At 64.3% G+C, this 57,032-nt stretch carries 51 protein-coding genes (2 of these 51 running past the window's edge); 19 read left to right on the top strand and 32 right to left on the bottom strand.

What is annotated here, in order from left to right:
- The 9 genes from K3136_RS07825 to K3136_RS07785 all read right to left on the bottom strand — a co-directional run.
- A protein-coding gene (locus K3136_RS07825; protein WP_221429789.1) for an NAD-glutamate dehydrogenase crosses the window boundary here: on the bottom strand, positions 1-4,580 show its 5' portion. It extends 115 nt beyond the left edge of the window; 4,580 of the gene's 4,695 nt are visible here — the first part of the coding sequence; its start codon is at positions 4,578-4,580; its stop codon lies off the left edge, out of view.
- A 160-nt stretch (positions 4,581-4,740) separates the two neighbouring features.
- Complete coding sequence (locus tag K3136_RS07820) at positions 4,741-5,718, bottom strand: LLM class flavin-dependent oxidoreductase (protein ID WP_221429788.1); 978 nt, start codon at positions 5,716-5,718, stop codon at positions 4,741-4,743.
- Complete coding sequence (locus K3136_RS07815) at positions 5,715-6,569, bottom strand: tetratricopeptide repeat protein (RefSeq protein ID WP_221429787.1); 855 nt, start codon at positions 6,567-6,569, stop codon at positions 5,715-5,717. The genes K3136_RS07820 and K3136_RS07815 overlap by 4 nt, the downstream gene beginning before the upstream one ends.
- Positions 6,566-7,315, bottom strand: coding sequence for an alpha/beta hydrolase (locus K3136_RS07810; RefSeq protein ID WP_221429786.1), 750 nt, complete (start codon positions 7,313-7,315; stop codon positions 6,566-6,568). Before K3136_RS07810 ends, K3136_RS07815 begins: the two co-directional genes overlap by 4 nt.
- A gap of 40 nt (positions 7,316-7,355) precedes the next feature.
- Positions 7,356-8,426 carry a M48 family metallopeptidase gene (locus K3136_RS07805; RefSeq protein ID WP_221429785.1) on the bottom strand — a complete coding sequence of 357 codons (1,071 nt, stop codon included), beginning with the start codon at positions 8,424-8,426 and terminating at the stop codon, positions 7,356-7,358.
- Positions 8,427-8,429: 3 nt separating this feature from the next.
- A complete protein-coding gene (locus K3136_RS07800) occupies positions 8,430-9,512 on the bottom strand; it encodes a YjgN family protein (RefSeq protein WP_221429784.1) in 1,083 nt (360 codons plus the stop codon).
- Between the two features lie 94 nt (positions 9,513-9,606).
- Positions 9,607-9,798 (bottom strand): helix-turn-helix transcriptional regulator, encoded by a 192-nt coding sequence (locus K3136_RS07795; RefSeq protein ID WP_221429783.1) that lies wholly within the window; start codon positions 9,796-9,798, stop codon positions 9,607-9,609.
- Entirely contained in the window at positions 9,795-10,409 is a 615-nt protein-coding gene (locus tag K3136_RS07790; RefSeq protein ID WP_221429782.1) for a hypothetical protein, read from the bottom strand. Before K3136_RS07790 ends, K3136_RS07795 begins: the two co-directional genes overlap by 4 nt.
- On the bottom strand, positions 10,406-10,630 hold the full coding sequence (locus tag K3136_RS07785) for a hypothetical protein (protein ID WP_221429781.1): 225 nt from the start codon (positions 10,628-10,630) through the stop codon (positions 10,406-10,408). The genes K3136_RS07790 and K3136_RS07785 overlap by 4 nt, the downstream gene beginning before the upstream one ends.
- A gap of 126 nt (positions 10,631-10,756) precedes the next feature.
- Here K3136_RS07785 and K3136_RS07780 point away from each other — a divergent pair, with 126 nt between their 5' ends.
- The 6 genes from K3136_RS07780 (at position 10,757) to K3136_RS07755 (ending at position 18,515) form a co-directional block, all read left to right on the top strand.
- Entirely contained in the window at positions 10,757-12,421 is a 1,665-nt protein-coding gene (locus tag K3136_RS07780) for an alkaline phosphatase D family protein (protein WP_221429780.1), read from the top strand.
- A 261-nt stretch (positions 12,422-12,682) separates the two neighbouring features.
- Positions 12,683-14,695 carry a threonine--tRNA ligase gene (thrS, locus tag K3136_RS07775; protein ID WP_221429779.1) on the top strand — a complete coding sequence of 671 codons (2,013 nt, stop codon included), beginning with the start codon at positions 12,683-12,685 and terminating at the stop codon, positions 14,693-14,695.
- A 25-nt stretch (positions 14,696-14,720) separates the two neighbouring features.
- Positions 14,721-15,071 (top strand): hypothetical protein, encoded by a 351-nt coding sequence (locus tag K3136_RS07770; RefSeq protein WP_221429778.1) that lies wholly within the window; start codon positions 14,721-14,723, stop codon positions 15,069-15,071.
- Positions 15,071-15,817 carry a sulfite exporter TauE/SafE family protein gene (locus K3136_RS07765; protein WP_221429777.1) on the top strand — a complete coding sequence of 249 codons (747 nt, stop codon included), beginning with the start codon at positions 15,071-15,073 and terminating at the stop codon, positions 15,815-15,817. Before K3136_RS07770 ends, K3136_RS07765 begins: the two co-directional genes overlap by 1 nt.
- On the top strand, positions 15,818-16,558 hold the full coding sequence (locus tag K3136_RS07760) for a sulfite exporter TauE/SafE family protein (protein WP_221429776.1): 741 nt from the start codon (positions 15,818-15,820) through the stop codon (positions 16,556-16,558).
- Between the two features lie 70 nt (positions 16,559-16,628).
- Positions 16,629-18,515, top strand: coding sequence for a hypothetical protein (locus tag K3136_RS07755; protein WP_221429775.1), 1,887 nt, complete (start codon positions 16,629-16,631; stop codon positions 18,513-18,515).
- A gap of 10 nt (positions 18,516-18,525) precedes the next feature.
- Here the strand turns inward: K3136_RS07755 and K3136_RS14125 are convergent, their stop codons facing one another.
- The 11 genes from K3136_RS14125 to glnE all read right to left on the bottom strand — a co-directional run bounded on the left by K3136_RS14125 (position 18,526) and on the right by glnE (position 30,828).
- Positions 18,526-18,654, bottom strand: coding sequence for a hypothetical protein (locus tag K3136_RS14125; protein WP_282099895.1), 129 nt, complete (start codon positions 18,652-18,654; stop codon positions 18,526-18,528).
- Between the two features lie 35 nt (positions 18,655-18,689).
- Positions 18,690-19,694: an agmatine deiminase family protein gene (locus K3136_RS07750; protein WP_221429774.1), complete on the bottom strand. Its 1,005-nt coding sequence runs from the start codon at positions 19,692-19,694 to the stop codon at positions 18,690-18,692.
- 90 nt (positions 19,695-19,784) lie between these two features.
- On the bottom strand, positions 19,785-21,485 hold the full coding sequence (locus K3136_RS07745; RefSeq protein ID WP_425594368.1) for a flotillin family protein: 1,701 nt from the start codon (positions 21,483-21,485) through the stop codon (positions 19,785-19,787).
- Between the two features lie 39 nt (positions 21,486-21,524).
- Positions 21,525-22,163, bottom strand: coding sequence for a YqiJ family protein (locus K3136_RS07740; protein WP_221429772.1), 639 nt, complete (start codon positions 22,161-22,163; stop codon positions 21,525-21,527).
- Positions 22,164-22,366: 203 nt separating this feature from the next.
- Positions 22,367-23,017, bottom strand: coding sequence for a DUF4259 domain-containing protein (locus K3136_RS07735; RefSeq protein WP_221429771.1), 651 nt, complete (start codon positions 23,015-23,017; stop codon positions 22,367-22,369).
- A 1-nt stretch (position 23,018) separates the two neighbouring features.
- Positions 23,019-24,317 (bottom strand): cytochrome P450, encoded by a 1,299-nt coding sequence (locus tag K3136_RS07730; RefSeq protein ID WP_221429770.1) that lies wholly within the window; start codon positions 24,315-24,317, stop codon positions 23,019-23,021.
- Positions 24,317-25,864, bottom strand: coding sequence for an acyl-CoA synthetase (locus K3136_RS07725; RefSeq protein WP_221429769.1), 1,548 nt, complete (start codon positions 25,862-25,864; stop codon positions 24,317-24,319). Before K3136_RS07725 ends, K3136_RS07730 begins: the two co-directional genes overlap by 1 nt.
- A gap of 153 nt (positions 25,865-26,017) precedes the next feature.
- Positions 26,018-26,716 carry a M23 family metallopeptidase gene (locus K3136_RS07720; RefSeq protein ID WP_221429768.1) on the bottom strand — a complete coding sequence of 233 codons (699 nt, stop codon included), beginning with the start codon at positions 26,714-26,716 and terminating at the stop codon, positions 26,018-26,020.
- Positions 26,717-26,855: 139 nt separating this feature from the next.
- A complete protein-coding gene (locus K3136_RS07715; RefSeq protein WP_221429767.1) occupies positions 26,856-27,644 on the bottom strand; it encodes a ferritin-like domain-containing protein in 789 nt (262 codons plus the stop codon).
- Entirely contained in the window at positions 27,641-28,111 is a 471-nt protein-coding gene (locus K3136_RS07710; protein ID WP_221429766.1) for a peroxiredoxin, read from the bottom strand. Before K3136_RS07710 ends, K3136_RS07715 begins: the two co-directional genes overlap by 4 nt.
- Positions 28,111-30,828, bottom strand: coding sequence for a bifunctional [glutamate--ammonia ligase]-adenylyl-L-tyrosine phosphorylase/[glutamate--ammonia-ligase] adenylyltransferase (gene glnE, locus K3136_RS07705; RefSeq protein ID WP_282100069.1), 2,718 nt, complete (start codon positions 30,826-30,828; stop codon positions 28,111-28,113). The genes K3136_RS07710 and glnE overlap by 1 nt, the downstream gene beginning before the upstream one ends.
- A 57-nt stretch (positions 30,829-30,885) precedes the next feature.
- Here glnE and K3136_RS07700 point away from each other — a divergent pair, with 57 nt between their 5' ends.
- Complete coding sequence (locus K3136_RS07700) at positions 30,886-32,577, top strand: M28 family metallopeptidase (RefSeq protein WP_221429764.1); 1,692 nt, start codon at positions 30,886-30,888, stop codon at positions 32,575-32,577.
- A gap of 73 nt (positions 32,578-32,650) precedes the next feature.
- Here the strand turns inward: K3136_RS07700 and galU are convergent, their stop codons facing one another.
- On the bottom strand, positions 32,651-33,538 hold the full coding sequence (gene galU, locus K3136_RS07695) for a UTP--glucose-1-phosphate uridylyltransferase GalU (protein ID WP_221429763.1): 888 nt from the start codon (positions 33,536-33,538) through the stop codon (positions 32,651-32,653).
- Positions 33,539-33,666: 128 nt separating this feature from the next.
- Here galU and murA point away from each other — a divergent pair, with 128 nt between their 5' ends.
- Complete coding sequence (gene murA, locus K3136_RS07690) at positions 33,667-34,950, top strand: UDP-N-acetylglucosamine 1-carboxyvinyltransferase (RefSeq protein ID WP_221429762.1); 1,284 nt, start codon at positions 33,667-33,669, stop codon at positions 34,948-34,950.
- A 69-nt stretch (positions 34,951-35,019) separates the two neighbouring features.
- A complete protein-coding gene (locus K3136_RS07685; RefSeq protein ID WP_221429761.1) occupies positions 35,020-35,244 on the top strand; it encodes a hypothetical protein in 225 nt (74 codons plus the stop codon).
- Here K3136_RS07685 and K3136_RS07680 read toward each other — a convergent pair.
- Positions 35,241-35,540 carry a ribbon-helix-helix domain-containing protein gene (locus tag K3136_RS07680; protein WP_221429760.1) on the bottom strand — a complete coding sequence of 100 codons (300 nt, stop codon included), beginning with the start codon at positions 35,538-35,540 and terminating at the stop codon, positions 35,241-35,243. The genes K3136_RS07685 and K3136_RS07680 overlap by 4 nt on opposite strands.
- A gap of 152 nt (positions 35,541-35,692) precedes the next feature.
- Here K3136_RS07680 and K3136_RS07675 point away from each other — a divergent pair, with 152 nt between their 5' ends.
- A complete protein-coding gene (locus tag K3136_RS07675) occupies positions 35,693-36,457 on the top strand; it encodes a helix-turn-helix domain-containing protein (RefSeq protein WP_221429759.1) in 765 nt (254 codons plus the stop codon).
- A 12-nt stretch (positions 36,458-36,469) separates the two neighbouring features.
- Here K3136_RS07675 and phbB read toward each other — a convergent pair whose 3' ends face one another.
- Both phbB and K3136_RS07665 read right to left on the bottom strand, forming a co-directional pair.
- The gene (gene phbB / locus K3136_RS07670) at positions 36,470-37,195 is read right to left on the bottom strand and encodes an acetoacetyl-CoA reductase (RefSeq protein WP_221429758.1); all 726 of its coding nucleotides are present in this window, start codon (positions 37,193-37,195) and stop codon (positions 36,470-36,472) included.
- Positions 37,196-37,330: 135 nt separating this feature from the next.
- Positions 37,331-38,098, bottom strand: a complete 768-nt coding sequence (locus K3136_RS07665; RefSeq protein ID WP_221429757.1) for a hypothetical protein — start codon at positions 38,096-38,098, stop codon at positions 37,331-37,333.
- A gap of 316 nt (positions 38,099-38,414) precedes the next feature.
- On the opposite strand from K3136_RS07665, the gene K3136_RS07660 reads away from it, so the two are divergent.
- The 4 genes from K3136_RS07660 to holA are packed head-to-tail and all read left to right on the top strand — an operon-like array spanning position 38,415 to position 42,964.
- Positions 38,415-38,867 (top strand): DUF3576 domain-containing protein, encoded by a 453-nt coding sequence (locus K3136_RS07660; protein ID WP_221429756.1) that lies wholly within the window; start codon positions 38,415-38,417, stop codon positions 38,865-38,867.
- A 58-nt stretch (positions 38,868-38,925) separates the two neighbouring features.
- Positions 38,926-41,439, top strand: a complete 2,514-nt coding sequence (gene leuS, locus K3136_RS07655; RefSeq protein ID WP_221429755.1) for a leucine--tRNA ligase — start codon at positions 38,926-38,928, stop codon at positions 41,437-41,439.
- Complete coding sequence (gene lptE / locus K3136_RS07650) at positions 41,439-41,924, top strand: LPS assembly lipoprotein LptE (protein WP_221429754.1); 486 nt, start codon at positions 41,439-41,441, stop codon at positions 41,922-41,924. The genes leuS and lptE overlap by 1 nt, the downstream gene beginning before the upstream one ends.
- Positions 41,921-42,964, top strand: coding sequence for a DNA polymerase III subunit delta (holA, locus tag K3136_RS07645; protein ID WP_221429753.1), 1,044 nt, complete (start codon positions 41,921-41,923; stop codon positions 42,962-42,964). The genes lptE and holA overlap by 4 nt, the downstream gene beginning before the upstream one ends.
- On the opposite strand, the gene K3136_RS07640 is transcribed toward holA, so the two are convergent.
- The 4 genes from K3136_RS07640 to K3136_RS07625 are packed head-to-tail and all read right to left on the bottom strand — an operon-like array spanning position 42,961 to position 45,984.
- The gene (locus tag K3136_RS07640; RefSeq protein WP_221429752.1) at positions 42,961-44,127 is read right to left on the bottom strand and encodes a nucleotidyltransferase domain-containing protein; all 1,167 of its coding nucleotides are present in this window, start codon (positions 44,125-44,127) and stop codon (positions 42,961-42,963) included. The two genes, holA and K3136_RS07640, sit on opposite strands and share 4 nt — an antisense overlap.
- Positions 44,127-44,678, bottom strand: a complete 552-nt coding sequence (locus K3136_RS07635; protein WP_221429751.1) for an LptA/OstA family protein — start codon at positions 44,676-44,678, stop codon at positions 44,127-44,129. Before K3136_RS07635 ends, K3136_RS07640 begins: the two co-directional genes overlap by 1 nt.
- The gene (lptC, locus tag K3136_RS07630; protein WP_221429750.1) at positions 44,678-45,346 is read right to left on the bottom strand and encodes an LPS export ABC transporter periplasmic protein LptC; all 669 of its coding nucleotides are present in this window, start codon (positions 45,344-45,346) and stop codon (positions 44,678-44,680) included. The genes K3136_RS07635 and lptC overlap by 1 nt, the downstream gene beginning before the upstream one ends.
- A gap of 17 nt (positions 45,347-45,363) precedes the next feature.
- Positions 45,364-45,984, bottom strand: a complete 621-nt coding sequence (locus tag K3136_RS07625) for a ribonuclease D (RefSeq protein WP_221429749.1) — start codon at positions 45,982-45,984, stop codon at positions 45,364-45,366.
- A gap of 81 nt (positions 45,985-46,065) precedes the next feature.
- On the opposite strand from K3136_RS07625, the gene K3136_RS07620 reads away from it, so the two are divergent.
- The 3 genes from K3136_RS07620 (at position 46,066) to K3136_RS07610 (ending at position 47,517) form a co-directional block, all read left to right on the top strand.
- On the top strand, positions 46,066-46,746 hold the full coding sequence (locus tag K3136_RS07620) for a uracil-DNA glycosylase (protein ID WP_221429748.1): 681 nt from the start codon (positions 46,066-46,068) through the stop codon (positions 46,744-46,746).
- Between the two features lie 67 nt (positions 46,747-46,813).
- Positions 46,814-47,134, top strand: coding sequence for a WYL domain-containing protein (locus tag K3136_RS07615; protein ID WP_221429747.1), 321 nt, complete (start codon positions 46,814-46,816; stop codon positions 47,132-47,134).
- Between the two features lie 20 nt (positions 47,135-47,154).
- Positions 47,155-47,517: a TraR/DksA family transcriptional regulator gene (locus K3136_RS07610; RefSeq protein WP_247711308.1), complete on the top strand. Its 363-nt coding sequence runs from the start codon at positions 47,155-47,157 to the stop codon at positions 47,515-47,517.
- A 3-nt stretch (positions 47,518-47,520) separates the two neighbouring features.
- Here the strand turns inward: K3136_RS07610 and K3136_RS07605 are convergent, their stop codons facing one another.
- The 4 genes from K3136_RS07605 to K3136_RS07590 all read right to left on the bottom strand — a co-directional run bounded on the left by K3136_RS07605 (position 47,521) and on the right by K3136_RS07590 (position 55,353).
- The gene (locus K3136_RS07605) at positions 47,521-48,039 is read right to left on the bottom strand and encodes an AAA family ATPase (protein WP_282099893.1); all 519 of its coding nucleotides are present in this window, start codon (positions 48,037-48,039) and stop codon (positions 47,521-47,523) included.
- Complete coding sequence (locus tag K3136_RS07600; RefSeq protein ID WP_221429745.1) at positions 48,036-49,472, bottom strand: glutamate synthase subunit beta; 1,437 nt, start codon at positions 49,470-49,472, stop codon at positions 48,036-48,038. The genes K3136_RS07605 and K3136_RS07600 overlap by 4 nt, the downstream gene beginning before the upstream one ends.
- Complete coding sequence (gene gltB, locus K3136_RS07595) at positions 49,472-54,145, bottom strand: glutamate synthase large subunit (RefSeq protein WP_221429744.1); 4,674 nt, start codon at positions 54,143-54,145, stop codon at positions 49,472-49,474. The genes K3136_RS07600 and gltB overlap by 1 nt, the downstream gene beginning before the upstream one ends.
- Positions 54,146-54,411: 266 nt before the next feature.
- Complete coding sequence (locus tag K3136_RS07590; protein ID WP_221429743.1) at positions 54,412-55,353, bottom strand: hypothetical protein; 942 nt, start codon at positions 55,351-55,353, stop codon at positions 54,412-54,414.
- 224 nt (positions 55,354-55,577) lie between these two features.
- Between K3136_RS07590 and K3136_RS07585 the strand changes: the two genes are divergently transcribed.
- On the top strand, positions 55,578-56,027 hold the full coding sequence (locus tag K3136_RS07585; RefSeq protein ID WP_221429742.1) for a MaoC family dehydratase: 450 nt from the start codon (positions 55,578-55,580) through the stop codon (positions 56,025-56,027).
- 62 nt (positions 56,028-56,089) lie between these two features.
- Positions 56,090-57,032, top strand: the 5' portion of a protein-coding gene (locus K3136_RS07580) for an acetyl-CoA C-acyltransferase (protein ID WP_221429741.1). It continues 236 nt past the right edge of the window; only the first 943 of its 1,179 coding nucleotides appear in the window; it begins with the start codon at positions 56,090-56,092; its stop codon lies off the right edge, out of view.

Below are 57,032 nucleotides of genomic sequence, written 5' to 3'. Positions count from 1 at the left end.
GACTGGTCTTCCGCCCAGTTGGCCACGACCTGCGGCATGTCTTCCTTGGCGTCCTTGCGGCGCGAGAGGCGACGCAGCAGTTCGAGCCGCATCTGCTGGAAATCTCGGGCAAGGTTGGAGACCAGCAGGCGTTCCCACACATCGGAGGAATTCATCTTCGCTGCCGTGCTTTGCGCCCAGTCGATGCCCATGCGTGCACCGATGGCGGTAAAGCCGCGGGTCACCAGCTTGGGGTCGATGTCCGTATCCGCGGCGAGGCGGGCCAGGCCGATCGATCCGTCGAGATCGAACATGTGGGTCACGCGCGTGGCGATCGCGTCGGGCGCGCCGGCACTGGTGAAGACGTCCTTCTGGGCAGCCGACTGGCTCTTCAGTTCGCGGCCGAGCAATTCGTCCGAGCAGTTGATGAGCACAGTGACGTTCTTGCCGAGCTCTTCCACCAGCGCGCTCGGATTGACCGAACCGGCGCTGGTGCGGAGCACATCGGATATAAGGTTCGCCGTTGCGGCAGCCAGCCTGTCGAACATCAGCAGGCGCGCGCTTTCGTCCATCTTTGCCGTGTCGAGATCGGCCCAGAGGCTGCGGACATCGAACAGGTGTGCCACTGCCACGAAGGCTGCAGCCACCTGGCACAGTTCGACGCCTTCTTCTTCGGCGAGCTCGAACGGGTGGATCATGCCGAGGCGGTTGACCATGGCGTTGGCAAGCTTGGTCGCGATGATCTCGCGGCGCAGGCGATGGTTTTCGATCTGCGTCTTGAACTTCTTGCGCATCGGCTCGGGGAAGCTGCGCAGCAGCAGGTCCTCGAGGATCGGATCGTCGGGCAGGTCGCTGTGTTCGATCGCGTCCTGCAGCACCAGCTTGGCCGACGACAGCAGCACGGCCAGTTCGGGTCGCGTGAGGCCGATCCCGTCGGCGGCGCGACGCTGCAGCGTCTGGTTGTCGGCAAGCCCTTCGGTGCGGCGGTCGAGATTGCCGCCCGCCTCGAGCGTTTCGATCAGGTGCAGCTGCGGGGCCATCGAGCGCGCACCGCCGATCTCGGCGATCGACAGGGCAAGCGCCTGCAGGCGGTTGTCTTCGAGGACCAGCGCGCTGACCTCGTCGGTCATCGCTTCGAGCAGCTTGACGCGCCTGGGTTCGGTCAGCTTGTCCGCCCGCTTGGCAGCGGCGAGCGCGATCTTGATGTTCACCTCGTTATCCGAGCAGTCGACGCCTGCCGAATTGTCGATGAAGTCGGTGTTGCAGCGTCCGCCATTGAGCGAGAACTCGATGCGGCCGGCCTGCGTCGTGCCAAGGTTCGCACCTTCGCCGATCACGCGGGCGCGCAGGTCCTTTGCATCGACGCGCAGCGGATCGTTGGCAGGGTCGCCGACCTGGACGTTGTTCTCGCTCGAGGCCTTGATGTAGGTTCCGATGCCGCCGAACCAGATCAGGTCGACCTGCGCCTTGAGAATGGCGGAGATGAGGGCTTCGGGCTCGATTTCCTTGACCTCGAGGCCGAGCATCGACTGCACGGCTTTCGACAGCTTGATCGACTTGGCATCGCGCGGGAAGACGCCGCCACCGCGCGAGATGAGCTTGGGATTGTAATCTTCCCAGCTCGAACGCGGCAGGTCGAACATGCGCTTGCGTTCCTTCCAGCTCTTCGCCGGATCGGGATCGGGATCGAGGAAGATGTGGCGATGGTCGAATGCGGCGACCAGCTGGATCGCCTTCGACAGCAGCATGCCATTGCCGAACACGTCGCCCGACATGTCGCCGCAGCCGGCGACGCGGATGGTATCGGTCTGCACGTCGATCCCCATTTCGAGGAAGTGTCGCTGGACCGATACCCATGCGCCCTTGGCGGTGATGCCCATGGCCTTGTGGTCGTAACCCTTCGAGCCGCCGGAGGCGAAGGCATCGTCGAGCCAGAAGTCGCGGTTCTCGGCAATCGCATTGGCAATGTCGGAGAAGCGCGCGGTGCCCTTGTCGGCGGCGACCACGAAATAGGGGTCTTCGCCATCGGTGATGACCACGCCTTCGGGGTGCACAACCTTGTCGTCGACGATGTTGTCGGTGACCGACAGCAGCGTGCGGATGAAGACCTCGTAGCTGGCCTGGCCTTCAGCGGCCCAGCCGTCACGGTCGAGCGCGGGATCGGGCAGCTGCTTGGGATAGAAGCCGCCCTTCGCGCCGGTCGGCACGATGACCGCGTTCTTCACGCGCTGCGCTTTCATCAGGCCGAGAATTTCGGTGCGGAAGTCGTCGCGCCGGTCGGACCAGCGCAGGCCGCCACGCGCAACCGGACCTGCACGCAGGTGGATACCCTCGACGCGGCGCGAATAGACGAAGATCTCGCGCCAGGGGATCGGCTTGGGCAGGTTCGGGACCAGCGAGCTGTCGATCTTGAATGCGAGCGCTTCGTTTGCAGCAGGGGCAAATGAATTGGTGCGCAGGATCGCGTCGATCAGCGAGTTGTAGAGCCGCAGGAGACGGTCGTCGTTGATCGCCTTGACCTTGGCGAGGCCGCGCCTGATCGAGGTCTGCGCTTCGGCAGTCGCCTCTTCGCGGTTGCCCTTGAAGTCGGGATCGTGCCGCGCCTTGAACAGCGCCATGAGCGCGCGGGTGATGTCCGGGTTCTTCGCCAGCGCGTCGACCACGGTGTAGATAGTGAAGCCCATCCCTGCCTGGCGCAGGTAGCGATAGAAAGCGCGCAGCCAGTTCGCTTCGTCGGCATCGAGCCCGGCATCGGCGACGAGGCGGTTGAACACGTCGTTCTCCGCATGGCCGTTGAGCACGGCGGCAACCGCCTCCTCGATTTCCTCGGCGCGCGCGACAAGGTCTTCCGCCTTGACGCCGGGCGCCATCTGCAGCGCGAAATCGTGAATCGTGCCGAACTTGCCGTCATTGAGCACGGTCGGCGTTTCGGCCTGTACGTGGAAACCGAAATTCTCGAGCACGGGCACCGCGTCCGACAGCGGCAGGCTGCCTTCGGACTGGTAGAGCTTGAGGCGCAGGCATGCCTCTTCCTCACGCTCGCACAGGTAGAGGCGCGCACCGCGATGAGGCGCATCGCCATCCTCGTCGTCGTCGGCATGGATTCCCAGTGCGCGCAGGCGGGAGATATCTTCTGCTGCTTCGCGCGGGCCGAAACGGGCGCGGTAGAAGGTCGGGAAATGCTCTGCGAAACGCAGGGTCAGCGCAGCGGCGCGACCGGTTTCGACCATCTCGAGAAGCTCGTTCTCGACCGCTTCGCTCCAACCGCGAAGCAGGGTTTGCAGCTGCTGTTCGAGCGCCTTTTCATCGGGCGCCTTTGCGCCATCGCGAATGTCGAGGACGAAGCGCAGCATGGCAAGATTGCCGCCCTCGACTTCGAGGCTCCAGTCGAGCAGGCGGGCGGCGGCATTGTCTTCGAGCAGGGCCTTGATCTGCAGGCGGACCTGCGTTGCCAGCATGTCGCGCGGCAGCCAGACGAAGGCGAAGAGGTGGCGGGCAAGCGGCGCCTCGACCAGCGCGAGGCGCGGGCGCGGACGGTCGACGAGGCCCATCATGGTGGTCGCCACGCGCTCGCAATCTTCCTCGCTGAAACCGATCAGCAGGTCGTGCGGCAGCGCGGTCATGGCGTGGACGAGCGCCTTGCCGGCATGGCCGCCCTCGTCGAAATTCAGCTTGTCGCGAATACGGTCGAGCCGTTCGCGCAGGACAGGCACCGCGCGCGGCGGAGCGGCGAGCGCGGCGCTCGTCCAGACACCGGCATGGACCGACAGGGCGACCAGCTTCTTGCCTTCGCGCCGGGGCACGATGAACAGGTCGAGCGGGACATGGCGATGCACGCGCGAGAGGTGGTTGGCCTTGATGATCAGCGGATTGCGCTTTTCGCCCTTGCCTTCGAACCACTTGAACGCGCGCTCGAAGCTTGCATCGACCAGCAGTTCGGGTTCGCCCGCGCGGCAGATGCCCAGCGCGCCGGTCTGTTCGCCGTCACGCATGCGAACAACATGGCCGAGCTGGGTCAGCATGCCGGAATCGAGCCATTCCAGCAGCGCCTTGCCTTCATCGTCATCGACCGAGGCAGCGTCCTGCTGCATCTGTTCCTGCAGCTGGGGCCAGTCCGCCACCGCGGCACGAACGTCGGCCAGCGTCTTTTCGAGATTCTCTTCGAGCAGGCGGCGCTGCTTGGCATCGACGCGCGCCGTCTCGAGATAGATCATCGATTCCCAATAGGCGTCTTCAGGCTCGCCTTCGCGGATGCTGGTCAGCGAACAATCCTCGGCGCGTTCGACCGGCACGACGGGGTGGACGAGGCGGTCGATCGAGATGCCGAGCGCGGCTATCGTGCTCGCGGTGGAATCGACGAGGAACGGCATGTCGTCGTTGATGATCGCGATGCGGGTGTAGCGGTGGCCTTCGGTGACCGATTCCAGTGCCATCGCCACTTCGCCATACTTGCGCTGCTGCGCGGCTTCGGCGACGAATGCCGCGGCGTCCTTGAGGCGTGCGGGATCGAAGGGCGTGTCCCCCGGCAACATCGAATCGCGCATGTGCTGCGCGAGTGCTTTTGCTTGGGCGGCGGGGGTAGTGGCGGTCTTGGAACCCATCGGGGGCCTCTCGCTTGCGGCGCACGATATGTGCGGCGCCGGGAAATTTCCGAGTCGTCAAATGCGACGGTCTGGAGGGCGATTAGGCCTGTTGTCGGACCACTTCAAGGCAACTCGCGCGCATTTTTGCAATCCTATGCACGGCGTACTTTCCGTAGCGTCAGGAGGCCAAAGCGCGCATCGCCTTTTGCAGCGAAGAAATCCGCGCCTGCGGATCGAAGGTCGGCCCGGCGAAGATGATCTCGTCCGCCCGCGTCCGCTGGACAAAGGCACGCACTGCCTCGGCACATTGCTCCGGCGTGCCGACGGCGCTGGCCTGCCCGATATGGGCGAGCATGGCCTGTGCCGGAGCGGGCAACTGGTCGCGATATCCTTCGACAGGCGGCTTGAGCCTGGAGGGCTTGCCGGTGCGCAGGGCGACGAAGGCCTGCATCTGCGAGGTTGCGAGGGTTTGCGCCTCTTCCTCCGTATCGGCGCAAAAAAGGTTCATCGCGGCCATCACATGCGGTTTCTGGCCCACTTCGCGATGGCGGAAATCGCGGCGATAGACCTCGAGCGCGCTGTCGAGATGGTCAGGAGCGAAATGGCTGGCAAAGGCATAGGGAATGCCGAGCCGCGCGGCGAGCTGCGCGCCGAACAGGCTCGACCCCAGCATCCAGAATTCGGGCTTTGCCCCGCGTCCCGGTGTCGGGTGTATCTCGCCGTCACCGGCCATGAGCGCCATCAGCTCGACGACATCCTGCGGGAACATTTCCGCTGCCCGGTGCAGGTCCTTGCGCAAGGCGCGTTGCAATTCGGGCCCCGCTCCCGGAGCGCGGCCGAGGCCGAGGTCGACCCGTCCGGGGAAGAGCGCATCGAGCGTGCCGAACTGCTCGGCAATCTGGAACGGCGTGTGGTTGGGAAGCATGATGCCGCCCGACCCTATGCGGATGGTGCTGGTGGCATTGCCGACATGGGCGAGCACGACCGATGTCGCGCCGCCCGCGATGCCCTCCATCGCATGATGTTCGGCCACCCAGTATCGCTTGCAGCCTGCCTCTTCGGCGGCGCGTGCGAGGTCTCTCGCCGCCTCGAATGCCTCGCCCAGCGTCCCACCTTCGCGGACGGGAACGAGATCGAGGATCGAGTAGGCGGTCATTCGGGAAAGCTGTCCTCTTCTGGCGCAAGCTGGTCGAGGTAACGCTGGGCGCGTTCGGCCTCACGGCTGCCGGGCGCGACGTCGATCACCGACTGGAAGCTTGCGCGTGCGTCTGCTTCACGGCCCGACATGGCGGCGATTACGCCCGCTTCAAGGCCTACCTGCGGATTGCGGGGGTTGAGCAGCGCCGCGCGTTCGATCTGCGCCTGCGCCTCGCCAAGGCGTTCCAGCCTGCGCGATAGCGTGGCGGACAGCAGCCAGGCCTCGGGATCGTCGCCATCGGCCTCGCGCGCCTCGGCTAGCGCCAGCGCGGCATCTTCCTCGCGGTCCAGCCTGACGAGGACACGGGCAAGATCGACCCGCAGATCGGCGGCCAGCGCCCCGTCATTGGCCGCTAGAGCCTGCCCGCCCGCGCGATCGAGCAGCGGCAGCGCGGCTTCGGGATCGCCCGATGCAAGCGCGGCATTACCGGCCATCGCAGCCAGTCGTGCGGAATAGGAGAGGTTATCGGCTGGAGCCTCGCCGCTGGCGATCTCGAACGCGCGGCGGGCTTCGTCGAGCCGGCCTTGCTGCACCAGTGCAAGGCCGAGGCAATGCGCCGATTGCGCGAATTCGAGATCGGTCTGTGCCTCCTCGCGCCAAGCCTGTGCGCGGTCCAGCGCCGCCTGCGGATCGGAGGATGCGATACGCAGGCAGGTGGCCAGCGTATCGGTCTGGGGCTGCGGCTCGCTAGCTCCGGGCCGCTCGGGACGGTTGGCAAGTTCGTCGGGCAGGCCGGGCATGCTGCCTGCAGAAGGGTCGGGGCCGACCTGCATCAGCAGGAGAAAGGCGGGAAGGAGGGTTGCGGTCACGTGGTCTCCGAGCGTTCGAACAGTCCGCCGATCGTTCGCTTCAGCAGGGCGATGTCCTGCGGGCGCGACAGGCGGTGGTCGCCGTCCTTGACGAAGGTCACTTGAACCTCGTCCGAACGTAGCGCGTCGGCGAGGCGCTGGCTGATTTGCCAAGGTACGTCCTTGTCGCGCTGGCCGTGAATGAGGCGCACTTGCGCATCGATCGCGATCGTGCCTTCAAGCAGGCGCTGGGCCTGTCCGTCGGCGAAGAAGCCGGCGTGCGTCGGCGTCGGCTCGGGGCCGTAGGGATTGTCCTCGTAGACCGTCTCGCCGCCTGCCATCTGCGCCTTCTGCGCGTCCGAATATCCCCATTCGGTGAAGTCCGGTGCGGCGGCGATGCCGACGATCCCGGCCAGCCTCGTCCCGAGGGCCTTGCCGACCAGGAGCATCAGCCAGCCGCCCATCGATGAGCCGACGACAACGACCTCGCCTTCGACATGCGTATCGATCAGCTCGAGCACTTCGCCCCGCCATTTCGACAGAGTGCCGTCTGCGAAGTCGCCGCTGCTGCGCCCGCAGCCCGAATAGTCGAGCAGCAGGCAGGCGCGGCCGTTTTGCGCGGCCCAGTCGAACAATGCGGTCGCCTTGCCGCCGTCCATGTCGGACATGTAGCCGGGCAGGAAGACGAGCGTCGGCCCGCGCCCTTCGGCATGGCGGAAGGCGATCCTGCGACCATCGGCCATTTCGTGAAACCGGATATCGTTCATGGCGTGACGCTGTCGGATGGGCAGCGCGCGATTGCAAGGGTTAGAAGAGGAAGTCGAATTCCTCGACGTCCGGATCATCCTCGCACATCGACTTGAGCGCTTCGAATTCCTGCGCCGTCAGCACGGGAGAGAAGGTCTTGCCTTCGGCGGCCTTGCGGAACGCGTCGGCGCGTTCGCGCGGAGCCGGGTGGCTCGCCACCCAGCCGACCAGCGAATTGTCTTCCGCCTCGCTATCGCCGCCGATGCGCTCGAAAAAGCGCGCTGCACCCAGCGGCGAGACATTGCTTTCCTCCATCCGCTTGCGGGCGAATTCGTCCGCCTCGCGTTCGGCGTCGCGCGAATAGCTCATCGAGGCTAATCCGAAGACCGTGTCGCCAAGGCCGGAATTGGCTCCCGAAAGCAGGATGGAGAGGCCGAATTGGCGCAGCAGTGCTGTCATCACATGGCGCTCGCGTACATGGCCGACCTCGTGGCCGAGCACGCCGGCCAGCTCCTCGGGCGTTTCGGCATCCTGCACCAGGCCGTCGAACAGCAGCACCTGTCCGCCGGGGAGCGCGACGGCATTGACCATGTCCATATTGGCGACGCCTGCACGGACCTGCATGCTCGCGAGATCGACCGCATCGAGAAGCTTGGCGAGCGCGGCGTCGCCTTCGGGCGTGTGACATAGCCGGTTGCCCAGATCGCCAACCATGGCCTGGCCAAGGTTGCGCTCCCAGCTTTCCGGAACCCGCGGGCCGAGCCATTCGGGCGCGGTCAGGAAGAGCGCCACCGCAGCAAGGCTGACGGCTGCGAATGCGGCCGATGCCTTGCCTAGGCCGACCTTGTCGATCCAGCCGCCGTAGACCTGTTTCCCGGGTAGCTTTGCAGCAAGGCCGGGCGGGAGGTCTTCGGGCACGATCAGCCGGAAGTCGGGCGCTTCCTTGCTGGTATAGACGAGCTCGCCGCCGCGATGATCGCGATATTCGAGGTCGTCCAGCGCGACGTCCATTTCGCTGGAGAAACTGCGCAGGTGCAACGATCCGCCGCCGTCCCAAACCGCCTCTCCTTCATGACGGATGGCATTGTGACCATCGTACCACTGGGCAGGTGTGCGAAAGCTCTGTTCCATCGCCTAGATCGCCCCGATATCGAATGCGTCGAGCAGGCCCTCGCCATGACGCGCGGTCTTGGCCGTCGACTGGGTGAGCTCGTCGAGCAGGATGTCGCCGCTCGCTTCCATGTGGGTGATGAAGAACTTCCAGTGGCGGTAGTTCAGGAACACGAAGCCGAGGCCAAGGGTCAGCACGACGATGAAGAAGTCGCCGAGGTAAAGCTTGATCCAGTCCATCGTGCTTGCTTCGAAGCTGAAGCGCAGGTCGTGCCACAAGGTCTTCTCGACGACTTCGCGATAGAACTTGGCGTAAAAGGCCGCGGCGATCAGGCCGAGCACGAAGAACCACACGAACATGGCGATGACGAAGCTGAGCTCCATGCCCAATGCCTGTGCTTCGTCACCGATCGCACCACCGATGCCGTAACCCGTCACGGCCAGAACTGCGGTGATAACGATCAATATGATCGGTGCGAGATAGAACAGGAGGAAGCGTGCGAAGATATTGCCCGAATCGGCATAGGCTTCGAATTCGTAAGGGCCGAAGCTCATCTTGTTCCACCGCTCGTTCCACAGGCTGGTCATCGACCAGGGGATCAGGAGGTATAATGCCATGGTCCCGACGAAGCTCTTCCAGATATAGGACCAGCCATATTTGAAGCCCTGGTCGTCGCTCCCGCCGCGGATGCCGCGCCAGCGTGTCCGCGATAGGCGATACCTCAAGGCGCGAAAGCGGGCGAGGCCGGTGAGGTAATAGGTCGCGATAAACAGGAAGAGGGTCAGCGCGCCCACCCATTCGATCATCCCGCGAAAGATCAATCCGTTCGTGATCAGGCTGATCAGGCCGAAGGGAATGCCGATGATCAAGGCAACGAGCAGGAAACCGACGAACAATTCGATTCCCCTCCCGGTCCATTCGAGGCGTTCGTCGACGAAGCGGGTGTGCGACCAGAGATACTGGCGCTCGCGCGTGGTCGCCCAGAACCGGTAGATGCCCAGCGTGACAATCGTCAGCAGCAGGTTCGGCAATGCGATCTTCGCGAAATCTTTCCAATTGCCGTCGAAGCCGAACGCACTGTCGGCCTGCATGTCTTCGTAATGCATGGTGAAAAGCGACCCCCAAACCCGATGTCGTATTCAATTCCCGTCCGGGTACGACATGCGGTTTAAGGGTCGCTTAAGTCAAGCGCGTGATCGTTTAGTCGCGCTGGAAGATTTCCTCGATCGCCATGTCGAAAACATCGGCAATCTTGAAGGCGAGCGGGAGCGAGGGATCGTAGCGCCCGGTCTCGATCGCATTCACGCTCTGCCGACTGACTTCGAGCAGGTCGGCAAGGTGCTGTTGGCTCCAGTCGCGCTCGGCGCGCAGGACCTTGAGGCGGTTCTTCACAGCGCACCCCACGAACCATGGGTGATGCGGTTGGATGCAGCCCCGATGAACTGCCCGCCGAAGAAGGCGACCGCGAACCAGTAGGCCGGGATATGCGGCACGACTTCGCCTGCTTCCAGGAAGCCCCAGATGGTTGCGAAGCCGAGGGCGAAACCGGTCGCGATCAGCGTCTGGCGCACGATCAGCATGCGGATGAATTCGTCTTTCTCATCGAGGATCAGCCGTCCGATCGCCCAGAAGATCCCGCATATGGCGAGGCCGGGCATGACCGACAGGGCTGCACGTGCGGCAAGCGAGGCCTCGGTCGCCTCGTCGCCGCCGAGCAGGCTGACCTGCAGGGCAATGACGACGAGATAGGTCGAAGCGAAGATCGCGACGCGCTTGACGTAGAGGCGCTGTGCCTCCCCGCGTCCGTTGCAGGCAGAGGCGGTGTTGGCGACCCTCATGGTCTGGAAGAACAGGCCGGCCGGAACGATCATCAGTATGAGGGCGGTAGCCGCATTGATGGCGTCCGACAGGGCGAGGCCCATGACGGCCCCGAAAGTGCCGAACGCCAGGCTCGCCCAGAAGGGGACGGTGCGGGTGAAGCCGCGCTTCGCCTCGCTGCTCATGCCTTGCTCTTTTTCAGTAGATTGCAGGACCGGTCAGAACCGAGCCATGCGCCGGGAAAGAGGGCGAGGAGCAGAAAGGGCGAGAATCGCGCCACCTCCTGCGGCACGATTTCATAGACCGAAAGTACGGCAATGCCGATCATGGCGGCGGCGACAAGCAGCGAGAGATGGATCTGTTTCATGGCAAGCGTCCTTTTCTTGATGTAAAGCGTGTTTGTCATGATTCGCCGTTAATGTCAAGTATGCTTTCCAATGTGGACAGCGTGCTTGTCGCCCACGAGAATTCTGCTTGTCACGAAGCCGACATCGGGCGCAGTCATGGGGCGAGTGAGAGGAGAGCGCCCCCAATGTCTTTGACCGAACCGCCGCAGTCGCCAGGAATGCCCGCGCTGGACAGGCGGTCGCTCTTCAAGGGCGCGGCCGCCGGGGCAGGTCTCGTGGCGACGCCTCTGGCCGCGCGGACATCGGCAACCGGTTTCACGCATGGCGTTGCGAGTGGCGAGCCGGGGAAGGACCGCGCGCTCCTGTGGACGCGCTATGTCGCGGCACAAGACACCGAGATCGGCTGGCAGGTGATGGAGGCCGACGCGAACCGCCGCGTGGTAGCAGAAGGCAAGGTCACCGCCTCGCCTGCCAATGATTTCTGCTGCAAGGCCTGGGCCGAAGGTCTCGAGCCGGGCAAATGGTACTATTTCCGCTTTACCGCGCCCGATGGTTCGGTGTCCGACATGGGCCGCACGCGCACACTGCCCGAGGGGCCGACCGCCAGCTGGCGCATGGCGGTATTCTCCTGCTCGAACATCGGCTTTGGCTGGTTCAATGCCTACCGCCATGCTGCCGAGGCGAACGAGTTCGACTGTGCGCTCCACCTCGGCGACTATTTCTACGAATTTCCGCAAGGCACCTACCCCTCGGATGCACAGACCCTTCCGGGCCGCGCCTTGCTCGATCCGCAATCGGAAACCGTGGCGCTGGCGGATTATCGCGCTCGTTACGCAACCTATCGCGCGGACCGCGATCTCCAGCGTCTCCACCAGCTCTATCCGATGATCGCCGGCTGGGACGACCACGAAAGCGCGAACGACAGCTGGAAGGACGGCGCGCAGAACCACCAGCCCGAAACAGAGGGTGACTGGTCGGTGCGCAAGCGCGCGGCGATGAAGGCCTATCGCGAATGGATGCCGGTATCGGACGAACCTTGGGCGGCCTATGAGGTCGGCGACCTTGCCACGCTCTTTCGTCTCGAAACCCGCCTGTCCGCCCGCTCGCAGCAATTCGACTACAACACGCTCTTGCGCGGAACCTCTTCGCCGGAGGAGGCGATCGCACGGCTGACTGCCTTCCGCGATGGCGACTATGCCGATCCTGCCCGCGAGGTGCTCGGTGCCGGCCAGCAGGCCTGGCTGGCGGAAGGGCTCGCGCGCTCCGGATCGGGCGGCAAGACCTGGCAGGTGCTCGTCCAGCAGGTGCTGATGGGCAAGCTCGCATCGGCTACCTCGATCACCGATACGCTGCCCGACGATGTCCCGTCCTATGTCCGCGAACGGGTTGTCGCTGGCGCCCTGGCCAGCCGCGCGGAGCTGCCGCTCAACATGGATGCATGGGATGGCTACCCCGCCGCGCGCGGTCGCCTGTTCGAGGCGGCTCTCGCCGCGGATGCAAACCTCGTGAGCCTCGCAGGCGACACCCATAATGCCTGGGCCTTCGACCTTGCCCACGGGGGCGAGGCGGTCGGCGTCGAATTCGGCGGGCAGTCCGTGTGTTCACCGGGATTCGAGAATTTCCTGCCGCAACTTCCCCCGCAGGCGATCGCCGGGGCCTTGGTGCAGCGCAATCCCGAACTGCAATGGATGGATGCGTCGCAGCGCGGATACATGGCTGTCGAACTCACGCCCACCCGCGCAACCAGCGAGTACCGCTTCCTTTCGAGCGTGCGCGAAAAGGGCGCCGGGGTGATCGCGACCAAGCGCCTCTCCACCCTCGCCGGCGCGCGCGAGCTGGAAGCGGGTTGAGAATTTAACCTCCCGCCGCTATCTGTGCCTGCATGACGCACAGCGGCTCCACGACCACTACTACCACCACCTCGGGCAACCGGGGGCGGGTAGTCGCGGACTGACGCGAGCTGCCGCCACCCGGTTTCGGGTGGCAGGCGTTTCTCCCGAAATCGCGAAATTCTCCCAAAACGCCGCTTCAAGCGTACGCGCTATTGTGCCATGGGCCTCGTCAAGTCGAGGCCAGACACAAGGCAGCGTCGCAACGCAACGGATGAGACGATGACGGAACTTTTGAAGATCAGCCTGCCCGATGGTTCGGTGCGCGAAATGGAACCGGGCAGCACGCCTGCCGACGTCGCCGCCGCGATCGGCCCCGGCCTCGCCAAGGCCGCAATTGCCGCGCGCGTCGATGGCGAATTGCGCGACATCAACCGCCCCTTCGATGGCGATGCCGAACTGGCGCTGGTGACGAGCCGCGACGAGGAAGACGCGCTCGAACTCGCTCGCCACGACTTTGCGCACGTGCTGGCCGAGGCCGTCCAATCGCTCTTCCCCGGCACGCAGATCACCTTCGGCCCGGCGACGGACGACGGCTTTTATTACGATGTGAAGGCGCCCGACACGCGCGAGCCGTTCTCCATGGACGACCTCCCCGCGATCGAGGAGGAGATGCGCCGTATCATCAAGGCCGACAAGCCGCTGACGCGCGAGGTCTGGAGCCGCCAGCAGCTGATCGACAAGTGGGAGGCCGAAGGCGAAGTCTTCAAGGCCGAGTGGGCAAGGGAACTTCCCGAGGGCGAAGAGCTGACGGTTTATCGTAGCGGCGAAGACTGGCTCGACATGTGCCGCGGTCCGCACCTTGCCTCGACGGGCAAGCTCGACCCGCAGGCCTTCAAGCTCATGCGCGTCGCCGGTGCCTACTGGCGCGGCGACCAGAAGAATGCGCAGCTCACGCGCATCTACGGCACGGGCTGGCTTAACAAGAAGCAGCTGAATGCGCATCTTACGCGTCTCGAAGAAGCCGCCAAGCGCGACCACCGCAAGCTGGGCCGCGAGATGGATCTCTTCCATCTGCAGGAAGAAGCGCACGGCAGCGTTTTCTGGCACCCCAACGGCTACCGGATCTGGCGCGAGCTCGAAGCCTATATGCGCCGCAAGATGGACGGCGCGGGCTACCGCGAAATCAAGACGCCGCAGCTGATGGACGTGCGCCAGTGGGAGCAATCCGGTCACTGGGGCAAATATGCGGAGAACATGTTCGCCGTGCCGGACATGGTGCCGGAGGTGGACGACAGCGGGGCCGGTGCGCACCCCAGCGTTGCGAAAGACGCCGACTGGATGGCGATCAAGCCGATGAACTGCCCGGCCCACGTGCTGGTCTTCAAGCAGGGCATCACCTCCTACCGCGACCTGCCGATCCGCCTTGGCGAGATGGGCTGCTGCCACCGCAACGAACCGCATGGCGCGCTCCACGGGCTGATGCGCGTGCGCCAGTTCACGCAGGACGACGCACATATTTTCTGCACCGAAGACCAGGTGGTCGACGAGGTTCGTGCCTTCTGCAAGCTCGCCGAGAGCGTCTACAAGGACTTCGGCTTCACCTTCTCCATCAAGCTCGCGCTGCGCCCCGAAAAGCGGCTCGGTTCGGACGCGGACTGGGACAAGGCCGAACAGGAACTGCGCGACGCCGTCGAAGAGGCGGGCATGATGAGCGAGGAATTCGGCTGGGAGGAACTCCCCGGTGAAGGCGCCTTCTACGCGCCCAAGCTCGAATGGCACCTCACCGATGCCATCGGCCGCACCTGGCAGGTCGGCACGATCCAGGGCGACCGCGTGCTGCCCGAACGCCTCGATGCGAGCTATGTCGGCGAAGACGGCGAGAAGCACCGCCCGGTTATGCTGCACCGCGCGATTTTCGGTTCGTATGAGCGCTTCATCGGTATCCTGATCGAGCATTACGCGGGCCGCATGCCCGTATGGCTCGCCCCGACGCAGGCGGTGGTCGCGACCATTGTCTCGGACGCAGACGATTACGCTAAGGAAGCCGTCGCCAAGCTGGAAGCCGCGGGCATCCGCGTGGAAAGCGATCTTCGCAACGAGAAGATCAACTACAAGGTGCGCGAACACAGCCACGCCAAGGTCCCGCACCTGCTGGTGGTCGGCAATCGCGAGGCCGAGGAAGGCACCGTTGCCGTCCGCACCTTGGGCCAGCAGCACCAGAAGGTGATGAGCCTCGAGGAAGCCATCGCGATGCTCAAGGCCGAAGCGACTCCGCCGGATTTGCGCCCGTGACTACCAAGCGAGAGGAAACCCGCCGATGAAATCGATGATCGTCCTCTCGCTGGTCCTGAACATACTGGTCCTCGTGCCGGTGACTTACGGCATGGCGACCAACGCCGCATGGGCGGATCAAGCCTATGGCGAGACCAGCCCGGCACGTGGGATCCTGCTTGCGCTTTATCTGGCGATCCTCGCTGCCTCCTGCGTTCTCCTGTTCAGGCCTGTAACTGCGGCGGTGGCGGCTCTGCTGGCGGTGCAGATCGTCTATAAGGTAATGACCCCCTTCACGGTGGGATCGCTCGAAAACCCGGTCGTGCTGAGCAATCTCGGCATTGCGGCTTTCCACTGCGTCACTCTTTGGCTGATTATCGCAGGCTCGGGGGACTAGTGGATATTCTGGCAGGCTATGAGGCCGCTGCCGTCGTCGTCGCGCTGCTCGCCGCGTTCGGCTCTGCCTTCGTGCGCGGGTTGACGGGTTTTGGCATGGCAATTCTCATCGTGCCGGTGCTGGCGCTGGCGCTGTCGCCGGTCGATGCGGTGCTGCTGACCAATTTCCTCTCGGTCTTCATCGGCATGTCGGAGATCCGGCGGCTGCTGCGTAGCGCCGAGAAATCGGCTTGGATAATCATTGCGCTAGTGGCGGTGACGACGCCTGTTGGCCTGTACCTGCTCACCATCACCTCGCCCGCCATCGCGCGCGTGGTGATCGCTTTCATCGCCCTGTCGGCCTTCGTGGCCATCCTGCTGCCCCGTCGCGGTGCGCTCGACCACCATCCCGCGACCACCGGCGGGGTCGGCATCTTGAGCGGGCTGATGACCGGATATGCAGGCATGCCCGGCCCGCCGGTCGTGCCCTATTATGTCGGGCGCGACATCCCGCGCGAGACTGCCAAGGCCTCGATGCTGCTCATCTTTACTTGCGCGTCGACCACGGGGCTGTTGAGCGGCGCGGCGATCGGCGTGCTCGACTGGTCGTTGCTGCTGCTTGCCGCGCTGCTCTTCCCGGCGGTGCTGCTGGGGAACTGGCTCGGCAACAAGGCCTCGGGACGCATCGAGGACAGGACCTGGCGCATATGCGTGGGCCTCGTTCTCGGCACTGCCGCGCTCGCGGCGCTGTGGAAGGCATTCGGCTAGATGCTCGGACTGCCTTTCGAAGCGATTGCCATTGCGCTGTTGACGGCGCTTGCTGCCGGATTTGTCCGCGGGCTGGCAGGCTTCGGCCTGTCGGTGGTGATCGTGCCCGTCCTCGCGCTGACCATCGCGCCGAAGGAAGCGGTGCTGGTGGGCAATATCTCGCTGTTCCTGATCGGACTGACGGATATCGGACGCATCCGCCGCGATGCCAACAGATCTGCGATCCCGATCACCTTGCTCGCGCTCGCCTGCATGCCGCTCGGCCTGTGGGCGCTCGTCACGCTGAGCGCGGACTGGGCCCGGATGCTGATCGCAATGGTTTCGCTCGGAGCCTTCGTGCTGGTGGTCGTGCCGCTCGGCAAGGTGGCCCTGCCGCGCAAGCCTGCCATGGGCCTCTCGGGTTTCTTCACCGGCTTCTTCGGAGGCTTTGCCGGCATGCCCGGTCCGGGAATGGCCCCGTTCTACCTGCGTGGGCGCTTGGAGCCCCGTTCTGCGCGCGCGTCGATGATGGCGATCTTCCTCGTGCTTACCCCGCTGTCCTCGATCCTGTTCATCGCCCTTGGTGTCGGCGGAAAGCGCGAAGTGCTGCTTGCGCTGCTGCTCTTCCCGGCGGTCCTCGTCGGCGACCTGTTCGGGCATGCCGCCTTCGGCCGCGTCACTGCGCGCCAGTGGCAGGTGAGTGTAGCCCTCGTGCTGGGCGGCGCAGCGGCGGGAGCTGTGTGGAAGTTGTTGCAAGGGTAGGGTTTTCTCAAGGCCAAGCTGCTATACACATCGCCTCAACCGGGGGATCGAGGGATCGATGGAAAGCACCATGGATATTGCGGCACAGCGCCGTGACGAGGAAGATGCGCGGCTGGTAACGGGCGCGGCGGACATTCTCGCCGGCATTGCCAGCCTGCTGGGCCTGCTGGCTCTGGGCGCGATATTGGGCGCTGCCGGCCCCTTTGCAGGTGCAGCCGTTGCGGCAGCTGCCACCGGCCTTGCCATCCCGCTGGTGAAACAACGCAACTTCGCCTTCAGCGCCATCGTGCTCGCAATCTGCGCAGCCTTCGGCATGCTGATCGCCGCTGCCCTGCTCGAATTCGTAGCAGGCTTCGTCGTTGCCGGCTTCATGGCGTGGTTCTGGAAGGTCTTCCGCATCCCCATTGCAGGCGCGCTTGTCGTTGCGGCACCGGTTGCGACCATTCTCGGCGTGCGCAACCTGCTGGAGACTGCGTGGGGCGGGAGCGGCCCGTGGGAAAGCCTTGTTGCGGGCATCGTCCTGTTCGGCTTCGCCATGGCTGCCGACATGTCCGACCCGGAGCGCACCACCCGCCGTTCGGGCATCGGCTTCTGGCTGCACATCTTCGCTGCCCCGCTCATCGTGCACGGGATTTTCCTGCTCGGCGGGTTCCAGCCCAGCTTCGATCAGCCCATCGCGGCGGCACCGGTGCTGGTCATCGTCGCCGTGCTCGCGCTGGTGGCACTCGTCATCGACCGCAGGCCGCTGCTTGCCTCCAGCCTCGGCTATGTGGCCTATGCGCTGGCCTCGCTCGGTGAAGGGCTTGCGCTCGAGACCAGGCTGATCGGCGTCAGCCTCACACTCGGTTTCGGTATCCTCGCCATGGCCGCTTTCTGGTCACCCATGCGCCGCGCCGCCTTGCTGCTGGTGCCTGCTCCGCTCAGGGCCAGGCTGCCGAGTGCAGGGGAGTTCGTGCCCCCGCCCAAGCCGGTCGCGGAAGAGACGCCGGCGGAGGAAGAGCCCGTACGGTTGGTGTCGGGCTTCAACGATATTTTCGTCGTGATGGGCTTCCTGCCGGTTTCATTCGGCGCGTGGGTCCTCGCAGGCGTCTGGCTCTACAGTTCAGGGATCTTCGTCGAGCGCGAGCTGGCGGCCGACTGGCTCCCGCGCTCGCTCGCCGCGCTGCTGATCCCCGGCGTGGTCACCTGGGCGGTGGCCGAGTTCTTCGTGCGTATCCGCCGCATGGCCTTTCCCGCCATCGTGCTGGCCGGCCAGTTCGCCACGGTCGCCTTCACCGCCGGTATCCTCGTGGGCTATCTCGCCATCAATCCCGGTGGCCGCGATCTTTCGGGTTTCCGCGACGGGATCGATCCGCTGGGCGTGATTATTGCCTGTCTCGTCGCCGCGTTGCTCAACGTGCTCTTCGCCCTGCGTCACCGCGTGCCCTATGCACTGGCGATGGCTGCGGCATCGATGCTGCCGTTGTTCTTCATCGACCTTCTGGCGAACACCGATCCGGGCAGCACGCTTCCGGGGCCGACCGAGACCGGCATCCGCATCCGGCTGCTGCTGGCCGGTGCCTGCGCCGCAGGTGTCGGTATCTGGCTCGACCTGTCGGACCGCGAGCGCCGCACGCAGACTTCGGACACGGCCTTCTGGCTCCACATGCTCGGCAGCCTGCTGCTGGTGCCCAACCTCTTCCACTTCGCGGCAAGCGGCGACTTTGCCCTGGTCGGCGCGCTCGTCATCTTCCTAGGCATTGCCATGTTCGCGCTGGCGGCAAACCGGCGTGCAGGACTGATCGTGGGGCTGCCATTCCTGGCCTTTACGCTGGGCGATGTCTTCGAAGGTTTCGTTTCGAGCAGCGTCGCCTTGCTCGGCTTCAGCGCGCTGGTCCTGTGGGCAGCGGTGAAGTGGCAGGAGCTGCGCGCAGCAGTATTCGCCTGGATCGGCCAGGACGAAGCGCGAAAAAGCTAACCGGCGATTGTCAGAAGGGAAGCGCGGGGCCGGCGAGGACCAGCGCGAGGCCGCAGCCGCTCACGATAGCAGCGCGCGCGATTTCACCCAGCGGAAGCGCCGGGACATGCGTGCGTGCGAGAGCGATAGCTTTTGCCATGGCCCCTATTCTCCGCGCGAAACCCTAACGAAAGGTTAAATCCGTGCGCGGGCGGCCGGCATCTGCTGGCTGGCGCAGTGGAATCCGCCCCCGCCGGCGAGCACGGCGTCGCCCCTGAGGCCGATCGTGGCACGATCCGGGAAGAGCTCTGCAATCGCGGCCACGCCCTCTTCGTCATAGGGGCTGCCGAAGGTCGGCACGACGACGAGATGGCTCGTGATCGCGAAATTTGCGTAGCTCGCGGGCTCGATCCGGTCGCCGCTGGTGATGCGGCCCGGCGACGGTATCTCCACCACGGCGACGCCGGCCGCTTCCGCGCGGGCCTTGGCATCGGCGTAGATATCCGCGTTGGGATCGTCGCTGCCGGTCGCGCGGGGCAGGGCGAGCGTATTCGCGCCGACGAAACGGGCGAGATTGTCGACATGCCCGTCGGTGTGGTCGTTGATGAGACCGTCGCCCAGCCACAGCACGCGGGTAAAGCCGAGGTCGGACTTGAGCCGATGTTCGATCTCCTCGCGGGTCAGCTGCGGGTTGCGATTGGGGTTGAGCAGGCATTGCTCCGTCGTCGCGACAAGGCCGGTGCCGTCGCCATCAATGGCCCCGCCTTCAAGGATCCAGTCGGCGACATCGAGCTGCAGCCCTTCGTCTTCGGCCAGCTTCGCGCCGATGGTCTGGTCGCCTTCCATCAGGTATTTCCCGCCCCAGCCGTTGAAGCCAAAGCGCTTGGCGATGCGGTGACCGGTGGCGTCGGTCAGCACCAGCGGGCCGGTGTCGCGCAGCCAGACATCGCCATAGGCGCGCCGTTCCAGCTTCACAGAGCCACTGACAAGGTCGCGCGCACGCTGCTCGTTATTCGCATCGCGGACCAGGAGTCGCACTTCCTGCCCGCTCTCGGCGACTGCATTGGCGAAGGCGGCAATCTGTTCCTGCGCCGCCGGGAGAACCTCGGGCCACTCGTCGGCATCGTGCGGGAAGCCGATCCAGAGCCAGTCCTGCGGTGCCCATTCGGGGGGCATGGTCCATCGGGGCGTGTCGTTCATGACGGTGCGGTTAGGCCTGCGACCCGAAGATACGCAACAAAAAAGGGGACACCAAAGTGCCCCCTTTTCCGTTTGCGTCCAGCCTGATGATCAGGCGTCGGCGGACTTGTTGTCGCCTTCGGACTTGCCATTGGCCGCAAGGGCCTTGGGCTCTTCCTTGGCTTCTTCTTCGACTGCGAACCCGCCGGTCTGCTCTGCCGGGCCCTTGACCAGGCTGTTGAGGCTCGAGCCGTCGAGGCCCAGTTCCTTCATCAGCCCGTCGAGCACCGGGGCCTGCGCGCGGTAGGCAAGGGCTGCGCTGACCGCGTCGGTCGCGAGATTGCCCGATCCGCCTCCGACGCTGGCTGCTCCACCGGAGCCGCCTTTCCCGCCATTGGTAAGGCCGTCGACCTGGACGATCTTGATGCTCTCGATCGCTTCCATCGGCTTGGCGCTTTCCTTGACCAGTTCGGGCAGGACCTTGAGCAAGGCCATCTTGGTCTGCAGGCTGATCTGGTCCGAGGACAGGATGTTCGCTGCCTCGTTGATCGCCTTCTGACCGGCTGCCTCGACTTCGAAGCGGACGCGTGCAGCTTCGGCACGCAGCTTCTCGGCCTCGGCCTCACCCTGCGCTTCGAGGCGCAGCGCTTCGGCGCGGTTCGTCGCAGCATCCTTCTCGGCCTCGGCTTCCACGCGGACGCTGATGGCGTCGCGCTCTGCCTGCTTCGAAGCCTCGATCAGCTGGATGCGCTTGTCACGCTCTGCGATCTCGGTTTCGCGGCTGGTTGCGACCTGCTCTTCGGCAGCGACTGCCTTGGCGCGGGCTTCGTCAGCCTCTGCCTTGGCCTGGCTTTCCTCGCGGCTCTTGTTCTGGACCGCGATCTGCTGCTCCTGCCGAGCGATTTCGAGTGCGCGCTGCTGGTCGATCCGTGCCTCTTCGACGAGACGGTCGGCTTCGATCTGCTGTGCGTCGACCTGCTTCTTCGCCTCGATGCGGGCAGCGTCGGCCTCACGGCTGCGCTCTGCCTGTTCGCGGGCGATTTCCGAGGACTGCGCGGCGCGGCGGATTTCCACCTCGCGCTCCTGCTGGAGGCGGGCGTATTCCTTGTCGCGCCCGATTTCGAAGCTCTTGGCATCCGCCTCGAGGTTCTTCGTCTCCATCTGCACGCGCGTGTCCTGCTCGATGTCGTTGCGCAGTTTCTTGCGCGCCTCGATCTGCTCGGTCAGCTTGGTCAGACCTTCGGCGTCGAAGGCGTTGTTGGCGTTGAAGTGCTCGATGCTCGTCTGGTCGAGACCGGTCAGCGAGACCGATTCCAGTTCCAGGCCGTTCATGGCGAGGTCGTTCGACGACACCTGCTGCACCTTCTGGACGAAGTCGGCACGCTGTTCGTGCAGCTCGTTCATCGTCATGCCGGCAGCAACGCTGCGCAGTGCGTCGACGAACTTACCTTCGACGAGGTCCTTCAGGGCTTCGGGCTGCATCGTGCGTTGGCCCAGCGTCTGCGCCGCCATGGCGATCGCTTCGGCATCGGGCTTCACGCGGACGTAGAATTCCGCCTTCACGTCGATCCGCAGGCGGTCGAGCGTGATCAGCGCTTCGCCATCGCGGCGGATGACCGAAAGCACCAGCGTGTTCATGTTGACCGGCATGGTTTCGTGGAAGACCGGCAGCACCAGAGCGCCCCCGTTCATCACGACCTTTTCGCCGCCCACGCCAGTCCGCACGAAGGCAATTTCCTTCGAGGCACGGCGATACATCTTCAGCAGGAAGGTGATGATGATGATGCCGAGTAGAGTGGCACCCCCGATCATTACCAGTGATGTTCCAAATAGACTGTCCATTGCTCCTCCTTATTGATTGACCGTTGGCGACAGGCGGCGCTCGGCGAGCGCGGTCGCGTAGAATTGATTTCCCTCGCGGCGGACGAGGAGGACCTCGTCGCCTTCGTGGAGTTCGGATGATGCCTCGTGCGGCTCCACCATGACCCGGTGGGTCTGGCCGTGGATGTCCTTCACCCTCGCTCGCGCAGGAGATCCCGCACGGGCCACGCCGATGCTGATCGTCGCACGGCGGCCGACAAGGCTTTCGGTGCTGACAGCGGTGGTGTGGTCCTTGGGCAGGATGCGACCCAGCGGCCGGGCGAAAACGCCCGTCACCGGAAGTGCGGCGACGCCGGCCATCAGCGCGGCAAGCCAGCTGTAGAGCGGGCTGCCGGTGAGGCTTGTCGCGAGCTCCTGGATCGACAGGCCAATGCCTGCGAACATGAGCAGGAACAGCGCCAGCCAGATCGTCAGCGGGATGCGTCCGATACCGAGCAGCGTCAGCAGCCCGTCGAACATCCCCGCATCCGGCAAGCCCTCGCCATCGATGTCCAGATCGACATCCGCATCACCGAAATCGGCGACACCGATCATCTGCACGATCGCGAGGACGAGCATGATGCCAAGAGCGGCCGCAAACGGCATGTTGTGCGGCTCTAGCAAAGTCATGATTCCCCCCTTTCTTATGCGCAGGTCAACACGGCTCCCGGCAACAGCCGAAAGCCTATCGTCCTACTGTTTTATCCATGCCATTCACCTAGCAGAAAGGGGGGCATTTGGGTAGGAAAATCGGAAAGCTCTTGTACGATTTTCCCCGCAATCACGCGGGTTTGACTTGGAAAGGGGCGAAAACCACTTCGCCTCTTCACCAGTCAGTCTTCGGAGCGCAGCTTCTTCGTCGCGAAGTCGAGCAATTCATCGTCGAACTGCCAGTTCTGGATCATGTGCCGGGGATGAAGGGCTGAATTGAGGCAGGCGATATGGGCCCAGCCACCCTGCTTCAGGGAATTGCCCATTCCGTCGGCCAGCGAGATGTCGAACATCGACATTTCTTCTTCGCCCATGGGTTTGTTGCAGAAGGAACAGGGTGAAGGATTGTCGAACGGCTTCTTGGCGCCCTTCGGCTTTCCCGCCTTGGCCTGCGGCTTGTTGAGGCGCGCGACCAGACCGGTCATCTCGCGGTTCCAGTCCCCCGATCCTTCTTCCGCCCACAGCTCGCCCAGCTCGCTGCGGGCCATCACCGCCGAGACATTGTCGCGGGCACGGTCGAACAGTTCGAGCGATGGCTTCCCGAACGCCCGGACCCGCTCGGCGAGTTCATCGGGCAAGTCGGGATGCGGATGGCCGCGCATGGCCGCGACGCATTCGGCCGCGGCAATGATCCGGCTGGATTCGGTGGCCTCGACGTCTCCCTCGACCCCGGCGGCGGTGAATTCGGCTGCAATCGCTTCGACACTGACAAGGTCGTCGACCGCGTCGAGCGCATCGTCATTGTCGAACGGGCCCGCTCCCCAAGCGCCCATGTCAGGCCACTCCGACCCGCAGCGGGAGCGTCTTCAACCCGCCCACGAAGGTCGACTTGGCCCGCTTGGGCTCGCCTGCCAGTTCGACTGTCTCGATCCGGTCGAGCAGCACCTCGAAAAGGATCTTCATCTCGAGCCTGGCAAGGTGCAGGCCGAGGCACTGGTGTGCGCCTGCGCCGAAGGCAAGGTGGCGATTGGGGCTGCGGCCGGCATCGAACTTGCGCGGCTCGTCGAATTGCGCCGGGTCGTGGTTGGCGGCGACGTAATTGATCATCACCCAGTCGCCCTTGGCGATTTTCTGGCCGGCGATCTCGGTATCTTCTGCCGCAGTGCGCATGAAGTGCTGCACCGGGCTGGTCCAGCGGATCGCTTCCTCGACGATGCCGGGAAGGAGCGAGCGGTCCTCGCGCACGCGTGCCCATTGCTCCGGGTCCTGTGCCAGCGCCAGCATCGCGCCTGCCGTGCTGGCGCTCGTGGTGTCGTGCCCGGCGGCGGCGACGATAATGTAATAGCCCATCATGTCGCGGTCGTTCAGCGGCTCGCCGTCGATCCTTGCATTGGCGATGGTGCTGGCGACATCGTCGGTCGGATTGGCCCGCTTCTCTGCGGTGAGCTTGGCAAAATAGGCCTCGAAATCCTTCACCGCGCCGGCAACGAGCTGGGTGATGGCTTCGGGAGGCAGGTCTTTCATGCCCGACTGGTTCAGTTCCTCGTCCTGCCCGCCGAACATCTGCTGCGTCAGCAACAGCATGCGCGGTTCGTCCTCTTCCGGAACGCCGAGGATCTGCATCACCACATGCAGCGGGTAGGGCTGCGAGACGAGCTTGCAAAAGTCGGCTTGCGGCCCGGCCTTGATCAGCCGGTCGACCGTCTTGTCTGCCAGCTCGCGGATATCGTGTTCCAGCGTGCGCAGGTTCTTGGGCATGAACCATTCCTGCGTCAGCTTGCGATACTTCATGTGGATCGGCGCATCGAAGGTCACGAGGCTGGCGACGAGGTGCGGACTGCCGCCGGTCACGCTCTTGGCGAATTCGATCCCTTCGGTGAGGCTGAACACGACCGTCTGCGGATTGTTGAGGAAGGTCGCATTGTCCTTCGAAATGCGCATCGCATCCTCATAGCGCGAGACCAGCCAGAACGGCGGATGGCGATGTTCGGGATCTTCCACCCAGACCAGCGGCGTTTCCTCGCGCAGGCGATCGAACGTGTCGAGCAGCGGGTCCCAGTCGGCATATTTCTCGGCCGAGATGACATCGTAGGCGGTCCTGGGGTCGAGCGTTGGCCTGTCCTGCGCCGTCATCACGCCTGCTCCGTTTCTTCCTCGGCCATGCGCTGGTACTCGTCACGCAGTTCGCGCTTGTAGAGCTTGCCATTCGCCTCGCGCGGGAGTTCGGGGCGGAAATCGAACAGCTTCGGCATCTTGATCTTGGCAAGGCTGGGGGCGAGGAATTCGCGCAGTTCCGCCTCGAGGCCTTCGCCGGCCTCTGACATGTCGATCGGCTGGACGACCGCGACCACCTTCTCGCCGAAATCGGGGCAGGGAGCGCCAATGACGGCGGCATCCATCACCTTGTCATGCGTGACCAGCAGGTTCTCGATCTCCTGCGGGTAGATGTTGACCCCGCCCGAGATGATCATGTGGCTCTTGCGGTCGGTCAGGTAGAGGAACCCGTCTTCGTCGAGGTGGCCGATATCGCCCAGCGTCATCCAGCCCTTCGGGTGCATCGCCTCGGCCGTTTTCTCCGGATCGTTGTGATAGGTCGGGATGAGGTCGTTCTCGAAGAACAACAGCCCGTCCTGCCCGGCGGGGACCTCGTTGCCGTCGCCATCGCAGACATGGAGCTTGCCATAGATCGCCCGGCCCACGCTGCCCGGATGGGTGAGCCAGTCCTCGGCCTTGATCAGCGTCATGCCGATGCCTTCGGACCCGGCGTAATATTCGTTGATGATCGGGCCCCACCATTCGATCATCTCGCGCTTGATCGGAACGGGGCAGGGCGCGGCCGCATGGAGCGCGCGCTGGTGGCTCGAGAGGTCATAACCCTCGCGCTCGTGCGGTTCGAGCTTGAGCATGCGCACGAAATGCGTCGGCACCCACTGGCTGTCGGTGATCCTGTACTTCTCGATCGTCTCGAGGGCATGCTGGGGATCGAAATGTTCCATCACCACGACCGTCCCGCCAAGGCGCTGAGCCGTGGTGCACCAGCCGAGCGGCGCCGCGTGGTAAAGCGGCGCGGGCGACAGGTAGACCATGCTGCCATCTGCGGGCATGCCGGCACCCATGACGGCGAGGCCGACAAGCGGATTGGGCGCAAGGATATCGTCGCTGTCGGGCGGCGCGGGGCGAACGCCCTTGGGGCTGCCTGTGGTCCCCGAGGAATAGAGCATGTACTGGCCCGGCGCCTGGTCCGCGATCGGTTCTGCAGGCTGGGCATTGAGGGCAGCCTCGAAATCCTCCTCATCGCCCGAACCGACAATCAGGAATTCCATGTCGCTGCAGCTGGCGCGCATATCGTCCATGCGATCATCGAACTTGGCGGTCGTGACCAGCAGCTTCACCCCTGCATCATTGAGGATGTAGCAGATCTCCGGCGCGGTCAGGCGGGTGGAGACGGGCACCATCATCGTCCCGGCGCGCTGCGATCCCCAGACGATGGGCAGGTAATGGATGTTGTTTTCCATCAGCACGCCGAAGTGGTCGCCGGCCTTCAGACCCCTTGCGCGCAGCAGCTGGGCGAAGCGGTTGGCATAGTCGTCCATCTCGCCATAGGTCATCGTCTCCCCGCTGCCCGACATGATGATTGCGGGGTGGTCGGGGCGCGCCTGTGCATGCGTGATCGGGTGCATCTATGGTCCTCTCTCCTGCCGGCGGTCCGCATTTGGGGATTCGTCCGGTTGCAAGGTGAAACGTAACCACCACAGGCCTGCGGGCAAGAAAAAAGGCGGCCGGGATGTGCCCGCCGCCTTCCTTATTCTTTCCCGCAAGACCGGTTTGACGAATTATTCTTCGTCGTTGCCACCCTGGCCACCTTCGCCGATCGCAAGCGCGAAGGCCTGCTGGGCTTCCGATTCGATCATGTAGGGAACCGGGTTCACCGCTTCGCCGTCGATGCGGACTTCATAGTGAAGGTGCGGGCCGGTCGAACGGCCGGTCGAACCGACGTAGCCAATGAGCTCACCCTTCTTGACGCGAGTGCCCGGAGCGACTGCGATGCTCGACATGTGAGCGTAGCGGGTCTGGATGCGGGCGCCATGTTCGATCGAAACGAAGTTGCCATAGCTCGACCAGCGCTGTGCCTTCGAGACGTAACCGTCGGCAGTGGCGTAGATCGGCGTGCCGGTCGGAGCGGCGAGATCGACGCCCTTGTGACCGAGGCGACGCTTGAGAACGGGATGCGTGCGCATGCCGTAATCGCTGGTGAGGCGTGCATCTTCGAGCGGCATGCGCGAAGGAACCGAAACCTGCGGAGCGGTGACGGCCGGAGCCGCGGTCGGATTTTCCCAGCGGGCGAAAAGTTCGGTGAACTGTGCATCGTCACCACCGGCAGCGGTGTCGGCGACCTTCGAGATGTCGATCGCGCCTTCGGCAGCGGAGGTCGCAGCGGTGACGCCGTCGGTTCCGGCCTGTGCCGGAGCGGCGGCAACCAGCATTCCTGCAGCAGCCATGGTGAAAGCAAGCGATGCGCGCTTGATGATCATGCTAAACCCGTCCGTCGGCGCTGAAGCGCCTTCTTGTCCCTGACCGATGAGAGCGTCCCGGCTGCTCATCCGTCATAATTTATGTCCCGCCGGAACCCCCCGGCAATTCGTGAGTATGGGTTAAGGGCCTAAAGGTTAATCACGCAATACCAGCGTAGAAGTCCCGCGATAAACCGGCTGCGGAACGCGCCGAGTCGTTGAATGGTGGCTTCAGCCCTCCCGAAAAGTGCGTTTTGACCAATTTTCGCCATGATTCCGGCGGGTTCTCGCCGCGTTCCACGCAAACTGCGCGAAAGTGCTTTGAGCCGAAGGCGACATGACGGATTTCGTCGTCAAGGATTCGCTGCAGAATTTTCGCCCCGTTTTCATCACCTTGCTTGGCGACCCTTTCGAGCGTCGCCGGAGTGACGTCGAGCCCCCGCGCTTCGAGGACCATGGGAACGATCGCAAGCCGCGCGGCGACGTCATGCGCGGTGTCTTGCGCAGCGCTCCACAGCCCGTCGTGCGCAGGCAACGCCCCGTAGGTCGAGCCGAGCGAATCGAGTTTGCGCTCGAGAATCGCGAAATGCATGGCTTCGTCTGCGGCCACCGCGAGGAAGTCCGAAACGAAGCCCTCCCCCATCGATTCCCCAAACCGCCCCGCCATGTCGAGCGCGAGGTCAATCGCGACGAATTCGATATGGGCGAGCGAGTGCCACAGGGCGATGCGCCCTTTCTCGCTGCCGCCCTTCCCGCGTCTCGGCATATCGCGCGGCAGGCGCAGTTCGAGCGTATCGGGCCATTGCGGACGATCGGGCATGGTGCAGTCGAACTCGAAGGAGAGCCGCCCCAGCCGCCAGTCGCGCGCCACCTTGCGGGCGGCAAAGACCTTGGCCGACTTGTCGCCCGTCAGCAGAGCTTCGCGAATGGCGCGGGCGACAGAGGTCATGCGCCGCGCGCCGCCTCCAGCACTTCATCGACATGACCCTTCACGCGGACCTTGGGCCAGATGCGCAGGATCGTACCGTCTTCATCGAGCAGGTAGGTCGAACGGATCATGCCCATATAGGTGCGCCCGTAATTCTTCTTCTCGCCCCAGACACCGAGTTCGTCCGACAGGCCGTTTTCCTCGGCATCGGTGGCGAGGTCCACCGTGAGATCGTGCTTGGCGATGAAATTCTGGTGCTTCTTCGCCGAATCCTTGCTCACGCCGAGCAAATAGGTGCCCGCCTTTTCAAAGTCCGCCTTGGCCGCGGTGAAATCCTTTGCCTCGGTCGTGCAACCGGGGGTGTTGTCCTTCGGATAGAAGAAGATCACGGCCTTCCTGCCTGCAAGGTCGGCCTTGGTCACGGTTCCGCCCTCGGGCGTTTCCATGGTGAAATCGGGGAAGGCATCGCCTTCTGCATAAGTCGTCATCAGTCCAGCTCCAGGGTTTCGCCGAAAATCGTCTGCCATTTCTTCGCGACCTGCGCCCTTGCACCGGCGAAGCGGTCGAGCAGGGTCTCGAAATCATCCGCCTCGCACAGCCGCGCAAGGATCGCGCATGGTGCCTCGCCCGGGATGGCGAGATCGGGTGCAAGCAGGCGGGTACCGACCAACAGCCGCGTCATCAAGCGGTGCGCTCCTGCGAGGTCTTCCAGCTCGGGCAGTTGCCCGATCGCCTCGTCGAGGAACGGTGTCAGGCCCTCGCGATCGCGCAGCTGGAGGAAGTGCACGAGGAATTCGAGATCGACGAGACCGCCGCGCAGGAGCTTGGCATCGAGCGCGCCCTTGGCAGGTTTGTGTGCCGCCATTTCATTGCGCATCTTGAGGAGGTCGGCGCGCAATCCAGCCTCGTCACGCTGCCGGCAGAGCACGTCCTTGAGGATGCCGTCGATGTCCTTGCGCGCCTCGGCGCTGCCGGTCAGCGCGCGTGCCCGGGTGAGCGCCATGTGCTCCCACGTCCAGGCATCCTCGCGCTGGTAGCGGGCAAAGCTGTCGACACTCACGGCAAGCGGGCCTTGCGCGCCCTGCGGTCTCAGCCGCGTATCGACCTCGTAGAGCGCCCCTTCGGCGGTGGGGACGGAAAGCGCGGCGCTGACACGCTGTGCGAGCCGGTTGAAATAGAGCGTTGCGCCCAGTGGCCTCTTACCATCGCTCTCTGCCTCGTGGCTGCCGGTGAAGAGGTAGACGATGTCGAGATCTGAGGCATAGGTGAGCACGCCCCCGCCAAGCCTCCCGAGGCCGAGTACGACCAGTTCTCCGCCCTCGATCCTGCCGTGACGCCGGGCGAACTCTTCCTCCGCTGCAGCCTGCGCCGAGGCCAGCGCGGCTTCGGCGACGCGCGCAAGGGCGGCTGCAATGTCGAGCGGGTCGTGCGCCGTCTCCATCAGCTGGACGCCCAGCGCGAACCGCGTTTCGCCGGTGACGATGCGGATGCGGTCCAGCCTGTCTTCGTAAGTGTCGCCTCGCTCGCCCTGCTGCATCGCGGCGACGAGCTCCTGGCGGCTTCCGGGCAGCTCATGCGCGCTGCGGTCGATCAGCGCGTCCACCAGTTCGGGGCGGCGCGCAATGGCATCGGCAAGCGGCGGAGCGAGCGTCAGGCAGTCGGCAAGCAATTGCATCAGGCCTGGCCGCGCTTCGAGCAGGCGGAACAGGTTGATCGCGCTCGACATGCGTTCGAGCAGGCTCTCCCAGCGCGCCACCGCCCGTTCCGGCTCGCGCGAGGCGGCAAGGGATTCAATCAGGGTCGGACGGATAGCCTCGAAGGCGGACAGCGCCGCAGTGCTCCTGAGCGGCGGGTATCGCCCGTCGGTCCAGTTGGCGACCCGCGCTGTGAGTGCCGGATCGAGCCGCGCCGTGCTGCCGGGCGCCTCAACATGCGGACTGTCTTCGGGGACCGAAATCTCGTCCTCGGCCAACAGGGCGTCGTAGCGCTCGGCAACCGGAGCAGTCAGTGCGGCGATATGTTCGAGCCACGCCTCGCCATCGGCGAAACCGTCGAGCCGTGCGACATTGTCGAGCGCGTCGCCCGAAGGCAGCGTATGCGTCTGCTGGTCGGCGACCATCTGCAGGCGGTGTTCGATGCGGCGGAGCCCGTTATAGCTTTCGCCAAGCGCACGCGCGTCATCTGCGCCGATCCGGCCCGTAGCAGCCAATGCATCGAGCGCGGCCCGCGTCTGCTTGTGACGCAGCGAGGCATCGCGTCCGCCATGGATGAGCTGGTGGGTCTGGGCGAAGAACTCGATCTCGCGAATGCCCCCGCGGCCCAGTTTCACATTGTAGCCGGGTGCCGGTTCGCGCGGGCCCGTCTGCTTTTCGCGGATCCGATGCGTCAGCCGGCGCACTTCGTCGATGGCGCCGAAATCGAGGCTGCGGCGCCAGACGAAGGGGCGGATGTGGTCGAGGAAGGCCTCGCCTGCACCGATGTCTCCGGCACAGGAACGCGCGCGGATGAAGGCGGCACGCTCCCATGCAAGGGCCGAGCTTTCATAATGCGTGATGGCGGCATCGAGCGGCAGGGCCAGCGGGCTGACCTCGCTTGCCGGACGCAGGCGCAGGTCGACGCGGAAGACATAGCCTTCGCTGGTCACGTCCGAGAGCAGGCGCACGATTTCGCGTGCATAGCGCTGGGCGGCTTCGCCCGGCTCGTCGCGCTCGCGCCGGGGCAGCCGCTCCGGATCGTAGAGCAGGATCGGATCGATGTCTGACGAATAGTTGAGCTCGCCTGCGCCATGCTTGCCCAGCGCAAGGCCGATCATGCCTTGAGGTGCAGCGCCTTCGACGCGGCGAGAGATCGCCGCTTCGATCGCCCGGTGCAGCGCGCGGTCTGCAAAGAGCGAGAGCTCGCGCATGACCTTGTCGAGATCGAACCCGCCGGCGAGATCGCCAATCGCGAGGACCAGGGCGAGCGCCCGTTTCTCGCGACGAAGCGAGAGGCCCGTGTCCTGAGTGCCCGAACCCGCTGCCTTTGCCTGTTCGAGGGCCTCTTCGCCCGAGCCCGCCGCGAGGAGCTCTGCCAGATCGGCGTGCCGTTCGAGCCCGCGCGCAAGGAAGGGCGCATGCTTGCGTGCCCGGTCGATCGCGCTGGTCCAGTCGGCTGCCATAGGGAGGCGCTGTGCCCTCGCATGATCGCAGGTGCAAGCTTGCGTGATTGCCCGGCGTGCTGCAACACGCCGCGCGCATGATTTGATTCAGGAGAGAGGTTCCTCATGATCCGGACCACACTGGTTGCCGCGTCGGCCCTGCTGCTCGCCGCTTGCAACACCAATATCGAAGAAGACGCCTCGCAGGCGGGGCTCGACATTCCCGATGTCGCCAGCGGCGATATCTCCGAAGAGACGATGAAGACGGTCACCGAAGAGTTATCGTCGGACGAGTTCGAAGGCCGCATGCCCGGCACCAAGGGCGAGGAACTGACCGTCGCCCTGCTCAAGGAACGCTTCGAAGCCGCAGGTCTCGAGCCCGGCAACAACGGCAGCTGGGTCCAGCGCGTGCCCCTGGTCGAGATTACCGGCAAGGACTTCGCTCCGCTGACCATTTCGGGCGCCGATGAGGAAATGATCTTCGACTATGGGAGCGAGTGGGTCGGCGTGACCTACCGCGAGGATGCGAAGACCAGCCTGGAAGACAGCGAACTGGTTTTCGTAGGTTACGGCATCAACGCGCCCGAACGCGGCTGGAACGATTATGAAGGCGTGGACATGACCGGCAAGACCGCCGTCATCCTCGTCAACGATGCCGATTTCGGTACCGAGAGCCTCGAAGGCCCCTTCAACGGCAAGGCGATGACCTATTACGGCCGCTGGACCTACAAGTATGAAGAAGCCGCGCGGCAGGGCGCTGCTGGCGCGCTGATCATCCACGATACCGCGCCCGCCTCTTACGGCTGGAACGTGGTCGAGAGCAGCTGGTCGGGCCCGCAGGCCTATGCCCAGCGCGGAGAGAACGCTCCGCCGCTCACGATCATGAACGGCTGGGTCCAGAACGAGGTCGGCAAGCAGATCCTCGAGGCGGCCGGACAGGACGTCGATGCCCTGATGGCATCGGCGAAGAAGAAGGGCTTCAAGCCGGTCCCGCTCGGCCTGTCCGCTTCGACCAGCTTTTCGAACGACATCCGGACTTTCGAATCGCAGAACGTGATCGCCATGCTTCCGGGTAGCGAGGCTCCCGACGAGTACGTCATTCACACCGCGCACTGGGATCACCTGGGTCGCTGCACGCCCGCACCCGACGGTGATGACATCTGCAACGGCGCAGTCGATAATGCCACCGGCACCGCTGCGCTCGTTGCGCTGGCCGAAGCACATGCCAAGGCTGGACCGACACGCCGTACTCTGGTCTTCCTTGCCGTGACCGCCGAGGAATCCGGCCTGCTGGGTGCGGACTATTACGCTGCCAATCCGGTGTTCCCGCTCGACCAGACGGTCGGCGGCATCAATATGGACGCCTTCCTGATTGCAGGCCCGAGCAAGGACGTGACCGTGGTTGGTCCGGGCAAGTCCCAGCTCGACCAGTTCCTCGAGGCGGCACTTGCCGCAGATGGCCGTGTGGCGACGCCCAACCCGAGCCCGGAAGCCGGCTATTACTACCGTTCCGATCACTTCGCCTTTGCGAAGCGGGGTGTCCCGATGCTTTATATCGACGGCGGTGAAGACCTGATCGAGGGCGGCACCGAGGCAGGTGCCGCAGTGGCCACGGACTATCGCGACAACCGGTACCACGGCCCCAAGGACGAATACGATCCGAACTGGGACTGGTCGGGCGTGATGGCCGACCTGCAGCTCATGTATCGCCTCGGCCGCATGATGGGCATGAGCACGAGCTGGCCCAACTGGAACGAGGGTGACGAGTTCAAGGCCACGCGCGACGAGAACTGCGCCTCGGCCGAAACCGGCTGCTGATCGCGAGCGAAGCCAAACGAAAAGGGCCGGTCCACCATCGCGGCGGACCGGCCCTTTTTCATGGTCTAAATACTCAGCGCGCGAGCAGGCGCTCTGCGATGGCCCGGACTTCGCTGCCCATGTCCTCGCGTTCGAGAGCCAGTGCGAGCGTTGCCTCTACGAAGCCGGTCTTGCTGCCGCAGTCGTAGCGATTGCCTTCGAAGGTGACGGCGTGGAACGCCTGGTTGCCGATCATCTTGGCCATCGCGTCGGTCAGCTGGATCTCGCCGCCCGCGCCCTTGCCCTGCGTTTCGAGCGTACGCATGACTTCCGGCTGGAGGATGTAGCGGCCCGAAATAATCTTGTTCGAGGGCGCCTCTGCCACCGGCGGCTTCTCGACGAGGCCGGTGACTTCCGTGAGCGTGTCCGACAGCGTCTTGCCCGGCGCGATCACGCCATAGCTCGACACTTCGTCTTCGGGCACTTCGAGGACCGAAATCAGGTTTCCGCCGACTTCGTTATAGGCTTCGACCATCTGCTTCATGCAGCCCGTGCCGCCGTTGTTGGCGATCATCAGCTCGTCGGGAAGCAGGATGGCGAAGGGATCGTCGCCGACAATCGCACGCGCACACCAGATCGCGTGGCCGAGGCCCATCGGGACTTGCTGGCGAACGGTAATGATGTCGCCGGGGGTCGCGCGCGTGGGTTCGAGGACGCTCATGTCCTTGCCGCGCTCTTCCATCATCGTCTCGAGTTCGAAGGCCACGTCGAAATGTTCGACGATGGCCGTCTTGCCGCGACCGGTGACGAAGATGATCTGCTCGATCCCCGCTTCGCGCGCCTCGTCGACCGCGTACTGGATCAGCGGCCTGTCGACGACCGGCAGGAGTTCCTTCGGTATCGCCTTGGTGGCGGGCAGGAACCGGGTGCCGAGACCCGCGACGGGAAAAACGGCTTTCTTGATGGGTTTGTGCTGGTTCATGAGCATGCGGGTTAGGTCCGAGGGGGGAACAGGTCAATCGCTGGTCGGTTGAGCCTTGCAATGGACGGGAGCGATGACAGGCGCATGACGCTTGCCAGAACCCCCGCGAAGACTAAGAGCAGGGGCCCATGGACAAACTTCTCGTACGCGGCGGCAATCGCCTCTCTGGCACTATTCCCATTTCTGGCGCAAAAAACGCGGCGCTCACGCTGATTCCCTGCGCCTTGCTGACCGAAGAAGCGGTGACGCTGCGCAACTTGCCGCGCCTTGCCGACATCGATGGCTTCCAGCACCTGATGACGCAGTTCGGGGTCAGCCACACGATCCCCGGCAAGCGACCGGAAGAGTTCGGCCGCAACGTCACGCTCGAGGCTATGCGCATCACCAGCTCGGTCGCGCCCTATGATCTGGTGCGCAAGATGCGCGCTTCGATCCTCGTGCTCGGCCCGCTGCTGGCGCGTACCGGCGAAGCGACCGTGTCGCTGCCCGGTGGCTGTGCAATCGGCAACCGCCCGATCGACCTACACTTGAAGGCGCTCGAAGCCTTCGGCGCGCATATCGAACTTGCCCAAGGCTATGTGAAGGCAAGCGCGCCCGACGGCGGCCTGCCCGGTGGCGAATTCGATTTCCCCGTGGTCTCTGTCGGTGCGACCGAGAATGCGGTCATGGCTGCGGTCCTGTGCAAGGGCACCAGCAAGCTCATCAACGCAGCGCGCGAACCCGAAATCGTCGACCTGTGCAACCTGCTGACGGCGATGGGCGCCGAGATCGAAGGCATTGGCACCTCCGAACTCACCATCCACGGTGTGAAGAGCCTGCATGGTGCGACCTATCGCGTCATGCCCGACCGTATCGAAGCCGGCTCCTACGCCTGTGCTGCCGCGATTACCGGCGGCGACGTGCTGCTGGGCGGCGCGAATTACGACGACATGGCCTCGACTATCCATGCGCTGCGCAACATCGGTGTCGAAGTGACGCAGGAGAAAGAGGGCGTACGCGTTGCCGCCAATGGTCCGCTCAAGGCGCACAACCTCACCACCGCTCCCTTCCCCGGCCTTGCAACCGACATGCAGGCGCAGCTGATGAGCCTCTTGTGCAAGGCGGAAGGCACCAGCGTGCTCAAGGAAACGATCTTCGAGAACCGCTTCATGCACGTTCCCGAACTCACCCGCATGGGAGCCGATATCGAGACGACCGGCCGTACGGCAATCGTGCGCGGCCCGGTCGAGCTGACCGGGGCGGAAGTCATGGCGACCGATTTGCGTGCCTCGATGAGCCTCGTGATCGCCGGCCTTGCTGCCAAGGGCGAGACGACGGTCCGCCGTCTCTATCATCTGGATCGCGGTTACGAGCGGCTGGAAGAGAAGCTGCAGCTTGTCGGCGCGGATATCGAACGGGTCGGCGACGACTGAGGAAGCTTTTCGGACCTTTTGGCTGCCCCAACCGTTTGTTGGGCAAGCATATTACGAAAGGAACGACCCATGATCCTCAAGCTCGCAGCACTCGGTGCCCTCGGTTATGTCGGCTATCGCTATTACGAGAAGAACCGCGTCGACGAAAACGGCGTGGCCTTTGCCAGTGGCGAACCCGACGGCCAGTTCCGCAACGCCGGTTCGGAATCGACCACTACGCACGACACGATGAGCAAGACCGACGAAGCGCTCGACGAAACCTATCCGGCGAGCGACGCAACGGCCAAGTACTAAGCCTCTTCGGCGACACCATTCGAAAGGGCGGCGGGAGCGATTCCGCCGCTCATTTCGTGCCTGGAGACCATTTCGTGGCTCGCGAGCCAGACGCGGATTGCGCCGGCAAGGCCCGGCGGGGTCTCGCTGCGGATCCGTTCAGCGTCGATCGTGGCGACTAGCGTGTTCACTGCAACACCGCGACGGGCTGCGGCCGATCGCAGCAAATCCCAGAAAATCGGCTCGAGGCTGACCGATGTGCGGTGGCCGTCGATGCGAACCGAGTATTTGCGCGGGGGGTGATAAGGGGTCGTCATGCGCTGCGCCCTAACTGCCTTCGACTCGGCCCGCATTATCATTTGATAGGCAGTCCGAGTCGACCAGCGACCTTTCTTCTCGCGGCCACTGAAATAGGCCACGAATTTTTTGGGGTGGCGAGCCGCCGGATCGCTTTCTAGACATTCGGGCCATGGACCAAGGCTATGACGCACTGACGGAGAAGGAAAGGGAGACCCTTCGCCTGATGGTCCGCGGGCATGACGCGAAGTCGATGGCCAGCGAGCTTTCGCTCTCGGTCCACACCATCAACGACCGCCTTCGTTCGGCACGCCGCAAGCTCGGCGTGACCAGCAGCCGCGAAGCCGCCCGGCTGGTGTTCGAGCAGGAGAGGGAGGTACCCAAAAATCTTGCGGGCAAGGATTTGGGGAGTGCCAGGGCCGGTTCGCAAGCCGATCTTTCCGACCATTCGAAGCCGGTCCATTCCCGGGCCGTCTGGATTGGAGGAATCGCACTCATGCTGACCATCGCACTCGCCGCCGCGCTCGCCCTTGGAGGGCAGGGCGAAACCGACCGCCCAATCGGCGATCCTGCCACTGCGCTGGAAACCGCGCATGCCGACAGGTTCGAGGCCGAGGCTCTCGACTGGCTCGCTCTTGTCGATGCCGGAGACTGGGACGCCAGCTTCGCCGAGGCCGGGCGAACGTTCCGTGATCCCAATACGGCGACCACCTGGCGCGAGGCGTCCGAGGCGGCGCGGGTCCCGCTGGGGGCTGTTCGCGAACGCAAGACCCTGACTGTCAGCCTGATCGAGTCCGCAGGCGAAGGGCGTGACAGCCTCGATCAGGCGGTCGTGCGCTTCGAAACGCGCTTCGCGAACCGCGAAAAGGCGATCGAAACCGTGACGCTCGAAGAAGAGCACGGGAAATGGAGGGTGGTCGGCTATCTCATCGACTGACCGACCGCATCCTCAGTACATGTGCTGGCCGCCGTTGATGCTCATGGTCGAGCCGGTGACGAATTCGCCATGTTCCGACACGAGGAAGCTGACGCCGCGGGCGATTTCGCTGGCCTTGCCGAGACGGCCGACGGGGATCTTGGCGACGATCTTTTCCAGCACCGGCTCGGGCACGGCGGCCACCATGTCGGTGTCGATATAGCCCGGAGCAATGGCATTCACGGTGATACCGAAGCGGGCGCCTTCCTGCGCAAGCGCCTTGGTGAAACCGTGGATGCCGCTTTTCGCAGCGGCGTAATTGACCTGGCCGTACTGGCCTGCCTGACCGTTGATCGAACCGATGTTGACGATGCGGCCCCAGCCGCGCTCCTTCATGCCGGCGAAGACCGCCTTGGCCATGTTGAAGCAGCCGCCGAGGTTGGTGCGCATGACCGCGTCCCAGTCTTCGTAGCTCATCTTGAGGAGCGTGCCGTCGCGCGTGATGCCGGCGTTGTTGACCACGATCTCGATCGGGCCGTGCTCTTCCTCGACCTGCTTGCAGGCCGCCTGCACCGCATCGAAATCGCCGACGTCGAACTTTACGGTCGGGATGCCGGTTTCCTCGGTGAACTTCCGAGCCGCCTCGTCATTGCCCGCATAATTTGCAATGACCGTGCAATCGCGTTCGTCGCGCAGGCGTTCGCAAATAGCGCGGCCGATCCCGCGGGTTCCTCCAGTGACGATGGCAACACGGCCCATAATCGATTCTCCTATAATTTCCGTTACGGAATAGGCGGGACCCTATGCGCCAAATAGTGACGGCGCAAAGGCAAATGCGCCGACGGAAGGCCGGACAATTTGTTCATGCTGTGAAAGGCTGGCTGTCGGGCCGGATCAGAAGCGGATCTGCGTTCCCACGTAGACTGCCTGGTCATCCTCGACCCCGTCGGTAAGCGGGGTGAGACGGTCACGCTCCTGCGACAGGCGCACACCGGCGGTCACGTCGAGGTTGCGGCTGAGACGATAGGAGCCGCCAAGGTCGACCTGCTGCGAACCTGCGCCCTGGATCGTGCGCGGAGTGCTGCCGGCACGGTCGCGCTGTTCGAGGGCGATCCGAGACTGGAAACGGCTCGGCTTGCTGCGATCTTCGCCGCTGTCGAAGGTCGACAGATCAGGCATGGCGATGTCGCGAACACTGTCGCGGACACCTGCCGCCACCGAAGGCGAGGTGCGGGTCGGCTGGGCGAAGCTCTGGAAGCCGCGCGCAATGCCGAGGTTGTAGCGCGTACCGGCAATCGGATTGACCGCTTCAGGCGTCGCGAGAGTCACTGCATCGGGCGCGCTGCGACCCGAAATCGAGCGCGCGGTCGCATCGTCGACGCGAACGGCGAAGTTGACGGTGCGCTCCCCAGTCACGCGCGGCTTGCTTGCCGGAGTGAAGCGGAGGGCGTCTTTGCCGATGACTTCGGCAACCCTGCGCGCGAGCTGCGGGTCGGCCCCGGCAGGTGTGAAGGGAAGGAATTCGATCGATTCGGCAATCGGCGTGGCGGCCGGAGTGCTCACGGCGAAAACCGCAGCAGGCATGGCGAAAGCGAGACCGGCGACAGCCAGCACGGCCGGCGCGAACCGTCCCTTGCCCTTGCTGTGCGACGTCTTGCTCATTGGTGTGCCTCTTCCCCAGTTCTTGCCGGATCGATCACCCATAAAGGCGACTGCCCGATTAATGGTTCCAGAATGGAGTAAAAACGACTCCGGACCAGTGCCTTACCCTAGGCCCCGTGTGCGACGAATGGAAGCTTTTCCACAGGGCGCAGCCCGATACGGTTCGGGGTGTTGCTCGCGGCACACAGAAGGCGTCCGATTAAGCGACGGTTCACGCGCGGCAGGCGTCTATGCCGGTCCTGCGCGCAGGCAGAACTTGCCCCTGTGCGCCGAGGCTTTATAGAGCCGCAGCACCTAAAGGATCCAAGGACCGTTCATGACCGCAATCCGTAATCTCAATCGCCCCCTCGCCGTCGCCGCCGTTGCGCTGGCCAGTCTCGGGCTTGCGGCATGTGGCAGCAACGACCGTCCGCGTGCCGATCTTGCGGCCGCGCAGGTCTCGACCATCGGCGTGAACTCCTACCTCTGGCGCGCTTCGCTCGAAACCGTCAGCTTCGCGCCGCTGCTCCAGGCCGACAGCGCCGGCGGCGTGATCGTGACCGACTGGTATGCCAATCCGGGCAATGCGGGCGAGCGGGTCAAGATGACCATCACTATCCTCGACACCGACCTGCGCGCCGATGCGCTGCGTGTCGCTGCCAGCCGCCAGGTCAACCAGGCCGGTAACTGGGTCGATGCCCCGGTACAGGCCGCCACGGTCCAGAAGCTGGAAGACATCATCCTGACCAAGGCCCGCGAACTGCGCCGCCAGGCGATCGCCGAAAACTAGGCGCCTCCCCCGCGCGAAGCGGGTTCCATTCGCGCCTGAAATCCTTACAGGCATCCACATGAGTGATACCCGTTTCGATCCGGCTTCGGCCGATGCTCGCTGGCAGTCCGCGTGGGACGAGGCGCAGACTTTCCGCGCCGACAGCAATTCCGACAAGCCCAAGAGCTACGTGCTCGAGATGTTCCCCTATCCCAGCGGGCGCATCCATATCGGCCACGTGCGCAATTATACCATGGGCGACGTACTTGCGCGCTACAAGAAGGCGACCGGGCACGAAGTGCTCCACCCGATGGGCTGGGACGCCTTCGGCATGCCGGCGGAAAACGCCGCGATGGAAAAGGGCGTGCATCCGGGCGGCTGGACGCGCGACAATATCGAACACATGAAGGCGCAGTTGAAGCGCCTCGGCTTCGCGCTCGACTGGTCCAGGGAGCTGGCGACCTGCGAGCCGGACTATTACGGCCACGAACAGGCGCTCTTCATCGACCTGTACGAAGCCGGCCTCGTCTACCGCAAGGAAAGCGAGGTCAATTGGGACCCGGTCGACATGACCGTGCTCGCCAACGAGCAGGTGATCGACGGCAAGGGTTGGCGCTCGGGCGCCGAGGTCGAGAAGCGCAAGCTCAACCAGTGGTTCCTCAAAATCACCGACTTCGCCGAGGAACTGCTCGAAGGTCTCGGCAGCCTGGAGAACTGGCCTGACAAGGTCCGGCTGATGCAGGAAAACTGGATCGGCAAATCCAAGGGGCTGGAGTTCAGCTTCGACCTGTCGAATGGCGAAAAGCTGCCCGTCTACACCACGCGTCCGGATACCATTTTCGGCGCGAGCTTCGTTGCGGTCGCCGCCGACCATCCGGTTGCGCAAGCGATCGACAGCGACGCGGCCCGAGCCTTCATTGCCGAGTGCAAGAAGGGCGGCACGACCGCTGCCGAACTGGAGACTGCTGAGAAGCTCGGTTTCGACACCGGCATCACGGCGAAGCATCCGTTCACCGGAGCGGACCTGCCCGTCTATATCGCGAACTTCGTGCTGATGGATTACGGCACCGGCGCGATCATGGCGGTCCCGGGCCATGACCAGCGCGACTTCGAGTTTGCGACCAAATACGGCCTGCCGATCCCGCGCGTCGTCGCGCCAAGCGTCGAGGATGCCAGCAAACCCTTCGACGGCGAGGCCGAGGCGGGCGACGGGGTTATCGTCAATTCGGATTTCCTCGACGGGATGGAGGTCGAGGATGCCAAGCGCGAGATCATCCGCCGCATCGAGGAACAGGGCCGGGGTGAAGGCAAGACCGTCTGGCGCCTGCGCGACTGGGGCGTTTCGCGCCAGCGGTACTGGGGCACGCCCATCCCCTTCATCCACTGCGATGCCTGCGGCGTGGTGCCGGCGCCCAAGGACAGCCTCCCGATCACCCTGCCCGAGGACGTCGATTTCCAGACGCCGGGCAACCCGCTGCTGCGCCACGCGACGTGGAAGCATGTCGATTGCCCCAAGTGCGGCGGCAAGGCGGAGCGCGAGACCGATACGCTCGACACCTTCGTCGACAGTTCGTGGTACTTCCTGCGGTTCGCCAGCCAGCCTGCCGACAAGCCTTTCGATGCGGAAGAAGTCGCCAAGTGGATGCCGGTCGAACAATATATCGGCGGTATCGAGCACGCGATCCTGCACCTGCTCTACGCCCGTTTCTGGACGCGCGCTCTCGCGCATATGGGCCAGATCGACGTGAAGGAGCCCTTCGCCTCCCTGTTCACGCAGGGCATGGTGACGCACGAGACCTACAGCCGCAAGGAAGGCGGCAAGACCGTCTATTACGCGCCCGACGAAATCAGCCGCGAGGCCGAACGCGCCCTGCTCAAGGATGATGGCGGAGAGGTCGGAATCGGCCGCGTCATCAAGATGTCGAAGTCGAAGAAGAACGTCGTCGACCCCGACACGATCATCGACTCTTACGGCGCCGACGCGGTTCGCTGGTTCATGCTGTCCGACAGCCCGCCCGAGCGCGACCTTCCCTGGTCCGAAGCAGGCATCGAAGGCTGCTCGCGCTTCGTTCACCGGTTGTGGCGCCTCTTCGCGGCCTATGACGCTGGCGCTGAAGGCGAGGACAAGGCGCTCGCGCGCAAGACGCACCAGACGATCGCTGCCGTTGCGGAGGACATCGAGGCTCTCGGTTTCAACAAGGCCGTCGCGCGCATCTACGAACTGACCGGCGCCGTCGAGAAAGCCGCGCCTTCGGCCAGCCGGAGCCATGCGATCCGCAGCCTCGTGCAGATGGTCGCGCCGATGATGCCGCACCTTGCCGAAGAGGCATGGGCATCGCTTGGCGAGAGCGGCATGGTGGCCGATGCTGCATGGCCGCAAGTCGATCCGGCGCTGCTGGTCGAGGACGAGGTCACCATCGCCGTCCAGCATAAGGGCAAGCTGCGCGACACTTTGACCGCGCCCAAGGGCGCGTCGAAGGAAGACCTCGAAGCGATGGCGCTCGCATCGGAAAAGGTGCAGCGCTCGCTCGACGGTGCAGAAATCCGCAAGGTCATTGTCGTGCCCGACAGATTGGTGAATATCGTCACCTGATGCGCATTCTCCTGACCCTTGCTTCCGCCCTTTCGCTCTCGGCATGCGGGCTTTCGCCCATGTATGCTGGCGGCGGCAGCGGCGAGGTGGCTCAGGGGCTGGCAGCCGTCGATGTTCCGCCCATTGCGGGCAAGGCCGGATGGCTGGTGCGCAATGCGCTGGTCGACAAATTGGGTGCAGCCGGTGTCGCGAGCCCGCGCTACCGTCTCGATGTCCGGCTGGACGACAGTCTCGAAGGGCTGGCCGTCCTCGCCGACGATACGGTCAGCCGCGAGCGACGTACCTTGCGCGCGCGCTACCAGCTGGTCGATGCCGCCACCGGTGAAATCCTGCTCGACGCGACCGAAGGGACCGACGCCGGTATCGACGTGGTGTCGAGCGAATATGCAACGATTGCCGCCGAACAGTCCGCGCTCGAAAACCTGTCTCGCGAAATCGCCGATCGCATCGTGACCCGCGTCGCGCTGACGCTGCGGGACCAGTGAAACTTACCGGACGCGACTTCGCTGCCAAGGCGCGCGGCGCGGCGGAGACCTGCAAGGTCTTCTTCTTCTGCGGACAGGATGAAGCGGGCGCGAGCGCTGCCGCGAACGACCTCGTCGCCATGCTCCCCGAACCGGGCGAGCGGGTCGAGATCCCCGGTGCGGAACTGCGCGCCGATCCGGCGAAGCTGGGCGACGAAGCCCGCTCGACTTCGCTATTCGGGGACAAGCGCCACATCTGGTCGCGCGTTGCCGGAGACGAGGCGCACGAGGCGCTCAAGACCCTGCTCGAAACCGGCGACATGGGCGCGGGCGGGGCTTGCCCGGTGATCGTCGTCGCCACTTCGGCCACTGACAAGTCGCGCACCGCCAAGCTGCTCGAAAAGCGCAAGGATGCGGTGGTGGCGATGTTCTACCCGCCCGACTTGCGGTCGGTGACGCAAAGCGTGCGCGGCATGGGCGATGCCGTCGGCGTCCGCCTCGACGGGGCCGTGGCAGAGCGGATCGCCCGTGCCGCCGGCCTCGATGTCCGCCTCGCGCAGAGCGAAGTGACCAAGCTCGCCACCTATCTCGATGCCAGCCCGCAATCGCCGCGGCCCGGAACGATGGAAGATCTGGACGCAATCGGTGCCGCGACCGAGGAAGACGGTTTTGCTAGCCTCGTGAACGCCGTGCTTGCCGGGCAGGGACCGAAGGTTGCCGCCGAGATTGCGCGGATGAAACAGGTTGGTCTCAATCCGGTCGGTACGCTGCTGGCGGTCGAACGGCGCGCAGCCCAGCTGGCGCGGATTTCCGCTGCACTGGGCAATCGCCGCTATCAGGATCTCGACAAGGGCGAGAAGGCGCGGCTCGGCATATTCTGGAAGGAAGAGCGCGAGATCGCCGAGCAGGTCCAGCGCTGGCGCGGCCCGAAGCTGGACCGGCTGACATTGCGCCTGACCGAACTGCACCGCGAATTGCTGACCAACAGCCAGTCTTCGGAATTGCTGCTGGCACAAGGCCTGACCGGCATTGCCCGCGTCGCCGGCGCGGGTCGCCGCTAGCCCTCCATCCACTTCTGCAGTTTCGCCGTGGCCATCCCGTTGCGGCGGGTCTGCGGCGAGAGCATGCTTCTGGCGAGCGAGAGGGACCTTCCCGCCAGCTGCGCCGTGCGCGCGAACATACCGCTGTCTTCTTCGGCCCGGTCCAGGGGATGCTGGCCGAGCCTTTCGCCCAACCGCCTTGATGCCATAGAGGCGATAACGCTGACATCCTTGCGCGCATCGAGGTCCTGCACCAGCAGCGATTCGGTCTGGTCGAGCATCTCGGCCTCGATGGCATGCGGACATGATGTTTCCGCGAGGAATCCCGGGCGTCGCCATCTATCGACCAATGAGAAGATCAGGGCAGCCGGACGGTCGAATCGCTCGCGCCTGGCGCGTTCCCAGAATCCGGCCCAGTCGATGCGGTGCTGCGCGCACCACAGATCGACATCGACGAGTGCCATCGGGCCGACGTTGAGAAGATGCGAACAGGCTGCGTGGACCACCAGGTGGACCAGCATGTCTTCGGCTGCAGGGACGGCTGCCCCCAGCCTGTCATCGTGGTGCGCGCGCGCCATGATCTGCCGGTCGTCACCCTCGGGCATGGGCGCGCCCGGCAGCGGTGCACTTCCCCAGATGTGGCTGTGAAGTTCGCACATCACCCCTTCGTGCGAATACAGCGGGGGCATATGCGCCATCACCCTGGCTGCACGCCCCAGTTCAGTCACATCGAAGTCGGGTCCGCTCCAGCCAGCCTTCGCGAGAAGCTCGTAGGCCCGCGGCGCCATTTCTTCGGCGACCAGTATGTCGATGTCCCGCATCACGCGCTCTGCGGGGCCGGGCCAAACCGTCCATGCGAGCGCAGAGCCTTTGAGCGCGATGGCGGCGATGTCCTCCTTCGCGAGGAGACCCACAATCTGGAGCAGGGCACGCCGCTGGGCGAGGATCGCGATGCCGTTGGCGCGGTGCGCATCCGCCCATCCGGCGGCGATCATGTCGGGAACGCCTCCGATTTCCCCGCGCGATATCCTGCCGTGGAGGAAGGGCTTCAACCGGTGCTCTTCGGCGAGCAGGTCGAGATCGCGCCAGTCTTCCTGCGAGAGCGAAGCGCATTCTGCGGAACGGTGCCCGCATAGCGCCAGCAGCGCCCGCCCGATCCGGGCGCGCTGGCCCGTCCCGGTCATCAGTTCTCGGGAACGGAGAAAGTGCCCGTGACCCGGCCGTTGGAGGAATTGCCCTCGCCCGTCACCGAGGAAGAGCCGCTCGAGCGTCCGTCGATGCTCGACACCCCGCTTGCAAGGTCGATCACGAGGCGGCCGCCATTGAGCGTGTCGCCGCCGCGGTTGAGGCGCACATTGCCCGCCATGGTGATGATACGGCGGTTGAAGTCGTAGACCGCCGTATCGCCCTGCGCGCGCTCGTTTCCGCGCGTCACGCTGACGCCCCCGGTGGCCATGATTCGCTGGATCTGCAGCGTACCCACGTCCGAATAATTGACGATCGTGCGGTTGGCATTGAGCGTCAGCCCTGCCTGCGTGATGATGACATTACCGGAAAGCACGACGCGGTCCTGGCGGTCCTGCAATTCGATGCGACCGGCGTCGAAACTGACCGGAGCGTTCGAATTGTGGCTTGCAATCGCCTGCGCGGACAGCTGGATGCCGCCCAGCGCCACGGCGGTAAGCGCAAAGCCTGCGGCGGCGCTCTTGATCATGGTGGGGACGTGGCTTTTCATCACGGCATCCTCAGCTTTCCGGGTTCCATGCGCAGTTTTGCATTGCCCGACAGGGTTATCCGGCGTTCGGTCAGGTCGGCATCGAGCCGGTTGGCGCTGAAAGTGCCCGCGGGCACTGCGCCCTCGACACCGCCAGAGCCTTCGAGTGTCTTTGCCTCAAGGTCGAGCGATACGCCGCTCGCGCGCATGCGATAGCCATCGGCGGCTTCCATGCGCATGGTGCCGTTGATGGCGACCACTTCCTCGTTGATGTCATATTGCCCACCCGGCGCTTCGACGCGAGCAGGCCCGTCGTTCATCAGCAGGCGGGCGACGAGATCGTCCATCCGCACGATGCCTTCCACGCTCGATTTCTGGACGGCTTCGCCAGCGGTGAGCGAGAAGGGCCGTCCCTGTTCGTCCTGTCCGCGGTAGAGCGCATTGTCGACACGCAGCCGCTCGGTGATCACGGCCACTTCGTTGCGGTCGAGCAGGAAGCTGATCTCGCCGCGCGGGCTCAGGGGCGTAATCACCATCAGCGCGGCGACGACGCCAACGCCCATCGGCAGCGTGCGGGCGAGGAACTTGACCAGCTTGTCATGGCTTCCGCCCGGCGCAGCGAATTGCTGGCGGCGCGAGCGCAACTGCTTCGCCTCCTGCGTTTCGATCCTGCGCTTGCTGAATACCATGACGACCTAACGCTCCATCAGCCCATATGGCTGAATATATCGTGATCCTGCCATCCCAGGATGTCGAGATGGGCGCGTGCAGGAAGGAAATCGAAACAGGCCTGCGCAAGTTCCGTGCGACCTTCGCGTTCCAGCCTGCGGTCGAGTTCTTCCTTCATCCGGTGGAGGAAGCGCACGTCGCTCGCGGCATATTCGCGCTGGGCCTGGTTGAGTTCGGGGCCGCCCCAGTCGGACGACTGCTGTGCCTTGGAAATATTCTCGCCGAGCAGTTCCTCGACGAGGTTCTTCAGGCCGTGGCGATCGGTATAGGTGCGCACCAGCTTGCTGGCGATCTTGGTGCAATAGCATGGCGCCGCAGTGACCCCGAGATAATACTCGATCGCGGCAAGGTCGAAGCGCGCGAAGTGGAACAGTTTCAACCGCTCCGGATCGCCCAGAACCGCCTTGAGGTTGGGCGCGTCATAGGTGCTCTCGGGGCCGAAGCGCACGAGATGCTCGTCGCCATTGCCGTCGCTGATCTGCACGACACACAGCCGGTCACGGATGGTGACGAGACCCATGGTTTCGGTATCGACGGCCACGGGGCCATCGGCGAGGACGCCTTCGGGAAGGTCTTCTTCGTGGAAATGAACTGCCATAGAGGAGGGCCTTAGGCGCATCGTGGATAGGAGGGAAGGGGCCTCTGGTCGCCGGAGTGTAGCCGGTCCAGAATGCGACCTATGAGCGAGAGCGTACCTGCGGGCTGGAAGACCGTCCTCGAACCTGTGCTGGCGAGCGAGGAAGCACGCCAGCTGGGTGGCTGGCTGCGTGCAGAGGAAGACGCGGGCAAAACGGTCTATCCGCCGCGCGGCAGCCGGTTGAAGGCGCTGGAGCTTACCCCGCTGGACGCAGTGAAGGTCGTGATCCTGGGGCAGGATCCCTACCACGGGCCGGGTCAGGCGATGGGCCTGAGTTTTGCCGTTCCAGAAGGCGTCAAAGTGCCTCCCTCCCTGCGCAACATCTACAAGGAGCTGGAGGCGGACCTCGGTATCGCGGCGCCTGCCCATGGCGACCTCAGCAAGTGGGCGCGGCAGGGCGTGCTGCTGCTCAACAATACGCTCACGGTCGAGGCCGGGCAGGCGGGCAGCCATGCCGGGCGCGGCTGGGACGCGGTGACCGATGCCTGCGTCGCGGCAGTGGCGGCGCGTGAAGCGCCATCCGTGTTCATCCTGTGGGGCAGCCATGCGCAGGCCAAGGCAGAGCGGATCTCGGGGCTACGTGATGGGCGGCATCACCTTATCGAGACCCCACACCCGAGCCCGCTGTCCGCCTATCGCGGGTTCTTTGGCTCGCAGCCTTTCAGCCGGTCCAACAGCTTTCTCGAGGCGAACGGACGCGGGGCGATCGACTGGTCCGTCTGACCGGGCGCATTGTGACCGTTCACATTTTTGGTTGCAATTGCCGCCCCGATGCGCTGTTCATGCTGCAATGCAACATGAATCCACTTTCAACTTTGTGCAGGCCGTCCTGGCCGAAGCGATGCGCAAGCGGCTCATGATCAGCGCGGTCTACAATTCCAGCACGCTGACCCTGGCCCCCCATCAGATCGTGCTGCGCAATGATGCCTTCTATCTGGGATCGGTCAATCCCAACAAGAGCCGCCGCGTCGACGAGGCTCCCGCGCTCGGCTATTTCAAGGTCGATGGTTTGTCGCAGGTCAGCCTGACGGACGAGCCTTTTGACCCGCTCCCTCCCGAAGCCTGCCTGCCGGTACGTGACGACGATCAAGTGATCGCCAGCCTCGACTGAGGCGCTTTTGCCTTCGTGCGATGGACGCGCGCCGCGATGTCGGACACCATGCGCCCATGACCGAGAAGGAAGCCAAGGAACGCCTGATCGCACGGCGCGAGGCGCTCGACGCTGAAGACGCGGCGAATGCGGATTCTCGAGACACGGTCGAATTGCAGCAGGACAGCGTCGGCCGCCTCAGCCGGATGGACGCATTGCAGCAGCAGGCGATGGCCCAGGCCACCGCGCGGCGAAGAGTGGCCGAACGCACACGGATCGAAGCGGCGCTGGCGCGGCTCGAGGAGGGCGAATGGGGCTGGAGCACGGCTTGTGGTAAAGAGATCGCCGAGAAGCGGCTGGCGCATGATCCAAGCGTGGCAAAGTGTGTGGAGTGTGCGGGTTAGGACTTAACCTAGCCCCAGTTCCCGAAGCACGAAATTCGCGCGTTCTTCAGTCTCGGCTTTAGGAAGGTAGATGAGCTTGTAGCCAAGCTGCGGCAAGCGGCGCTTAAGGTGTTCGGACTCGGCTCTTGCCGTATCAAAAGAGTGCTGCCTGCCCTCATCCTGCGTAAAAATCTCCCGCCAGCAGTCCGCGAAAAATATGCTTTGGCGATAGGGTCGCCCGCGTCCGAGCGAGTTTTCCAATGTCGGGCCTCCCATCCGCTCTTTAGCGGCGAGAGCATCGAGCAGGCCGCGGTCGAAAAAGCATAGAGCGTCTGGTGGTGCCTCCTGCAAATCTGTTACCGCGAGCTTCTCAGCTTCCTGAATGAAGCCCTTCAGGTCAGTGATCGGATCGACGCCTTTTGCGATAACCCGGCGCCCCGGTTCGCCGACGGTTAAAAGCGATCGTCGCCACAACTCATCGAGCAAGGTTGTTTTGCCTGCACTTGAGCAGCCCGTAATCAAAACGTGATTAGGCGAGTTCACCTCGGCAGGTCGCTAACCCCCATCAGCGCCTCGTCTACAGCCCGTGCGCACTGGCGGCCTTCACGGATAGCCCAGACGACCAGGCTCTGGCCGCGTCGCATGTCGCCGCAGGCGAAGACGTTGGGTTCGCTGGTGAGATACCATTGCGTGTCTGCAGCGACATTGCCGCGGCCGTCCAGTTCCACACCTGCCCGGTCGAGCAATCCGCGGCGCTTGGGGCCGGTGAAGCCCATGGCGAGGAGGATGAGGTCGGCCTTGAGCGTGAACTCGCTGCCCTCGATCTCCTTGATCTTGCCATCGACCCATTCGATGCGCACGCATTCGAGACCGGCGACATCGCCACCTTCCTCGACCACGCGCTTGGTCATCACCGCCCAGTCGCGCTCGACGCCTTCCTCGTGGCTGGAGGAGGTGCGCAGCTTTACCGGCCAGTCGGGCCAAGTCATCGCCTTGTCCTCGTGCTCGGGAGGCTTGGGCATGATTTCGAGCTGGGTGACGCTCGCCGCGCCCTGACGGTTGCTGGTGCCAACGCAGTCGCTGCCGGTGTCACCGCCGCCGATCACGATGACGTGCTTGCCCGTCGCGGTCAGGCTGCCGCGCGGGGCGGCGCGCACTTCGTCGTCGCCCGCATTGCGCTTGTTCTGCTGGGTAAGGAATTCCATAGCCAGGCGGACGCCCGACAATTCGGAGCCGGGGATGTCGAGCATCCGCGCTTCTTCCGCGCCGCCTGCCAGAACCACCGCGTCGAAATTCTCCTTCAGCGCCTCGAAGCTGACTTCCACGCCGACTTCGCTCGACGTGCGGAACTGGACGCCCTCGGCTTCCATCTGCACCGCGCGGCGGTTGATGAGGTGCTTCTCCATCTTGAAGTCGGGGATGCCGTAGCGAAGCAGTCCGCCGATCCGGTCGGACTTTTCGAAGACGGTCACCGCATGGCCTGCGCGGGCAAGCTGCTGCGCGGCGGCGAGGCCTGCCGGGCCCGAACCGATCACGGCGACCGACTTGCCGGTCTGCTTTTCCGCCGGCTGCGGCTTGACCCAGCCTTCCTTGAAGCCGCGGTCGATGATCGCGCATTCGATGCTTTTGATCGTCACCGGCGCGTCGACGATGTTGAGCGTGCAGGCCGCCTCGCACGGGGCGGGGCAGATGCGGCCGGTGAACTCGGGGAAGTTGTTCGTCGAGTGCAGGACTTCGAGCGCGTTCTTCCAGTCGTTTTCATAGACGAGGTGGTTCCAGTCCGGGATGATGTTGTTCACCGGACAGCCGTTGTGACAGTAAGGAATGCCGCAGTTCATGCAGCGCGCGGCCTGCTTGCGCAGTGCCTCTTCGGGCTGCGGGACCGTGAATTCCTTGTAGTTCTTCAACCGCTCCGCGGGGTCGATATACGTGCGATCCTCGCGATCGTATTCGAGAAAGCCGGTTTCCTTGCCCATTACTCTGCAGCCTCCATTGCCGCATCCTCGCGCTCGTCCTCGAGCGTCTTGAGCGCGCGTGCGTAGTCGCGCGGCATCACCTTGCGGAAGTTCTTCAGTTCGTTCGCCCAATCATCGAGCAGCGCCTTGGCGCGGGCCGAGCCGGTGTGCAGGTGGTGACGTTCGATCAGCACCTTCAGCCGTTCGGCGTCGTGGTAGAGCGGATCGCCCATGCCCGGATTGTCGACACTGACGGCGCGCTGCTGCGGTTTGCCCCAGCTCCTATCAGCGCCGTCGCCATCGCCCGGGTGCACGTCGAGCACGTCGACCTGCGCGTGGTTGACGAGGCGGGTGAACTCGCCGTCGGGATCGTAGACATAGGCGATACCGCCGCTCATGCCCGCGGCCACGTTGCGCCCGGTCTTGCCGAGGATGCAGACGGTGCCGCCGGTCATGTATTCGAGCGCATGGTCTCCCGTGCCCTCGACCACCGCGACAGCGCCCGAATTCCGGACCGCGAAACGTTCGCCTGCAACGCCTGCGAAATAGGCCTCGCCCGCGATCGCACCGTAAAGGACGGTATTGCCGACGATGATGTTGTCGGTCGGCTCGCGGCCGACGCTTTCCGGCGGTTTGACCGCAATGCGGCCTCCCGAAAGGCCCTTGCCGACATAGTCGTTTGCATCGCCGGTCAGGCTCATGGTCACACCATGCGCGAGCCAAGCGCCGAAGCTCTGACCGGCGACCCCGGTCAGGTCGATGCGGATCGTGTCCTGCGGCAGTCCGGCATGACCGTAAGCCTCTGCGATCCGGCCCGAGAGCATGGTGCCCACGGTGCGGTTCACATTGCGGATCTCGCGGCTGACCTGGACCGCCTGCCCGCTTTCGATGGCCGGCTTGCAGGCCTCGATCAGTTCGACGTCCATCGCAGCGCCAAGGCCGTGATCCTGCGTTTCGGTGTGGTGGAGCGGCTGGCCTTCGCGCATCGAGACCGCGTGAAGGATACGGGTCAGGTCGACGCCATGTGCCTTCCAGTGACGCGTCACGCGGCGCATGTCGATCTTGTCGACGCGGCCGACCATTTCCTCGACCGTGCGGAAGCCCATTTCGGCCATGATCGCACGCAGTTCCTCGGCGACGAAGAAGAAGTAGTTGATGACGTGTTCGGGCGTGCCGGTGAAGCGCTTGCGCAGTTCCGGGTCCTGCGTCGCCACGCCGACCGGGCAGGTATTGAGGTGGCACTTGCGCATCATTATGCAGCCCGCCGCGATCAGCGGGGCGGTGGCGAAGCCGAACTCGTCCGCGCCCAGAAGCGCGCCGATCGCGACATCGCGGCCCGTGCGCAGCCCGCCGTCGACCTGCACCGCGATGCGGCTGCGAAGATCGTTGAGGAGCAGCGTCTGCTGCGTCTCGGCAAGGCCGATTTCCCAAGGGGACCCGGCATGCGTCAGGCTGGTCAGCGGGCTTGCGCCGGTGCCGCCTTCATAGCCCGAGATTGTGATGTGATCGGCCTTGGACTTGGAGACGCCTGCAGCGACCGTGCCCACGCCGACTTCGGACACCAGCTTCACCGAGATACGGCTGTCCGGCTGGACGTTCTTCAAATCGTGGATCAGCTGCGCCAGATCCTCGATCGAGTAGATGTCGTGGTGCGGCGGCGGCGAGATCAGGCCTACGCCGGGCGTCGAATGGCGCACCTTGCCGATCCGCTTGTCGACCTTGTGGCCGGGCAGCTGGCCGCCTTCGCCGGGCTTTGCACCCTGCGCCATCTTGATCTGGATATCGTCCGAATTGACGAGATATTCGGTGGTTACGCCGAAGCGGCCCGAAGCGACCTGCTTGATGCGGCTGCGCATCGAATCGCCATTGTCGAGCGGGCGGAAGCGTTCGGGCTCCTCGCCGCCTTCGCCAGTGTTCGAGCGGCCGCCGATACGGTTCATCGCGATGGCGAGGGTCGAATGCGCCTCGTGGCTGATCGAACCGAAGCTCATTGCGCCGGTGCTGAAACGCTTCACGATCTCGGCAGCCGGTTCGACTTCCGAAATGTCGAGCGGGCGCTCGGCCTTCTCCAGTTCCATCAGTCCGCGGATCGTCAGCAGGCGTTCGGACTGCTCGTTGATCGATCGGGCGAAGTCATCGTAATTCTTGATGTCGTTGCCGCGCACGGCATGCTGCAGGCTGGCGATATTCTGCGGGGTCCAGGCATGGTCCTCGCCGCGGATGCGATACTGGTAGATCCCGCCGACATCGAGCATGCCCTTGTAGAGCGGGCTGTCGCCGAAAGCCTGCGCATGGCGCTTCACGGTCTCGCGCGCGACTTCCTTCAGGCCGATGCCCTCGATCGTGGTCGCCGTGCCTGCGAAATAGGCTTCGACGAATTCGCTCGACAGGCCGACTGCGTCGAAGATCTGCGCGCCGCAGTATGACTGGTAGGTCGAGATGCCCATCTTGGACATGACCTTGAGGATGCCCTTGCCCACGCCCTTGACGAAGTTCTTCTGGACTTCCTCCGGGTCGAGGTCGGGCAGCTTTTTTGCACGAAGTTCCTCGAGCGTTTCGAAGGCGAGATAGGGATTGATGCCTTCCGCGCCATAACCGGCAAGCGCGCAGAAATGATGCACTTCGCGCGCTTCGCCCGTCTCGATGACGAGGCCGGTCTGCATGCGCAGGCCCTGGCGCACCAGCTGGTGGTGGACCGCTGCCGTAGCCAGCAGGGCGGGCATGGCAATGCGCTCGGGCCCCTGTTCGCGGTCCGACAGGATCAGGATATTGGCATCGCCGAGCACGGCCTCGGTCGCGGCCCAGCACATTTCCTTCAACGCCATGGCGAGGCCATCGGCGCCGGTGCTGGCATCCCAGGTGATGTCGATGGTGGCCGTGCGGAACGCGCCATCCAGCGCCACCTCGACCGAACGGATTTTCGCCAGGTCGTCATTGGTGAGGATGGGCTGGCTGACTTCGAGGCGCTTGTGCGTACCGCCATCGCGGCCGAGCAGGTTCGGGCGCGGGCCGATCATCGACAGCAGGCTCATCACCAGCTCTTCGCGGATCGGGTCGATCGGCGGGTTGGTGACCTGCGCGAAGTTCTGCTTGAAATAATCGTAGAGCAGCCGGCTCTTTTCGCTGAGCACGGCGATCGGCGTGTCGGTGCCCATCGAACCGATCGGATCCTCGCCATTGGCGGCCATCGGTTCGAGGAAGCGCGAGAGGTCTTCCTGCGTATAGCCGAATGCCTGTTGGCGCTTGAGCAACGGGATGTCGCTTTCGGCGATCTCGGAAAGGTCGGGCTCGATATGGTCGAGGTCGGCGAGCTTGTACTGCGCCCTTTCGAGCCATGCCTCGTAGGGCTGTGCTGCGGCGAGTTCGGCCTTGAGTTCCTCGTCCTCGACGATGCGTCCCTGTTCGAGGTCGATCAGCAGCATCTTGCCCGGCTGGAGGCGCCACTTGCGGGTGATGTCTTCCTCGGCGAACGGCAGCACGCCGCTTTCCGAAGCGAGCACGACGAGGTCGTCCTTGGTGGTGCACCAGCGTGCGGGGCGCAGGCCGTTGCGGTCGAGGCAGGCGCCGATTTGCTTGCCGTCGGTGAAGCACACGGCAGCGGGGCCGTCCCAAGGCTCCATCAGCGCGGCATGATATTCGTAAAAGGCGCGGCGCGCGGGATCCATCTGCTCATTCTTCGCCCAGGCTTCGGGCATGAGCATCATCATCGAATGCGCCAGGCTGTATCCGCCCGTCAGCAGCAGCTCGAGCGCGTTGTCGAGGCAGGCCGTGTCCGACTGCCCGTGCGGGATCAGCGGCCACATCTTGTCCAGGTCGGCGCCCAGCAGTTCGCTCTCCATCGTGCGGCGGCGCGCTTCCATCCAGTTCACATTGCCGCGAACCGTGTTGATTTCGCCATTATGCGCCATGAAGCGATAGGGGTGCGCGAGACGCCAGCTGGGGAAGGTGTTGGTGCTGAAACGCTGGTGCACGAGACCGAGCGCCGAAACGCAATCGGGATCGCGCAGATCGTCGTAGAAACTGCCGACCTGGTTCGCGAGCAGCAGGCCCTTGTAGACCACCGTGCGGCTGGAGAAGCTCGGAATATAGGCCTGGCTGAGGCCCGGAATATCGTGCTTTTCCTCGAGCGCGGCGAGCGGGTTGAGCGTCTGCTTGCGGATGACCACCAGCTTGCGTTCGAAGGCATCGTTGTCGACGCAGTTCGTGCCGCGCGCGATCACGCATTGGCGGATCACCGGCATCGATGCGATCACTGCATCGCCAAGCCCGTCGAGGGTGGTCGGCACGTCGCGCCAGCCCACGACGCGCTGGCCTTCCTTCTCGGCAAAGCGTTCGAGCTGCTTCTCGACGAATTCGCGTGCCTCGTCTTCCTGCGGGAGGAAGCACATGGCGAGCGCGTAATCGCCTTCGCCCGGCAGCATGTGGCCTTCGGCTTCGGCCCATTTGCGGATCAGCGGGTCGGGCGTCTGGATCAACAGGCCCGCGCCATCGCCCAGCAACGGGTCTGCGCCGACCGCGCCGCGATGGTCGAGATTGGCGAGGATGGTCAGCGCCTGTTCGATGATCGCGTGGCTTTTCTCGCCCTTGATATGCGCGACCATGCCGACGCCACAGGCATCGTGTTCGTTACGCGGATCGTAGAGGCCCTGCGTGTCGGGCCCCTTACCGGGAGCGTGATGAGCCGGAACCTGCATGCGCCGAAGCGTCCTCCTCCAAAACCCGTTTTCCGACCGGCTCTGGTGCGCGGCAGGACGAACGGAAATTGTGCAGCGCCGCATGCGCGGCCGCCAAAATGTCGCGAGGGAGCCTTTTGCAGGCAAGATATCAGTTTTGCAATGGCGCGGGAGTGAAGCAAAATTTCACAAGGGCCAAGAAATCCCGATCTATGCCGCATTGCAGCATAGGAGAATAGGTATCCGCAAGTTCGCGCTTGGCCCCGCTATCTGGCCGCGTCGCGGGCTCAGTCGCCCGGCTTGCCGACCTTGCCCAGCTTGTCGAGCGCATGGCGCAATGCTGCCTGCGGGTCATAGGCCGGTTCGGCCGGAGCGTTGCTTTTTTCCGGCATGGCGCGTGTCGCCTCCCGGCGCAGGAAGGCGATCACCGGATCGTCTTCGGCTGGCTGGCCCAGCTGCGATTCGCTTTCGTCCTCGGTGGCAATATCGTCATCCGCTTCGTCCGGTGCGGGTTCCCGCGGCTCGGCGGGAGCCGCGCGGCGGTGGCTGGCGATCGCAGCACCCAGTCGTGCTTCGAGCTCTGCCAGCGACAGATCGCCCAGGGAGGTTTGCGTGTCGACCTGTTCGACGGGCGCCTTGTGCTCCTCTTCGGTCTCGACCGGCTCGAACTCGGCTTCCTCGACAAGGGGCTGTGGCTCGTCTTCGACGTGGCCTTGAGTTTCCCATGCTTCTGCCGGTGCGGCATCGACCCTGTCCCATTCGTCTTCGGGCTCGTGGGCTGCGGGGATCTCTGCGAGGATTTCCTCGAAGGCGCGCTCCGGTTCCTGTGCGGGCTCTTCCTCGACCTGCGATCCGATGTCGGAGGTCCCGATCCCGTCTTCTCCAATGTCCTCGCGTGCGGAGAAAACGCGGCGACGACGCGGTTCTTCGACCTCGTCTTCAGCCCAGTCGTCGTCCTCATGCATTGCAAGGCCGGGGGCAATGGCGCGCGGACGGGTGGCCGCCACGATGCGTCCGGCAATCACGAGGCCGAGCACGAGGCCGAACACTCCGGCAATCGCCGAGACGACCAGCGGACCGCCAAGCCCGGTTGCCCGGAAGATGGCCGCATGGACATTGGCCGGCATGAGGAACAGGCCTCCGCCCAGCAGTGCCGCGAACCAGAGCGCGACAGCCGGTTTGAACCAGCTGCGCGTGGTGAGGCCGCTATCTGTCCAGTCGTCGCTCATGAAGATCCCGTGGTTGGTCGAGCCCGGTGTTTAGCACCGCTTGGTTAATTGCGCGATAATGGCAAGGCCTTCGTGCGGCCGCTGCGCCAATCGCCCGAGCGGGTCCCGCCATGCCGTAACGGCAGGTTTCCCGCAGTTGCGCGAGGGTGTTCCATGCGCCATGAGTCCGCCCGCAAACGCGATCCAGAGTCGCGTAAACACGCAGTTTTGCAAGGAGAGCAGGAATGACCCCCCAGGACGTAGCAGCCAAGGTAGGCGAACAGGTCGGCACCAGCGAATGGGTCGAAATGACGCAGGAGCGGATCAACCAGTTCGCCGATGCGACCGGCGATCACCAGTTCATCCATATCAATGAAGAAGCCGCCAAGATGACGCCGTTCGGCGGCACGATCGCCCACGGCTTCCTGACCCTGTCGATGATCCCCTACCTCACCGCGAACAGCGACGTGCCGCGGGTCGATGGCATCAAGATGGCGGTCAACTACGGTGGCAACAAGACGCGCTTCATCAACCCGGTTCGTTCGGGCAAGCGTATCCGCGGTCACTGGAAGATGCTGGAGATGACCGAGAAGCGTCCCGGCCAGTGGCAGCAGACCATGGAAATCACCATCGAGATCGAAGGCGAGGACAAGCCTGCCCTCATCTGCGAATGGATGACGATGTATTTCGTCTGATCCCCCCCCTCCTCCCCAGGAGGACCAGACGTTCAACACCAGACTAGAATTAAGGAATGACCATGCGTGACGCAGTCATCGTTTCCACCGCCCGTACCGGTATGGGCAAGGCCTACAAGGGCGCTTTCAACTCCACTCCGGGCGCGACGCTCGGCTCCTATTCGCTGAAGCCCGCTATCGAGCGCGCCGGCATCGATGCAGGTGAAGTCGACGACGTTCTGTGGGGCGCCGCGCTCCAGCAGGGCGCGCAGGCAGGCAACCTCGCCCGCCAGGTCGCTTTGCGTGCCGGTTGCCCGATCGGCGTGTCCGGCATGACCATCGACCGCCAGTGCTCCTCGGGCCTGATGACCATTGCTACGGCTGCCAAGCAGGTCATCACCGACCGCATGCAGATCGTTGCCGCCGGTGGCCAGGAATCGATCAGCCTCGTGCAAACCAAGGAAATGCGGGTCATGCCCGATCCCGAACTGCTGAACATGCATGGCGCGATCTACATGCCGATGCTCCAGACGGCAGAGACCGTCGCCCAGCGCTACGGCATCAGCCGCGAAGCGCAGGACGAATATTCGCTCCAGAGCCAGCAGCGTACCGCCGCAGCCCAGGAAGCCGGTATCTTCGACGACGAGATCGTCTCGGTCAGCACCACGCACAAGGTGATGAACAAGGAAACCGGAGAGGTTTCCGACGAGGACGTGACGATCGCCAAGGACGAGGGCAACCGCCCCTCGACCACGCTGGAAGGCCTCGCCTCGCTGCAGCCGGTCATGGGCCCGGGCACTACGATCACGGCCGGTAACGCCAGCCAGCTTTCGGACGGTTCGGCTGCGGTCGTCGTCATGGAAGCCAAGGAAGCCGAAAAGCGCGGCCTCAATCCGCTCGGCCGCTACATCGGCATGGCGGTTGCCGGTACCGAGCCCGACGAAATGGGCATCGGCCCGATCTTCGCGATCCCCAAGCTGCTCGAACGCTTCGACATGAAGGTCGAGGACATCGACCTGTGGGAGC

Origin of the sequence: Qipengyuania gelatinilytica, assembly GCF_019711315.1 — a bacterium.
GTDB classification, from domain to species: Bacteria; Pseudomonadota; Alphaproteobacteria; order Sphingomonadales; family Sphingomonadaceae; genus Qipengyuania; species Qipengyuania gelatinilytica.
This window is presented reverse-complemented; position numbering and strand designations above follow the sequence as displayed.

Coding starts and splice junctions, on each gene's coding strand:
- K3136_RS07820 (WP_221429788.1), bottom strand. CDS start 5,718: ATGACCGCCTACTCGATCCTCGATCTCGTTCCCGTCCGCGAAGGTGGG.
- K3136_RS07810 (WP_221429786.1), bottom strand. CDS start 7,315: ATGAACGATATCCGGTTTCACGAAATGGCCGATGGTCGCAGGATCGCC.
- K3136_RS07805 (WP_221429785.1), bottom strand. CDS start 8,426: ATGGAACAGAGCTTTCGCACACCTGCCCAGTGGTACGATGGTCACAAT.
- K3136_RS07800 (WP_221429784.1), bottom strand. CDS start 9,512: ATGCATTACGAAGACATGCAGGCCGACAGTGCGTTCGGCTTCGACGGC.
- K3136_RS07790 (WP_221429782.1), bottom strand. CDS start 10,409: ATGAGCAGCGAGGCGAAGCGCGGCTTCACCCGCACCGTCCCCTTCTGG.
- K3136_RS07785 (WP_221429781.1), bottom strand. CDS start 10,630: ATGACAAACACGCTTTACATCAAGAAAAGGACGCTTGCCATGAAACAG.
- K3136_RS07780 (WP_221429780.1), top strand. CDS start 10,757: ATGTCTTTGACCGAACCGCCGCAGTCGCCAGGAATGCCCGCGCTGGAC.
- thrS (WP_221429779.1), top strand. CDS start 12,683: ATGACGGAACTTTTGAAGATCAGCCTGCCCGATGGTTCGGTGCGCGAA.
- K3136_RS07770 (WP_221429778.1), top strand. CDS start 14,721: ATGAAATCGATGATCGTCCTCTCGCTGGTCCTGAACATACTGGTCCTC.
- K3136_RS07760 (WP_221429776.1), top strand. CDS start 15,818: ATGCTCGGACTGCCTTTCGAAGCGATTGCCATTGCGCTGTTGACGGCG.
- K3136_RS07755 (WP_221429775.1), top strand. CDS start 16,629: ATGGATATTGCGGCACAGCGCCGTGACGAGGAAGATGCGCGGCTGGTA.
- K3136_RS14125 (WP_282099895.1), bottom strand. CDS start 18,654: ATGGCAAAAGCTATCGCTCTCGCACGCACGCATGTCCCGGCGCTTCCG.
- K3136_RS07750 (WP_221429774.1), bottom strand. CDS start 19,694: ATGAACGACACGCCCCGATGGACCATGCCCCCCGAATGGGCACCGCAG.
- K3136_RS07745 (WP_425594368.1), bottom strand. CDS start 21,485: ATGATCGGGGGTGCCACTCTACTCGGCATCATCATCATCACCTTCCTG.
- K3136_RS07740 (WP_221429772.1), bottom strand. CDS start 22,163: ATGACTTTGCTAGAGCCGCACAACATGCCGTTTGCGGCCGCTCTTGGC.
- K3136_RS07735 (WP_221429771.1), bottom strand. CDS start 23,017: ATGGGCGCTTGGGGAGCGGGCCCGTTCGACAATGACGATGCGCTCGAC.
- K3136_RS07730 (WP_221429770.1), bottom strand. CDS start 24,317: ATGACGGCGCAGGACAGGCCAACGCTCGACCCCAGGACCGCCTACGAT.
- K3136_RS07725 (WP_221429769.1), bottom strand. CDS start 25,864: ATGCACCCGATCACGCATGCACAGGCGCGCCCCGACCACCCCGCAATC.
- K3136_RS07720 (WP_221429768.1), bottom strand. CDS start 26,716: ATGATCATCAAGCGCGCATCGCTTGCTTTCACCATGGCTGCTGCAGGA.
- K3136_RS07715 (WP_221429767.1), bottom strand. CDS start 27,644: ATGACCTCTGTCGCCCGCGCCATTCGCGAAGCTCTGCTGACGGGCGAC.
- K3136_RS07710 (WP_221429766.1), bottom strand. CDS start 28,111: ATGACGACTTATGCAGAAGGCGATGCCTTCCCCGATTTCACCATGGAA.
- K3136_RS07700 (WP_221429764.1), top strand. CDS start 30,886: ATGATCCGGACCACACTGGTTGCCGCGTCGGCCCTGCTGCTCGCCGCT.
- galU (WP_221429763.1), bottom strand. CDS start 33,538: ATGAACCAGCACAAACCCATCAAGAAAGCCGTTTTTCCCGTCGCGGGT.
- murA (WP_221429762.1), top strand. CDS start 33,667: ATGGACAAACTTCTCGTACGCGGCGGCAATCGCCTCTCTGGCACTATT.
- K3136_RS07685 (WP_221429761.1), top strand. CDS start 35,020: ATGATCCTCAAGCTCGCAGCACTCGGTGCCCTCGGTTATGTCGGCTAT.
- K3136_RS07680 (WP_221429760.1), bottom strand. CDS start 35,540: ATGACGACCCCTTATCACCCCCCGCGCAAATACTCGGTTCGCATCGAC.
- K3136_RS07675 (WP_221429759.1), top strand. CDS start 35,693: ATGGACCAAGGCTATGACGCACTGACGGAGAAGGAAAGGGAGACCCTT.
- phbB (WP_221429758.1), bottom strand. CDS start 37,195: ATGGGCCGTGTTGCCATCGTCACTGGAGGAACCCGCGGGATCGGCCGC.
- K3136_RS07665 (WP_221429757.1), bottom strand. CDS start 38,098: ATGAGCAAGACGTCGCACAGCAAGGGCAAGGGACGGTTCGCGCCGGCC.
- K3136_RS07660 (WP_221429756.1), top strand. CDS start 38,415: ATGACCGCAATCCGTAATCTCAATCGCCCCCTCGCCGTCGCCGCCGTT.
- leuS (WP_221429755.1), top strand. CDS start 38,926: ATGAGTGATACCCGTTTCGATCCGGCTTCGGCCGATGCTCGCTGGCAG.
- lptE (WP_221429754.1), top strand. CDS start 41,439: ATGCGCATTCTCCTGACCCTTGCTTCCGCCCTTTCGCTCTCGGCATGC.
- K3136_RS07640 (WP_221429752.1), bottom strand. CDS start 44,127: ATGACCGGGACGGGCCAGCGCGCCCGGATCGGGCGGGCGCTGCTGGCG.
- K3136_RS07635 (WP_221429751.1), bottom strand. CDS start 44,678: ATGAAAAGCCACGTCCCCACCATGATCAAGAGCGCCGCCGCAGGCTTT.
- lptC (WP_221429750.1), bottom strand. CDS start 45,346: ATGGTATTCAGCAAGCGCAGGATCGAAACGCAGGAGGCGAAGCAGTTG.
- K3136_RS07625 (WP_221429749.1), bottom strand. CDS start 45,984: ATGGCAGTTCATTTCCACGAAGAAGACCTTCCCGAAGGCGTCCTCGCC.
- K3136_RS07620 (WP_221429748.1), top strand. CDS start 46,066: ATGAGCGAGAGCGTACCTGCGGGCTGGAAGACCGTCCTCGAACCTGTG.
- K3136_RS07615 (WP_221429747.1), top strand. CDS start 46,814: ATGCAACATGAATCCACTTTCAACTTTGTGCAGGCCGTCCTGGCCGAA.
- K3136_RS07610 (WP_247711308.1), top strand. CDS start 47,155: ATGGACGCGCGCCGCGATGTCGGACACCATGCGCCCATGACCGAGAAG.
- K3136_RS07600 (WP_221429745.1), bottom strand. CDS start 49,472: ATGGGCAAGGAAACCGGCTTTCTCGAATACGATCGCGAGGATCGCACG.
- gltB (WP_221429744.1), bottom strand. CDS start 54,145: ATGCAGGTTCCGGCTCATCACGCTCCCGGTAAGGGGCCCGACACGCAG.
- K3136_RS07590 (WP_221429743.1), bottom strand. CDS start 55,353: ATGAGCGACGACTGGACAGATAGCGGCCTCACCACGCGCAGCTGGTTC.
- K3136_RS07585 (WP_221429742.1), top strand. CDS start 55,578: ATGACCCCCCAGGACGTAGCAGCCAAGGTAGGCGAACAGGTCGGCACC.